This window comes from Heyndrickxia camelliae (assembly GCF_002844575.1).
Taxonomy (GTDB): Bacteria; Bacillota; Bacilli; order Bacillales; family Bacillaceae_C; genus Margalitia; species Margalitia camelliae.
In genome coordinates this window covers 55,554-113,224 of record NZ_PIQO01000007.1, presented here as the reverse complement: position 1 = coordinate 113,224, position 57,671 = coordinate 55,554, and the positions used below count along the sequence as shown (strand labels likewise).

The window sequence follows — 57,671 nt, the reverse complement described above, 5'->3', positions numbered from 1 at the left end:
TACCTTACTTATTTTTAATGAATCGGAACCCATTTCCTATCGAAAAACGTTAAACCATTCAAAAGGGCAATTTCTTGAGTTATTTATAACCGGTAACAGATCCATCCACGGCTATATAACCAGTGTTTTAAATGACTATATCGTGTTTTATTCCCCTGTCTATAAAACAGTATTTATATCCATGCAGCATGTAAAGTGGTTTACACCTTATTCCCATCAATTAACTCCTTATACTTTAGAAAATAAAGATCTTCCTGTAGTTCCAACCAATTTTCCATTAGCACGTTCATTTGAAGAACAATTAAAAAAATATGAGGGAAAATTACTCGTATTTGATTTAGGAGATAATCCAGATAAGGTTGGTTTAGTAAAGCAGGTTTCTAATAATATTATTGAATTAATAACTGCAAATGGACAAAAAGTATTCTGGAAGTTTATTCATATGAAAACGGTTCATATTCCATAGATAATTAGAAAAGACACATAAAAGAGACCTTAGTTTTTAGCAAACTAAGGTTATTTATATTCGAAAACTTGATATTATGAAAGATTATAGTACTCTTTAAACCACTTTACGAAATTTCTTAAGCCATCCTCAATATTCGTTTTGGGTCGATAGTCAATGAACTTAACAATATCCTCTATATCTGCAAATGTTTCTTGAACATCTCCAGGTTGGATAGGTAGGAAGTTTTTAATCGCTTTCATACCGATTTGATCCTCAAGTACTTGGATAAAATAATGAAGCTGTACAGGTTGATGGTTCCCTATATTAAAAATTTTATAGGGAGGGGAAATGTCAATTGGAGGGCTTTTCTTTATTAAGCGGTATATCGATTCTATTACGTCATCTATATAGGTGAAATCCCTTCTCATATTTCCATAGTTAAATAAGTTTAATGGCTCTTGTTTAATAATAGCATTGGAAAATGTAAAATAAGCCATGTCTGGTCTTCCCCACGGACCATAAACGGTGAAAAATCGTAAACCGGTTGTCGGAAGGCTATACAAGTGACTATACGTATGTGCCATTAGTTCATTTGCTTTTTTTGTTGCTGCATACAAGCTAATAGGCTGATCTACACGATCGCTTACAGAAAATGGGACTTGTTTGTTGCTTCCATAAACGGAACTGGAAGATGCATAAATCAAATGCTTGATTTGATGCTGTTTACAGCAATCTAATATATTGGCAAAACCAACAAGATTGGATTGAATATACGCGTGAGGGTTTTCTAAACTGTACCTAACACCTGCTTGAGCAGCTAGATGTATAACCTCTTCTATTTCATATTGATTAAAAAGACTATCCAATAATTCAAGATTTTCGACAGATCCTTTAATAAAGGTAAAATGCTTATCTTTTTTTAGTATTTCAAGTCGGTTATATTTTAAGGTTTGATCATAGTAATCATTTAGGTTATCAATACCTAGAACTTTATATCCCTCATATAATAAACGCAAAGATAAATGAAAACCGATAAAACCTGCGCATCCAGTAACGAATATATATTTTTCATTCTGCTGCTGTATCATAGAGAACTCCTTTATTAATGTATTAAGTAAACTTAATCAGAGGCCCCCCTCCCTGAATGAATATAGAACAAAGGCTTAGAACAAATTTACTGTTTTAAGCCTTTGTGCATTACAGATGGTTTGCCCAAAAACCAATTAATATCTAATTCTTCAAGGCTTTACTGCAAATCAAATGAGAAAGAATGTACATGGATAGCTTAAAAATTTGTATTGCCGACCCCAAAATAACGGTATCCCAATTTCATCATATTAGAAGGACTAAGAGCATTTCTTCCATCAAATAAGAGTGGATTAGATATTATTGATTTCGCACATTCCCAATCGATATCCAAAATCTCTTGCCATTCGGTTAAAAGAAGAACTGCATCAGCATCTTCAAGTGCTTGAAGAGGGGTTGGTGTATAAGTAACAGTAGGATAAATTTTCTTAACATGTTCGGATCCTTGGGGATCATAAGCAGTAACAGAAGCTTTGTTTTTTAGGAGATAATCTATTACTTTAAGAGCGGGTGCTTCTCGAATATCATCGGTTTTAGGTTTAAAGGTGAGGCCAAGAATGGCAATACGTTTTTCCTCGAGATTCCCAAGTTCCTGCTTTACTTTTTTCATAAACCATTGTGATTGTGTTTCATTGATATCCTTAACAGCTTGAAGAATCGGCATTGGGGTATCCATATCAAAGGCTAATGCTAATAAAGCTTTAATATCTTTTGGAAAACAAGAACCTCCGTAGCCAATACCGGCTTGAAGAAAGTCTGGCCCTATTCGTTTATCCATTCCCATTCCTAGGGCAACTTGATTTATATTTACTCCTTTTCCATCGCAAAGTCGTGCCAACTCATTTATAAAGGATATTTTAGTAGCTAGGAATGCATTGGAGGCGTATTTAATCATTTCTGCTTCTTTTATCGTGGTAAAAAGAATCGATGTATCTACATCTTTATATAACTCCTTCATGATTTCACGTGCTTTCGTGGATTCACAGCCTACGATAACTCTATCGGGGTACAAAGCATCAAATAATGCCTTCCCCTCTCTCAAGAATTCAGGATTAGACACGAGATCGAAAGTTGGTGCCTTGTTTCTTATTTTTAGCTCATTTTTTAGAATGTCATTCAATTTGTCACCCGTGCCAACAGGAACAGTGCTTTTGATGACAATAACCTTGTAATCATCCATGTATTTTGCCATTTGGGTAACTACCTCTTCTACAAATGACAAATCAGCTTTTCCATTTTCCAGCGAAGGAGTCCCAACTGTGATAAAGAGAATATTACATTCTTTCATAATCTCTTCCATACTATTGGTAAATGAAAGTCGTTGCTCCACTATATAATCATGGAGAAGTTCTTTTAATCCTTCCTCATAAAAGGGAAGTTTCGATTGGTAAAGGGTTTTGATTTTTTCTAGGTTCGTATCCATAAGGGTAACTTGGTAGCCATATTTTGCAAAAACTATACTCGTGGTGGTTCCAACGTACCCTGCTCCGATAACTCCTATCTTCATATAAAATTCACCTCGATTCTTTTTTATAGGCTGACAACTTAAGGTGTTACTACTATTCTCTTTCCCGATTAATAACCTCGTATAAATACTGCAAAACATCTTCTTTTAAATCTTTTCTCTGTAGAGCAAAATCGATTGTTGCTCGAATAAAGCCTGTTTTGTCCCCGATATCGTAGCGCTTTCCTTGAAAATGATAGGCTAAAACTGCTTGGGTCTGATTTAGTAAATTGATAGCATCTGTCAATTGAATTTCTCCGCCAGAACTCGGTGGTAAATCTTTTAATATATCAAAAATCTCTGGCCTTAAGATATATCTTCCGAGAATGGCTAAACACGAAGGGGCATCTTCTTGCTTTGGTTTTTCCACTAATTCTTCAATATTGATAACCCACTCATTCATAACGCAGCCATTTGGTTTCACAATGCCATACTTTGAAACCTCATCAATTGGCACCTCTTGCACACCAACAATGGAAGAGTGATATCGATTAAAGACCTCCATCATTTGTTTTAAGCAAGGCTTCGTTGATTGGACGATATCATCGCCTAGGAGAACTGCAAATGGCTCATTCCCAATAAAACTTCTGGCACAGTAAATAGCATTTCCAAGCCCCTGTGGCTCTTTTTGCCGAATATAATGGATATTTGCTAATTGTGATATAGATTGAACATTTTGAAGAAGTTCATATTTATGTTTTTTTAATAGGGTTTCTTCTAGCTCATACGATTTATCAAAGTGATCTTCTATGGAGCGTTTACTTCGGCCGCTGATAATGATAATATCTTCAATTCCTGATGCAACCGCTTCTTCAATAATGTATTGAATAGTAGGTTTATCAACAATCGGAAGCATTTCCTTTGGCAATGCCTTTGTTGCAGGGAGGAATCTCGTACCAAGCCCAGCAGCAGGGATTATTGCTTTACGAATCAACTTCTCTCCCTCCTTAAAAAAACTAAGTATTTTTAGTTGTTACTACTTACTATGATGAAAAGGCACATAGAGTATGTGGGAATACCTAGAAAGGAGTAATTTATTTTTGGTTTCGGGGCATCTGTAACTTAAAAACATTTGCCATGATGGGATAAAAGGGAAGGGAATACATTTGCACATTTTATTAAGCTATAAATGAGTGAACTACCTATACATATATTTTTTTTAGACATACATTAATATAAAAATGTACTAACACCCCTAATTCAAAACAACTAGGAGGGGAAAAATGAGTAATATTATGATGATTAAACCTTGGGAAGAGGAAGTTGGTACAAATGAATTTTTTGTACCTGAATATATTGAAGAGTTAGCTAGTCAGGTGCTTAAAAACTACTATTTTTCCGTACAAAGTATGAAAATAATTACGACCAAGCCAGATAAAGGGGGGGCTATTTGGAAGCTTGAAACAAGTGAAGGACCGTTGAGTTTAAAATTACTACATCGGCGGCCGACTCGAAGTTTGTTTAGCTTAGGGGCACAGGAATATTTAGTAGAAACGAAAAAAGCAAGAGTACCAAGTATTATTAAAACGAAGAATCAAAAAAATTATGTAGAGGCAGGCGGAAAGCTATGGTTTGTTGCAGAATGGATAGAGCCATTAGAGCCTGTTACAAAGGACTTGGAAGGGGCAAAGCTGCTTTGCGGGGCTCTTGGTGAATTTCACCGCTTAAGCAAAGGATATGTACCTCCTCAAGGGGCAGAAGTTGCTTCAAGATTATATAAGTGGCCAGATAATTATAAAAAAGTTGCTATGAAAATGGGGTGGTTCCGAAATATTGCAAGGGTTTATGATGAAATGCCTGCAAGTTCTTATTTATTATCTGTAGTAGATGAGTTTGAACAACAAGCGTTTGATGGATTGAGCAAACTTAACAATTCAAGCTATTCGGAACTCGTGAAGCTCGGCAATCAACAGTGGGGATTGGTACATCAGGATTATGGGTGGTCTAATGGTCAAAAGGGACCAAATGGAATGTGGATTATTGATCTTGATGGTGTGGCATATGATTTGCCAATTCGCGACTTGAGAAAACTAATTAGCGGGACAATGGCAGATTTGAAAAAATGGGATGCTACTTGGATAAGAGAAATGATTCAAGCATATCATCATGAAAATCCAATATCCCCTGAACTCTATGAGATATTAATGATTGATTTAGCACTTCCGAATGAATTTTACAAAAATGTTAAAGAAGTAGTATATGAGCCGGAAAAATTTTTAAATAAGGAAACAGAACAAATGATAAAAGGAATTGTCAATTTGGAAAAGACAAAATGGACTGTATGGAAAGAATTACAAGATGACTGGAAAGGGGGAAAACGATGAGAATTTTAATGATTTGTACAGAAAAACTCCCTGTTCCACCGGTATTAGGAGGTGCAATTCAAACCTATATATCCGGAATCCTGCCATATTTAAGCGAGTCCCATGAAATAACCGTTTTGGGCGTTAATGCAGATTCCCTACCTGATGAAGAAATGATAGATGGAGTGCATTATGTAAGAATTCCAGGTAAGGTATTTGAAATATACCGAGAGGGTGTTATTTCCTATCTTGAGTCTAATCATTTTGACCTTATTCATATTTTTAATCGCCCTCGCCTTGTCCTTCCAGTTAGAAAAGTAGCACCAGAATCAAAAATTACATTGAGCATGCATAATGATATGTTTAAACCCGATAAGATTGACCTGAATGAAGCTTCTGCTGTTATTGAGGAAGTTACTAATATTGTAACAATTAGTAATTATATCGGTGAGGAAATTAAGCGCTACTTCCCTCAAGCCGCAGACAAGGTTCATACCATTTATTCAGGTGTAGATGTGGAACGATTTTTACCTGGAGATCATAAAGATATGCAGAATATTCGCAATGAGCTTCGGAAAAAACATGGATTAGAAGGGAAAACAGTTATACTATTCACTGGCCGACTTTCGAATAATAAAGGGGTGGATCGGTTAGTTAGAGCATTACCGGAACTTGCGAAAAGATTCAATAATCTCGCACTCGTCATAGTCGGAAGTAAATGGTTCAGCCAAAATGATGTTTCAGATTATGTTGCATACATTAGAGCATTAGCAAATAGATCACCTGTACCAGTTATCACTACTGGCTTTGTTTCGCCAAGCGAAATTCAAAATTGGTATGCTGCTAGTGATATATTTGTTTGTACATCACAATGGCAGGAGCCACTTGCTAGGGTACATTATGAAGCAATGGCCGCTGGACTACCAATAGTTACAACTGCAAGAGGAGGAAATCCGGAAGTAATTGAATTAAACGAAAACGGCCTTGTTATAGAAAATCCGGACGATCCGAATGAGTTTGCAGATAAAATTACACAGATCTTATCCAATAAATCGCAAATGAAGAAAATGGGCGAGACTGGAAGGCAATTTGCACTATCAAAGTATACTTGGGACAGAGTTGCAAATCAAGTGTTGGAGGTTTGGGAACAATCCCTTCAATCATCTGATGTTATCGAAGTAGAATACCATCCAGAAACAAGTAAAATTATTGATATTGAGAAAGCCCGTGATCGAAAACAAAGATATGAAAATGAATCTAGTCGTTCTACACATGACAAAAGTAGAAGGTCTTCCAGAAAGACTAGACGGTCTACACATTATAAAAGTAGAAGATCTTCCAGAAAGACCAGGCGTACTACACATTATAAAAGTAGAAGATCTTCCAGAAAGACCAGGCGTACTACACATTACAAAAGTAGAAGGTCCTCAAGAAAGACCAGGCGTATTACACATTACAAAAATAGAAGGTCTATAAGAAGGACTAGGCGTACTACACATTATAAAAGTAGAGGGTCTATAAGAAGGACTAGGCGTGAAAAATACTCCAAACGGTATCGGGAATCCAGATACAACCGTTCAAACAGAAAATATAGAACAGGTGATAGAATGACTGCTGTAGCAGCAAGAAATCCAGAAACAGTGATAAAAGCAATAAATTATAGATGGAGACCTTATTAGAAATGAAAAAACCAATGATTCGTAATCATTGGTTTTTTATATAAATATAAGTCTTATCCATACATAGAGGCAAATTAATGTAAAGATGATAGTAGGAGGAATCACAACCACAGAAACTCGGATATAATCGAGCCATTTTATTTTAAATTTTTGTTGCCTTAAGGAGTTTAACCATAAAAGCGTTGCTAATGTTCCAACAGGTAATAGTAAAGAACCGATATCACTTCCTATAATAGTGGATAAATAAATTGCTTTCATGGTGATAGGGTCGAGCTGCATTTCAGATAATGATATGGTCCCAATCATTAAAGCAGGATGATTATTGAAAATATTAGATAGTATGGTAAGAAGAATGCCCATTGTAAGATTTGCGGATAAGAGGCTGCTGGATAATATGGGTTCTATGCCTTTCACGAGGATTTTGGTTAATCCGATGTTATGCAGACCATAGACAATGACATACATCGAATAGGCAAATACGAAAATATGCCAAGGGGCTTTTTTTATAATATCAACGGCACTTAATTTAAGGTAAAAATACCTCCACGCAAGGATTCCAATAGAACCTGTGATAGCGACGTACGCAATTGGGATTCCAATAAAGGATGCTAAGAATAATAGAATTCTCATACAAAGAATAAAGAGGATGACATATACCATAATTCTTGTTTGTTTTTTTATAAGATCCTGGTTTGGTTTTGGCTTAAGGGGATGGTATCTTCCAATCCCTAAAATATGCTCTGTTACGGGTGGCAATCTATCAGGAATTTCCTTTGAGAAAACTAGATACAAAAGTCCAGCTAGGAAGATTAACCCCAGTACGCTTGGAACGAACATCATAGCTGTTTGTTGGTAAAGGCTCATGCCGATAATTTTTAACGATATTAAATTGACAATATTGCTTACCCCAATGGGTGCACTTGATGCCGTTGCAATAATAGCTCCACTGATTAAATACGGAAGCATCTGATGTTTCTTTAAACTTAGTTGCCTTAGCAGTAATAACAAGATTGGGGTGGTAATCAGAATGCTTCCGTCATTATTAAAAACAATTGTCATAAAGAAACATAATAAATTGGTTAGCCAATATAATTTTTTTCCCGACCCCTTTGCAATGTAAAGTAGCCTGGTAGCAGCCCAATGGAAGAATCCAAAGCTCTCAAGTGCAATGGCCATAACCATTGTAGCAATGATTGTAATCGCAGCCTCAGTAACCTTGGAACTTATTTCTATTAAATCATGGAAGGATACACTGCCTATTAAAATGAGGGTTACTGCCCCTATTGCTGCTGGAACAGCTTCATTTAATCCTCTTGGCCTCCAGATGATTAATCCTATAGTAAATAAGAAAATGAGTATGGTGAAGAATCCAGTTGTTAAGGTCATTCATTCACCTCTTTTCAAATTGAGACTAAGTGGTTTTTTCCCGGTAAAAGGTAAGAGTCTCTCACACTCATTTGTACTACATGTATACGTATCATGAAGCATCTTGGACTAAACCATTCCCCTAACCCTATAAAAATCCGCAAATAGACATTAGAGATGTTTGTCGTAAGGGGATTGTAAACTATGCCATTTTTTTGTCCGATAGTCTTAACATCAAGACTGATGGAATACTAGATTCATATCATGTATTGGTTAGAGACCCATAGTTTATTCATTGGGTAGATATTTTTAAAAGGATTTTTCATCCCCGACCCAGAATATTAATAAGAACAAAACCAAAAGGGGAAAAGAATAATGGAAAATCCAAAATTAGAAAGATTACAGCAGGAATGGCTTGTAGAAGCAACGATTTCCGATATGCAGAATAAAATGGAGAGTGGAGAATTAACCTCTCAAGAACTTGTATTAATGTATTTACAGCGAATCGCACAACTGGACAAGTTGGGACCGCGCATTAATTCGATTCTGGAAGTGAATCCTGATGCGGTGCAGATTGCGGCAGGTTTGGATGCTGAAAGAAAGCAGAAGGGTTCAAGGGGACCACTTCATGGTATTCCTGTTCTCATTAAGGATAATATTGACACACATGATAAAATGCATACGAGTGCGGGCTCACTGGCATTAGCAGACTCTGTAGCATCGATGGATTCCTTTGTGGCAAAGCAGCTCAGAGAAGCAGGTGCCGTTATTCTTGGCAAAACGAATATGACAGAGTGGGCAAATTTTATGGCAGATAATATGCCGAGCGGATACAGCTCCAGAGGCGGACAAGTGTTAAATCCATATGGTCCTGGAGTGTTTGATGTTGGAGGCTCCAGTTCAGGATCGGGGGCGGCGATTGCCTCAAACTTTGCAGCGGCTGCTATCGGTACGGAAACATCCGGATCAATTTTAAATCCCGCGACTCAAAATTCACTAGTTGGGATAAAACCTACTGTGGGGCTAATAAGCAGAAGTGGCATTATTCCAATCTCGTATAGCCAAGATACAGCTGGTCCAATGACAAGAACAGTACAGGATGCTGCCATATTGCTGTCAGCTTTAACAAGGCAAGATGCAGATGATCCGGCTACCTCTACCAATATGGAATTAAATGATGTTGATTTTAAGAAATTCCTGAAAAAGGATGGCTTACAAGGTGTTCGACTTGGAGTTGCCAGAGACGTTTATTTTGACCATTTAAATGAGGAAAAGTTAGCAGTCGTCGAGAATGCTTTGAAACATGTGGAAGAATGTGGAGCAATTCTTTCTGATGTTTCTATCCCATCTGCTAAGACAAAATGGAGTTATGACGTACTAACCTATGAATTCAAGACAGATTTAAACGCTTATTTACGCAAAGTGGATACTAGTCTACCTGTTCATTCTTTAAAAGAGTTAATAGAGTTTAATAAGAAAGACCCTGAAAAAATGTTAAAGCATGGACAAACCGTTTTGGAAGAGGCAGAGGCAACCAGCGGAACATTGACAGAATTGAAGTATATTCAAGCTTTGGAACAGGACATTTATTTATCGCGAGAACAAGGCATTGATTACGCATTAAAAGAGAATAAGGTGGAAGCTATTATTTTTCCGCAGTTTTTCGGTGCAAGTATCGGTGCAAAAGCAGGCTATCCATCTATAACAGTGCCTGCAGGCTATACAAAAGATGGGGAACCAGTGAGTATAACCTTTACGGGGACCGCATACAGTGAACCTACTCTGATAAAATTAGCTTATGCATTTGAACAAGCAACAAGAGTTAGAAAAGCTCCAGTATTTAAAACGGTTGTAGAAACTAAATAAATATTTTTTAAACCCCTGATCATCTTCAGCACGCATTTCATTTGGTCAGGGGTTTGTATTGCCTTGGAACATTAGTGTATGATTAAGCATATTAAGTTTTTAAACAAAAGGAGTCAGCGTGTTGAACGGAATATCTATATTAGAGTCATATCAATCTTTTATACAAGAAAATTGGGAAAAGGCAGGATTTGATAACCCGACAGCAGTTCAATCAGAAGCGATGCCACTTATTTTAGAAGGAAGGGATATTATTGCTAGTTCCCCAACCGGGACTGGAAAAACCCTTGCTTATTTACTGCCTTTGCTGCAACGAATTAATGCAGATAACCAAGGAGTTCAAGCGGTTATATTAGCTCCTTCCCGTGAATTAGTCATGCAAATCCTGCAAGAAATTCAAAAGTGGTCGGAGGGAACTCAAATATTAGCGGCATCCTTCATAGGTGGCGCCAACTTAAAACGCCAGCTTGAAAAATTAAAAAAACGTCCGCAAGTTGTCGTAGGCACCCCAGGACGGATATACGAACTAATGATGCAAAAAAAGTTGAAAATGCATGAGGTAAAGATGATTGTCTTGGATGAGGGCGATCAATTATTGCTTCCGGAATACAAACAGGCTATTTCTGGAATCGTCAAAGCTACATTAAGTGACCGACAGCTCATCTTATTTTCGGCTACCATTTCTCCGGAAGCTGTTCAAAGAGCAACAGAGTTGATGAAAAATCCGCAACTTATTAACATTACGAAAAAAGAATCACCAAGTGTAGATTATCAATATTTTTTATGTGATGCACGTGAAAAAATGGATGTACTTAGGAAGATTAGTGTGGCAGGTACATTTCAAGCGCTAGTTTTCGTACGAGATATTGGGAATCTTTCGGTGTTAGTGGAAAAGCTTCAGTATAAGGATGTATCAGTGGGGCAATTACATAGTGATTTAAAAAAAGAGGAACGTGCCAAAGCGATAAGATTATTTCAGCAAGGAGAAATCCAATTTCTGCTTGTGACGGAGGTTGCGGCAAGGGGATTAGACTTACCTGGGTTGACGCATGTTATTCATTATGATTTTCCGGAAACCATCTCGCAATTTGTTCATCGCTCAGGACGGACAGGAAGACTAGGTTCTTCATCTGGAACGGTAATATCGATTGTAACCGAACGGGAAGAAAGAAAACTTAAACAAATTTGTCGAGAATTAAATGTGAAACCTCACCAAAAAGTACTAGTTGGTGGCAAAATAGAAGATGCCAAAATTGGAGTGGACAGAGGCGATTTTCGTAAGAGTGATAAGAAGTTCCATGGTTACAAGCAAAGAAATAAGAATAAACGTAGTTAGTAATTATCGTGGAATCAGAAGCTTTCATGGAGCGATTATTCGTTTTTAAGAAAAAACAGCAATCTTTAAGAATTGCTGTTTTTTAGTGTTTTTATGAATTCACATTATTATTTATACTAGCTTTTGTCAGACCGACACTTTGTAATAGTGTACCTAAAGCATCGTCTGCAGAAGTCAGCTTTACTGCAGCTGCATCTAATGTTGGTTGGTCTTTTTTTAAATCGTCTGTTTTTAATTGATAAGAATCTTCTAAATCCTTTAATACCGCTTTAGGATCAGAGTTCTTATCTTTTCATCCAGATGGAATCGTTACTTATTTAATATTAGCTATAACATTTGGTGCTGAAAAGGCAGCTATTTGTTTTAAATTTGCCAATTCATCTGCTGGTGGTTTAGGATCTGCTGCTAATACCGATTCATATGCATTGATGTCTTTGTCAGCAGAGTTAATATTATCTATAGCTTCATATAAAATTGCATAAAATCTGCATTTTCATTTGTTGCTGTATCCGTTTTATTGTCGCTATTTTTACACCTGAATTAGTAGAATCACTATTAGAACATGCTGAAGTAAGCACACCACAAGAGCAATCACGAAAGCCATAAACCATTGCTTATTCATTGTTAAACCTTCTGGTGTCATGTAAGTTAAATGATATTCGCTTATAATAGTAGAATGCAAAAAAAATGTCAGGAAAAGGAAAATTAAATGAATACAAAAATGTTAAAAAATTTGATCAAGGGTAGAAAGAAGGGTTTATTTAGAAAATAAAAAAAAGCGGGTACTTATACCCGCAAGGCAATTACGCATTTATTTTTAGAATACCTTCGTCGTCCATGATTCACAATTCCATACATCAGTGACAACATCTTGATAAAATTCAGGTTCATGGCAGATGAGCAGAATACTTCCCTTGTATTCTTTTAGTGCTCGTTTTAACTCATCCTTCGCATCGACATCGAGATGATTGGTTGGCTCATCTAGGACTAGAATATTGGTTTCTTTGTTTATAAGCTTACAAAGTCTTACCTTCGCTTTCTCGCCACCGCTTAATACTTCGACCTTACTCTCAATATGCTTGGTAGTCAAACCGCATTTAGCCAGTGCTGCACGAACTTCATACTGTGTAAAGGAAGGGAAGTCATTCCAAACATCTTCGATACAAGTGTTATAGTTTGCCTGTTTTATTTCTTGTTCAAAATAGCCGGTATATAAATAGTCCCCGAGTTGTACAGATCCGGAAATCGGTTTAATTTCACCTAAAATACTTTTTAGTAAGGTAGTTTTTCCTATCCCATTTGCACCGACTAACGCTATTTTTTGTCCGCGTTCCATTCTTAAGTTAAGTGGCTTTGAAAGAGCCTCTTCGTAGCCAATTACCAAGTCTGTTGTTTCAAAAATAAGCTTCCCGGATGTTCTGGCTTCTTTAAAATGAAATTCGGGTTTTGGCTTTTCGGCTGCCAGTTCAATCATTTCCATTTTATCGAGTTTCTTCTGACGAGACATTGCCATATTACGGGTTGATACCCTTGCCTTGTTCCTAGCAACAAAGTCCTTAAGCTCAGAAATTTCTTGCTGCTGCTTCTTATAAGCCGCTTCAAGCTGTTGTTTCTTCATTTCGTGAACCTTAAGAAAATCATTATAATCTCCAACATATCGGTTTAGCTCTTGATTTTCCATATGGTAAATAATATTGATCACACTATTTAAAAACGGTATATCGTGGGAAATAAGGATAAAGGCATTCTCGTATTCCAATAGATATCGTTTTAACCATTCAATATGTTTTTCATCTAGATAGTTTGTCGGTTCGTCCAATAGTAGAATGTCGGGTTTTTCCAAAAGCAGTTTAGCCAACAGAATTTTCGTTCTTTGTCCGCCACTTAAATCCTGAACGTCACGTTCTAGACCGATATCATCTAACCCGAGGCCGCGGGCAACCTCTTCTACCTTAGCATCAATGATATAGAAATCATTATTCGTTAAGGTTTCTTGAATATTTCCAACATCCTCAAGCAATAATTCAAGCTCTTCCGGAGTCACATCTGCCATTTTTGCATACAAATTATTCATTTCCGTCTCAAGGTCAAATAGGTATTGAAAAGCACCTTTTAAAGCGTCACGAATCGTCATTCCTTTTTGCAGGACGGCATGCTGGTCGAGATAACCAACACGTACTTTTTTCGCCCATTCCACCTTGCCTTCATCAGGCTGAAGTTTCCCGGTCACAATATTCATAAAGGTTGATTTTCCTTCTCCATTTGCACCAACTAGACCGATATGCTCACCTTTCAGAAGGCGAAAGGAAACATCATTAAATATTGCACGGTCCCCAAAGCCATGGCTCAAATTTTTTACAGATAAAATACTCATATAGTAATTACACCTTTTTTCGTTAATTTTTGCCGCATAAAAAAATTATATCTGAGAGATACATAGTATTGAAGTAATTTTTTTTTGAAATAGAAGTAAATATTGGGGACAAATAATGAATCCATTAGCAGCTACGACTTAAGTCTTATGTAAAACTCCACCTGTCACCTCATGATAAAAAAATTTGTGGATGGTAATGTAAAATTCATAAATAGTCTGTAGGGTTTCATATTTGTAATACGTTTATTATTTGAAAAGGAATTTTGTAAAAAAAGTCACTTAAATATTTTCTAAGCAAAACTTAAAGAAAACTTAAGAATCTTTTTTTTCTATTTTAAGCTTCCATCCATATAATGAAAATTATTAGCAGTAGTGCCTTCGCCCATACATTTAGTTCGATAGGCGCTTGAACGGATAGAGATTAACGTAAAATAACTTATATTACATCTAAATATCCTTAAAAATATAAATAAATTAGGAGAGAACGAAACATGATGGCTGTTAATTATAAACAAAATAATGAAATAGATTTAGAGGAATTTATTGAATTACACGGTAAAGCGCTTCTTCATTATATATATTCTATTATGAAGCATTGGGAGTTGTCGGAAGATATCTACCAAGAAACGTTATTATCCGCTTTTATACATTATAAATCTTTTGAAAAAAGAGCGTCTTTGAAAAACTGGATTTATAAAATTGCACAGAATAAATGCAAGGATGAGTGGAAAAAAGAGAATGTAAGGAAACGGTATTTAACACAGGCATCCATGCAAATGAATGAGGTTACCCTGCACGATGAAACAGAAGATACAGTAATGGAAAATTGTCTTCATGAAGAATTAATGAAAAAGATAAATGAGCTGCCAAATCGTTATAAAAATCCGATTTTACTCTATTATTTTCATGATTTTACAATCATGGATATTTCACAGAATAGTGAGTTGCCCATGTCCACCGTAAAAACGCATTTAAGACGTGGAAAGGAAAAACTGAAAGGAAAGGTTGCCAGTATTCACTAAAGAAATTGACCTTTTTAAAAAGTCAGATAATAATAGAAGCAGGAGGTGCAATAATGGGAAAAACTGATTCATTAGTGAACGTTGGAATTGTTGGTCTGGGAGCTGTAGGTGAGAGGCTCTTATGGCAATTTGTTAAGCATCCGCAAACAGTTGTAGCGGCAATTTGCGATACTAATACAAAACGAATAAAAGAATTACAAGAAAAGCTAGACAGTGTAAAGATATATACAAATTACCAGAAATTAATCTCAGATGCTTCTATTGATCTTGTATATATCGCAGTACCACCTAAATTTCATCATCCAATCGTAGTGGAAGCTGCAAAGGCTGGAAAACATATTTTATGTGAAAAACCATTAGCTAATTCCTTAATAGAAGCGGAAGCAATGACAGAGGCAGTAGAAAGGGCAAATGTAATAAACGCAATGAACTTTCCATTGCCATATAGCAATGCTGTTCATACATTTAAAGAAAAGTGGAAATCAGGCAATATTGGAAGCTTAAAACGTGTAGAATTAACAATGCATTTCCCACAGTGGCCGCGGGCATGGCAGCAAAATCCTTGGATTGCAGGAAGAGAACAAGGCGGCTTTATTCGTGAAATTACCCCTCACTATATTCAAGTAATGCAAGATTTGTTTGGAGAGATTACATACGAACAATCTTTTATCGAATACCCAGACAATCCTGAGCAATGTGAGACAGGTGTCATTGCCAAATTACGCCTCGAGGACGGTACTCCAGTAGTGATTGATGGTATAAGCGGTATTGGCAGAAAAGAAGAAATATCCTTTAAATTATATGGAGAAAAAGGAACTTTGGCATTAAAAAATTGGGGACAGCTTGAAGGTGAAACAAACGAACAATCTGTCTTTCCAATCGAAGTAGCGGAAAATAATGAACATCAGGATCTGATTTCGGAGATTATAAAGTCAATGGAAGGGAAGGATGCAAAACTAGTTTCATTAAAAGATGGATACAAAGTGCAAAAAGTATTAGAGCAACTGTTACAACATGTTTAGTAACGGAAGCCCTTGCAAAAAATGTTCAAAAAAATTAAAATAGTATTTATCATAAATGAAAGGTGGTGTATAGAGATGAATCAAGCTGTTTTTGTTCGCGGGCAATGGATGGAACATCTATATATTTGCCGTGCGATTTTTCATGCTGTAGCTATTAACGGGATAAGTATGCCCATTTTTAGCAATTGCATATGGAAACAAAAACGGTAAGAAAATCTCTATAACCACTTTGGAATAGCTTGGTAACTGGGGAGGGCTTCTTGCTCTCCCTTTTTTGTTTTATTCATATGTTCATGACCAAAAGCAAAGCCATGGGATTTTACTTTCCTATGGCTTTTTTGCGTTCAAAAAATTGAAAAGGAGAGCGTGTAAATGATTATTTGCAGTATAAAGGAAATTGGTAAATCCTACGGAGGAAATATAATATTCGATAATTTGTCTCTGGAAATAAATGAAAAAGAATGTATTGGTCTGGTTGGAAGAAACGGAAGTGGAAAAACCACCTTGTTAAAAATTATAGCTGGAATCGAGACGCAAGATACAGGGCAAGTTCATTGGAAAAAAGGCTTGAAGACTGGCTACTTAGCCCAGGTTCCAGACTATCCTAGGGATATGACGGTTGAAGATGTATTAAAGACGGCTTTTCAATCCCTACTGGATACTCAATTGAAAATGACACAACTCGAAACCGAAATGGGAAAAGAAAAAGAGCAAGTGAAACTAGAAAAGTTAATAAATCTTTATGGAGAATTGCAAGATTATTTCATTCAGCATGGCGGTTATGAAATCGATTCGAGCATCGATCGCGTAGTTAATGGATTAAATATTGCCAGCCTGCTTCCTCAATTATTTAATCAATTGAGTGGTGGGGAAAGGACAAAAGTTGGTTTAGCACTTATCTTATTGAAAAATCCTGATTTGTTATTATTGGATGAGCCAACTAATCATTTGGACCTGCAAGCTGTGGAGTGGTTGGGGAGTTTTATACGTGAATACAGTGGCACGGTCATTCTTATATCACATGATCGCTATTTCTTAGATGAAGTGGTGAACAAAATAGTGGACTTAGAAGATGGAGAATTGCAAGTATATCACGCTGATTTTACAGGGTATGCAAAGGAGAAAGAGGAAAGATTGCTTATCGAATTCCAGGCCTATCAAGAGCAACAAAAAAAGATCCGGAAAATGAAAGAGGCAATCAAACGGTTAAAAGAATGGGCGAATCGTGCGAATCCTCCCAATGAGGGACTTCACAAACGAGCCCGAAATATGGAGCGCGCACTGGAAAGAATGGTGAAACTTGATAAGCCATTATTAAATCGTAAAAAAATAGAGGTTGATTTCGATGGCTTAGAAAGAAGTGGTAAAGATGTCGTTACCTTTAAGGAGGTAGCAAAATCCTATGATAGCAGGGTGTTATTTGAACAAGTGAATATGCATGTGCAATACGGTGAGAAAGTGGCAATCATAGGGGAAAATGGTACTGGGAAATCCACGTTAATAAAAATGATGCTTGAATATGTGTTTCCAGATAAGGGAGAAATAAAACTGGGGAGTAATCTCAACATTGGGTATCTATCACAGCATGTTTACAGTAACAGTTTAAAGCATACAGTGATAGAAGAATTTCGAAATGAAGTACATGTTTCAGAAGGGGAGGCGCGCCATATACTAGCGAGATTTCTCTTCTATGGACATTCCGTCTTTCGGAAAGTAAACCAGCTTAGTGGGGGAGAGCGCATGAGACTTCGCCTAGCACAATTAATGTGTAAGGATATAAATCTTCTTATTCTAGATGAACCGACCAATCACTTGGATATTGATTCGGTTGAGGTAATAGAAGAAGCTTTGGAAGGATTTCATGGAACAATTATTGCTGTCTCTCATGATCGGTATTTTTTAAATCGTTTGTTTAATAGAATATATTGGCTGGAAGATCAAACTGTCCATTGTTTCGAAGGGAATTATGAATGGGCAAAGCAGAAAATGGTAGAGCTTCGGCAACTAAAAGAATCACCATCCAAAACCACTTCGCACAAAGACGTCAACACGTTAGAAATAAAAGCAGAAAAGGATAAACTGCTTATTCTTGAACAGGAAATCGAACAAATAGAGTATTCTATCAGTGAAATTCATAAAAAAATGAGAAAAGAAACAGAATTACAATCATTGCAGGCATTGCAGTATGAAGTAAATAGGTTGGAATTAAGAAGAAATGTGATATACGAGGAGTTAGAAAAAGCAGAGGGAGAATAATTAAGAGCTGACAGGGATACCTGTCAGCTCTTGCAGATAATTAGGTAACAAAAAAAAGCAGCCAGAAAGCTGCTTTCAACTAGTCTATTAAACTCTTTTTGCTCCAATGTATCTTGTCTTCCAATAAGGATTGCTCAAACAATCAATTTTTACTCCTTTTGATACCGAATGAATAACTTTATTGTTACCTATGTATATTGCAACGTGAGAGACTTTTTTTGAGCCAGTATTAAAAAACACAAGGTCACCAGGTTTTAACTTAGATTTTTTAACAGACTTTCCTTTCTTAAACATAGCTGCTGCCGAATGTGGTAAAGCGACTCCGGCTTTTTTATAAGAATAAGAGACAAAGCCCGAACAATCAAAGCCCTTAGGCGTAATCCCACCATATCTGTAAGGAGTTCCTATGTATTTTTTTGCTACAGTAATGACTTTAGGAGAAGAAGCTGCAGCAGCTTCTTTAGCTGGTAGTAAAAAAACGATTCCTAGTAACAGTGTTAGCAGAAATGGTGCGATACGCTTCATTTAGTAGGGTCACCTCGTGTGTTTGTTGTATAATAATTAGAGAATTAATCGATTCTAGCAAATTTGTCCTATTTGATAGTTTTAATATATCAGAAAATTGTCGAAACTTAGGTTACAGTTACTTTAAATAATGTTACAAAAGTATTACATTCTGTTACGAAAGATGGATAAGGGATTTTGGAAAGAGAAACTTTTTTCCTATATAATAAATTAGAATAAGTTTTTTATGTATGAAATCATGACAAATTGCTACAATATTTTCACGGATTGAAATAGGAGGATCGACAAATGATCATAAAAAATGACCAAGATATAGAAGGTTTAAAGAAAATAGGTAAACTGGTCGCAACCATACGTGACGAGTTGAAAAGACAGGCAAAGCCGGGTGTTACTACTAAGGAACTGGATGAGGTAGCTGGCAAGCTTTTTGAAGAAAATGGAGCGATATCCGGTCCAAAAGGAGAATATGACTTTCCAGGGTATACTTGTATTAGTGTAAATGATGAGGTTGCTCATGGGATTCCAAGTGAACGTATTTTGCAAGAGGGTGACCTAATAAATATTGATGTATCAGGCTCATTGAATGGCTATTATGCTGATACAGGCATATCCTTTGTGATAGGAAATGGTGATCCTAAATTACAGGAACTTTGTGACTGTGCGGAAAGAGCCTTTCAAAAGGGATTGGCAAAAATTAAAGCGGGAACAAAGCAAAACCAAATTGGTAAGGCTGTTATGAATGAAGCAAAGAGAAGTGGTTTTACAGTTATTATGAATCTAACTGGGCATGGGGTTGGAAGGGCTTTGCATGAAAAGCCGGATTACATTATGAACTACTTTGAACCGTGGGATAATGATTTACTAAGAGATGGTATGGTTATCGCATTTGAACCGTTTATCTCTACCGGTGCAGAAGAGGTTGAGGAAATGGATGACGGTTGGACCTTTAAAACGCCTGATGGAAGCTTTGTTGCACAAGTTGAGCATACGGTTATCGTTACGAAGGACAAACCAATTATTTTAACCCTATAAAAAAGGGTGGGATAAAACGCAGTGAAAATCAAAAAAACGCATGAAATCAAATTTAAAAACCTTGATTTCATGCGTTTTTGTTTTCGTGTTTTTTACTTATATCCCAGCCTCTTTTATTTATGCACTTTTTTGCTGGTTAGCGGTATGCACTCTTTTGAGTCTTACCGTTTTATGGAGTCGATACGCCATCACCCCTGCGAATATAGAGAGAATGGTGTCCTTTGGCAGTGGTGCCAGCATCCATACCCATGCAATTTTATAAGTAAAGCCTTCCGGAGCTTCTGCCCAAATTTTATAAGCAAAATACATCCAGTTTGTCCCGAAAATATAGTTAATAATCATACCAATAAGTGCAGCAATAATATAAGAGTATAATTTTTTATTAGATTTTTCCACTATCTTTCCTGCAATATAAGATAGGAGTATAAACGAAAGGATAAAGCCAAAAGTTGGAGATAAAATAGTTCTCGGTCCCCCGCTAAATCCTGCAAAAACAGGAGCACCCACCAATCCCACAAAGGTATATACAGTCATGGAAATAGCGCCAAGACGACTTCCTAAGACCACACCTGATAATATGGCAAAGAAAGTTTGCAATGTAATTGGGACGCCCCCAACTACTAAAAATGGTACAAGAGAAGTCAGATTTGCACCAATCATTGTTAAAGCCACAAACATAGCGGCATAACAAAGATCAATTGCACGTAATTTTTGCTGTCCCATTAATCATTCCCCTTTTTCATATGTAGTAATAAAGGCATTTTTCTTTTGAATGATAAAACTTTAGATAACTACATTAATTGGGGGATAATGTGTAAATTTGATAAGTGTAAGTTCCCCGCAGCCTCGTCTGTTTTGGATCTGTAACTATGACGAAAACCAACAATCAATGCGAAAACATCCATAATAAAAGAATAATAGATTACATCCGAATTTGTCAACCTAAAAAAAATACGGTTAACAATAATAGGTGGCACCATTTTTTTACGGAAGAATACACTAAAGGGTAAATGCCTATCCACGAGGTGATGTCTTATGTATCGAATGTATCCAGTGTATCCCACATATCCGTATTATAATCCCGTGAGAGTAAAGCCTCCCAAAAAGCCAAATAGATTTCCTCCCCAGCATCAAGATAAGCAGCCTGGAATTGAAAGGTTAATGAAACCTAGGCCAATCATTGAAAATGATCAGTATAAACCGGGCGGAAAATTAAAAGGAAAAGTGGCCATTATTACAGGGGGAGATAGCGGTATAGGGGCAGCAACAGCTATTGCCTTTGCAAAAGAAGGAGCTAACATTGTTATTCCTTACTATTATTCCTATGAAGACGAAGATGCGCTTCGAACCAAAAGAAGAATTGAGGAATTAGGGCAGAAGTGTTTGCTGATAGTTGGCGATTTAACAGATGAAAACCACTGCAGAACTGTAGTGGAAAGAACGATTAAACGATTTAAGCGGCTTGATATTCTTGTAAATAATCATGGTGTTCAATATCCGCAAAAAAGTCTATTAGATATTACTAGTGAACAATGGGATCATACTTTTAAAACAAATATTTATAGTTTTTTCTATATGACTCGGGAAGCCCTCCCTTATATGGGGAAGGGAAGTGCCATTATTAATACAGCATCTGTTGTTGCCTACGAAGGAGAAAAAACTTTAATTGATTACTCCGCTACAAAGGGAGCGATAGTTGCTTTTACCCGATCCCTTTCTCAAAATCTAGTGAAAAAAGGAATAAGAGTGAATGCAGTTGCACCTGGTCCGATTTGGACACCGCTTATTCCGTCTAGTTTTTCAGCAGAAAAAGTAGCAAAATTCGGTTCGGATACTCCAATGAAACGTGCCGGTCAACCGTATGAACTTGCTCCAGCCTACGTCTATCTGGCATCGGACGATTCTAGTTATGTGACCGGACAGGTCATCCATGTAAACGGAGGCACCATGGTTAATTCCTAAATGCTAGGCACAAAGGGAATCCTTTGTGCCTTTTCATACTCGTGGTATCGGGAGGCATGCCCTGTTGGACGCGAAATTTTTTATCTAATCGCGAATCTTACACGTGTTATCCATTTACTAGGGAAACTAAATTCTAGCTTTCCTTAATAATGCAAATTGCTTAGTGTAAACTTTTTTAATCGAATAAGGATAAAATTGCTATCACATTGGTTGTTATGCCTCCATTATTACTAAAAGCCGAATGAATAGTTTCAAAAAAAAATAAATCTTTACATATATTCCGAGGACTTGTCTCATATCCTTTAATATGGCTTTTCCGACATACTGTGTTTTTTTATATGGATATCACGAAAAAAACAGTATGTTGTAAGGCATCTTTTCTTTTATTAAAAGAAGAGCCTTCATGATAAAGGTAATAAGTAAAGGGAGACACACTATGAGATCTTTTTTTAAAGGAATATTTGTATTAGCAGTCGTAGCCTTTTTAGGAGAGTGCATTGAGTTTTTAGTCAATATGGTATTAGCAAAAGAGCTTGGCGGTGTTGGAATGGGTTTATATATGTCGATATTGCCATTAGTCTTTTTTGTGGTTGTTCTAGCTAGTATGGAGCTTACGGTCTCTATATCAAAGTATATCGCAGAAAAAGAGGAAAAATACCATGCCAGTATGCTTCGGCATGGAATCCGTTTTGCAGCGTTTTTTACGATTGTTTTAACAATCGTGACAATTTGTGTTCTGCCAATCATTCCCGCTTTCAATCAATATCATCCGTACATACGACTGCTTGTTGTTATTTTGATTCCCATCACATCTTTTTCTTCCATTGCTAGAGGCTATTTTATGGGTGTTCAGCATATGGGGAAAATTGCGACTGCAAATTTCACACGAAAATTTGCACAGCTACTGTTACTCGTTTTTATCTTTCATTTATTCCAATTTGAACTAGAGACTTCCATATTAATTGCTTTAAGTACATTGGTTGGAAGTGAACTAGTTGTCCTCCTATATTTGTTACAACAATTTTATGTACAAATGAAGAAGATGAAGAATAGAGGAAGTATTCGTTTAAGCGGAAAGAATGTGCGAAAAAGCTTGTTGGCCGTATCCTTGCCGACAACTGGTATGCGGATTTCACATTCTATTGCCCACGCAATCCAGCCATTTTTAATTAAGGCGGCTCTAATGAAGGCAGGGTTAACAGGAACAGTAGCACTGGAGCATTTCGGGATTGTATCCGGCGTCGCTTTTAGTATCGGTTTTTTTCCAGCCTTTATTGCTCATTCCTTTTCTACCGTGCTCATACCAACTGTATCCGAGGCGTATGCTCAAAAGGATTTTGTTAAGCTGCAGAAGCTTCTGCAACAGGTAATGGTTATGACTTTTCTCTACGGCGTGCCTGCAATACTTGTTTTTCACTATTTTGCAGAGCCATTAACCCATTTATTTTTTAAATCAGCATTAGCGCCTTTTTATTTGCAATTATTATGGCCCTATTTTCTCTTTCATTATTTTGTCATCCCATTACAGGCCTTTTTAATAGGAATAGGGTTAATTACAGATTCTTTAATTCACTATATATGGGCGACGATTGTAATGTTTATCATGATGTATATTTTAGGCTCTAATCCACATTACCAAATGATCGGTATTATACTTGCTATGAATACTAGCTCATTGTTGTTAATGCTCCTGCATTATGTCACGATATGCAAAAAAATCGGTGTGAGCTTAATTCTACGAAAGCCTTACAAACAATCCTACTAAACTGGAGGTATTTCAGTAGTTCCTCCAGTAAGAATGAAGAAAATCTAAATTGTACAGGTGATGAATATGTCCATTGATAAAGATGAATTACTATTATCTTCCCAGCAGGCACTAATTGGAGCAATACCTAAAAAATTGAGGGGACTAACCGTAAGAAATGATTATAATTCTCTGCTTTGGATTGCTTATTTTGATGATCAACCAACCGAAAGAGAAAAGGATATCCTAAGCAGAGCATATCGTGAAGTGGCAGCCAAATATCCTAATATTCAAAGTATCAGGGAGGAATTTGTCTTCATCCCAACATCTTTTCGTATTGATATGTTAGATTTTTGGGTTTTTCTTAGATGGGAGGAGTAAGTAACATGGGGACGGTTCGCTTGTTTTTTGGAAACAAGCGAACCGTCCCCATGTTTTTCTCCACAAAAGTCATATTTGAAACATAGTTTCATATAATGAAATGTCAGTAAAAGGATAGTGAGGGGGAATGGGTGTGCCTTTTGTTTCGAAGCGTGTTCAAGGAATACCGCCGTATTTATTTTCGGTTATTGATGAAAAAAAGAAGAGATTACAGGCTAAGGGAATGGACATTATTGATTTGGGAATAGGGGCGCCAGACTTGCCGACGCCAGATTTTATTGTAAAAAGACTTACAAAGGAACTGGCCGACCCGCTTAATTTTAAGTATTCTGGCTATGCTGGCTGCCAAGAGTTTCGGGAAGCAGTCGCAGCTTTCTATAAAAATTATTATGAAGTCGATTTAGACCCGAATACGGAAGTGCTAACCCTTATTGGATCAAAGGAAGGGATCGCCCATATTATTCCGGCAATGATAGATCCAGGTGATGTTGTGCTAATTCCTGATCCAGGATACCCAGTATATCGTACCGCAGCCTATCTCTCTGGTGGAGAGTGTATTGATCTACCACTAATTCCTGACCAAAACTATCGCCCTGATTATAAGCAGGTATCCGATCAACATAAGGAACAAGCGAAACTTATGTTCTTAAATTATCCCGGTAATCCAACAGCAGCAACAGTGGGAATCGATGTGCTGGAAGAAGCAGTTCGATTTGCAAAGGATCATGAAATTGGTATCGTTCACGATGCTGCGTACAACTTAGTAACCTTTGATGGATATAAGGCTCCGAGCATTCTTCAAGTCCCTGGAGCAAAAGATGTTGCAGTAGAATTCGGTTCTCTTTCCAAAAGCTTTAACATGACCGGCTGGAGGATAGGATATGTTGTGGGGAATAAAGAGATTATTCGTGCACTTTCCATCGTTAAAAGTAATACGGACACGAGTCAGTTCCTCCCTATTCAGAAGGCTGCTGCAGAAGCATTGACCAGTGATTACTCTACCGTTGACCAAAACAACCGCATCTATCAGGAACGACGTGAAAAAATGGTAGAGGCACTGCAAAAAATCGGAATAGCTGTGGAAAAACCAAGGGGATCCTTTTTCATTTGGGCACCCGTTCCAAAGGGATACTCTTCACAAGGGTTTGCTGAAAAACTCTTGGAGGAAGCGGGTGTGGTCATTACACCTGGGAATGCCTTCGGACCATCAGGGGAGGGGTATTTTCGCATTTCTTTAACAGTTCCTTCAGAGCGTCTAACAGAAGCAGTAGAGCGAATTAAAGCTCTGCAATTGGAGGTGAATGCCCATGTCCCTGATAGCTGAAAAGCGTGAAATGAATGGTGCTCAGGCGATAGTTGAATGTTTAAAGATTGAAGATGTTGTAAAAGTATTTTGTGTTCCTGGTGAAAGTTATCTGCCATTGCTGGATGCTATTTACGATGAACCGTCGATTGAATTAATTACAGCAAGGCATGAAGGCGGCGCCTCATTCATGGCAGAAGGGTATGCAAAAGCATCCAAAAAGCCTGGGGTTGTCATGGCTACACGCGGAGTTGGTGGAGCAAATTTAGCAATTGGAGTACATACAGCATACCAGGACTCCACTCCAATGGTTGTGTTTCTTGGCCAGGTCCATAGTAAATTTCGTGGGAGAGAGGGATTTCAGGAGGTAGATTTAGACCAATTCTTCGGGCATATCGCGAAATGGACAGTTGAAATTAAAGATGCAGATAGGGTCCCGGAGCTTGTTCAAAGAGCATTTCGAATTGCGCAAACCGGAAGACCTGGCCCTGTGGTTATTTCTTTGCCGGAAGATTTGCTTAAGGAAAAAAGCAAAATGACCTTTTATCCAAAAGGGAAGAAACCAAGACCGTTGCCTAATCGAAATGAATTGGAAGAACTGCAAACGATTTTGCAAAAAGCAAAACAGCCATTAATTATAGCTGGTGGAGGGGTCATCTTGGCGGAAGGAGAACAAGAACTTCTTCATTTTGCCGAAAAAAATAATATTCCAGTAATGGCAGCTTTTCGGCGTCATGATGTCTTTCCGAATCACCATTCATTATATGCAGGACATTTGGGGTTAGGTACCCCTAAAGAAGTCTTGGCGACGACCAAAGAAGCAGATGTGATCTTAGCAATCGGTACTAGGCTTTCAGAGGTCACTACCCAAGATTATTCTCTAATCACCCTAGAGCAAACCCTTATTCACATTGATATTAATGAACAAACATTGGGAAGAGTCTACAACCCTAAACTTGGTATTGTTGCCGATGCGAAGGAAGCCTTAGCAGCTATGTTATCTTTAAGTCTTCAAGCTAAGTGGGAAGATTGGGCAGCAAAATGCAACCAAAGGTATCTGGATACGTCAAAAATTAAGAAACCATTAAATAATGAAAAGCTAACGAATGAGAGTGTGATCCTGCTTCTGCAAGAGCTCTTGCCCAAGGACGCAATCATTACAAACGATGCAGGCAATTTTGCGGGATGGCTCCACCTGTACTATTCATTTAAACAAAAGAAAACATATATTGGCCCAACTTCAGGTGCAATGGGATACGGCTTGCCCGCTGCCATTGGTGCAGCGATTGCACTGCCAAATCGGGTGGTGGTGAGCTTATCTGGTGATGGCGGAATGATGATGACGGTTCAGGAACTGGAAACTGCTGTGAGGTATAACATACCTGTGATTAGCCTTGTATTTAATAATCGTATGTATGGAACGATACGAATGCATCAAGAAATGCACTATCCGGAAAAAGTGATAGGAACCGAACTCGGTAATATTGATTTTGCTGCATTGGCAAGGTCGCTAAATGCAAATGGGGTAAAAGCTACTACTAATACGGAATTTAAAGAGGCAATTTTCTGTGCCTTGAAATCGAATTTGCCAACCTTGATAGAAATAGAGATGGATCCGGAACAAATATCAGTTTCCAAAACCATTCAGCAAATTCGATCCAAAAAGTAAAAGCGGTACTGCTTTATAAAAGTCATATTTTTTAAGAGGATTCAATAGAAAGGGGTCATTAAATATGTCTAAAAAATTAGCAAATGGTATCACAGTGGATAATTTTATAGATGGAGAATGGGTAGTATCGGAAAAGGAACAGTATGCTCCAATAAAAAATCCTGCAAACGGGGAGACGCTTGGAGAGGTAGCCTTATCCACTGCGGAGGATGTGGAAAGGGCAGTTGCAGCAGCCAAAAAAGCGCAAAAACAGTGGGCACTTGTTCCGGCACCGCAAAGGGCAGAAGTACTATATCGTGTTGGCTTGCTATTAAAGGAACGAAAGGAAAGGTTAGCTAGGATTTTAACGATGGAAATGGGCAAGGTGATTGAAGAAGCCCGCGGAGAGGTGCAGGAAGGAATTGATATGGCGTTCTATATGGCTGGAGAAGGAAGGAGATTGTTTGGTAATACCACTCCTTCTGAATTAAAGGATAAATTTGCAATGAGTATCCGTGTCCCGGTTGGAATTGTAGGTATTATTACTCCTTGGAACTTCCCAATTGCAATTGCAACGTGGAAGTCGTTTCCTGCCATTGTTGCTGGGAATGCTGTCATTTGGAAGCCAGCTACAGAAACCCCATTGATGGCAAGAGAGTTAATCAATATTTTTGCAGAAGCAGGTTTGCCAAACGGGGTAATTAATCTAGTATGCGGCTCTGGCTCCAAAGTAGGTACAGCGATGGTTGAGCATCCAGATATTGATGTAATATCCTTTACCGGATCGAATGAGGTGGGAAGAACAATCGCGGAGAAATGTGGAAAACTGCTTAAAAGAGTTTCCCTTGAAATGGGTGGAAAAAACGCGATTATTGTGATGGATGATGCCGATTTAGATTTGGCGGTAGAAGGAATATTGTGGAGTGCATTTGGCACAAGCGGTCAGCGTTGTACAGCATGCAGCAGGGTTATCGTTCATGAGAAAGTGAAAGAGGATCTCGAAGAAAAACTCTTAGAGAGAATGCGTTATTTAAAAATTGGAGATGGCCTGGACGAAGAAGTAAAAGTTGGCCCTGTTATTAATGGAAATGCTCTGCAAAAAATCCATGAATATGTTCAGATCGGCAGAGGAGAAGGGGCAGTTCTATTAGCTGGAGGATATATTTTAAATGATGGAGAGCTTGCAGATGGTTATTATTATGCACCGAGCGTCTTTACCGATGTGGAGCCAAGCATGAGAATCGCTCAGGAAGAAATTTTCGGTCCGGTAGTATCGATTATTCCTGTTAAAAGCTTTGAAGAGGCAATTGAAGTGAATAATAGTGTTACATTCGGTCTGTCCAGTTCGATATTTACAAGAGATATTAATAAGGTCTTTACTGCTCAACGCGATCTTGATACTGGGATAGTCTATGTGAATGCCGGTACAACTGGTGCTGAAATTCATCTGCCATTCGGAGGAACAAAAGGAACCGGAAATGGTCATAGAGATTCAGGTGTAGCTGCACTAGATGTATTTACAGAATGGAAGAGTGTCTATATTGATTTCAGCGGAAAGCTGCAAAGAGCGCAGATTGATAACAATTAAGTATGATAAATTCTTTGTGGCGAACCTACACTAATTAGATCGTATTTAAGAAAGGGGAATAATGGATGAAAATTGCTGTTTTAGGTGCTGGTTTAATGGGGAAAGAAGCGGCACGTGATTTAGTGAATAGTCAAGGCGTAGAAAAAGTTACATTAGCAGATGTAGATATTAAAAGAGCAGAAGCGGTTGCTCACTCACTACATTCACCTAAACTTTCCGCTGCCTATTTAGATGCCACTGATTATGTACAATTAAAAAGTTTTATAAGCAAATATGATGTGATTATAAATGCATTATTTTATTCATTCAATGTAAGCGTAGCAAAAGCTGCTATTGAAGTGGGAGTCCATTCAGTGGATTTGGGTGGACATATAGGGCATGCAACAGACCGTGTACTGGAAATGAATGATCAAGCCAAAGCAGCTGAAGTAACACTTATCCCTGATTTAGGGGTTGCACCTGGTATGATAAATATTCTTTCTGGTTATGGTGCAAGCAAACTGGATGTTATTAAGTCTATTAAACTATATGTTGGTGGAATCCCAGTTCGTCCTGAGCCGCCGCTTGAGTATAATCACGTATTCTCTATGGAGGGAGTTTGCGATCATTATACGGATCCTTCCTTAATCATTCGAAATGGCATTGTACAAGAAATTCCTTCTTTATCGGAAATTGAAACGGTGTATTTTGAAAAATTCGGACCTCTGGAAGCATTTCATACAGCAGGCGGGACATCAACGTTATCCCTTTCCTATCCTGATTTAGAAACACTTGAATATAAAACAATTCGTTATCCAGGGCATGCTGAAAAATTTAAGTTGTTAGTAGATTTAAATTTAACTAGAAATGATTATACGGTACAGGTGAAAGGGCAAGATATTAAGCCGCGCGATGTACTGTTAAAAGTTTTGGAGCCAATAGTAGAACTAGGAGAAAAAGACGATGCCGTCCTTTTAAGAGTCATTACGGAAGGAACGAAAAATGGCAAAAAAGCTAAATATGAATATGAACTAGTAACATATAAAGATCGCGACCATCAAGTGACTGCAATGGCACGGGCCACGGCAAATACAATATCGGTAGTTGCACAAATGATTGGAAGCGGCCTTATAACTAAAAAGGGTGTCTATGCACCTGAAAAAATCGTTCCCGGTAAGGAATATATTCAAGAAATGGCGAAAAGAGGTGTGCATATCAAAGAAATAGAAACTATCGAAAACTAGTTTGTTCCTGGTATTTTACTTATCCTTTTAATAAAGGTTTGTCTACTTCCAGCTTAAGCACCTATCGGCAAGCGGATTTTTACGTCTCCTACCTGCAGATAAAATATCTGCTCGTGAAAGATCGAATACGTTTTTCCTTTTCTCACCTATGATTCCGAAATCCGTACGCTAGAGCTGTGGCGCTTACGCATTTGATTGAGGAGACGGTATTATGAATCAGAGTATTATCAAAGCATTAAGTTTGCTTGATTTATTTACGGATGGCAGGCAGGAGCTAAGTCTTAAAGAAATAACAGAGGTATCGAAGCTGCCGAAACCGACCGTATATCGCCTGTTAGCATCATTGGAATACAGCGGTTTTATTGTTAAAACAAAAGAATCTGAGAATGATAGCCGTTATAAATTAGGAATAAAACTAATGGAGCTGGGTTATTTAGTATCAGAACAGCTAGAGCTTCGAAAAATAGCTTTGCCACATATGAAAAAACTTGCCGGACAACTTAATGAGGTCGTCCATCTTGTTATCTCTGATAAAAATGAGGCAGTTTATATTGAGAAGGTAGAGAGTACAAGGGCATTAAGACTGCACACCCGGATTGGAAAAAGATCTCCTCTCTATCTTGGGTCAGGACCAAAATTATTATTGGCATTTATGGGAGAGAATAAAAGGAAGCTTGTGATGGAGGAAATGTGCCAGTTTCGCAAGCTTGAAAAGCATTTGCTCTTAGAAGATTTACAGCAGATAAAACAAAGAGGATATGCGATAAGTTACGGAGAACAGGATGTAGGAACAGTTGGAATTTCGTTTCCTATTTATGATTATCAAGGAAATGTAGTAGCTGCATTAGCGGTAAGTGGACCAACTAGCCGATTTGAAGGGCAAAATCTGGATTATATTAAGGAAAAGACTGAAATCAGTGCAAATCATATATCTCAGGAGCTCGGATATAAAAATGAAAAAAACAGGAACCTACCTTTTTAATGGGAGGGTTCCTGTTTTTTTATATAAATTCTTTTTGCGTTGCCAATAAAGGTTTGCGTACCAATGATTAATAAGATATCAAATATTTCCTTATTCACAAGCTTTACCGCATCTGCTAACCACTCTGTTTCTTCTGCATGGTGGTGCAACGTTTTTGCATATGATAGAGCATCCATTGGAAATGTGAGGTGACTGATATCGGGCTTTGAAAGGAAAATTTTTTCCGAAAAGGACGCTACAATGTCAATTACACCTTTATAATCTTTATCATGTGGCACCCCAACGATAGAAATTACCTTGTTTTTTCCAAAGGATTGGATAACTTCCTTTACATATTGAGCTGATTCCCTGTTAATAGCCCCGTCCACTATAACGGTCGGATTTTGTGCAACAATCTCACATCGTCCTGGCCATTCCAACTGTCTGAAACAGCTCATGATGGACTCTTCCTTTAATGGCTGATGGAGAATTGCCTCGCATGCACTTATAGCTGTAGCTGCATTATAGGCTTGGAAAGAGCCAAGTAACGGAAAGGTCATTTTGGAATAGCTGGTATATGCGGTTCGAACGTTAAAGGTAGTTCCATTTTTATTGACAATGATTTGCTCAGCGGAAAAATCCTTATCGTAAATACGTATATCCCCGGCAAAAAAATGTAACTGTTGAGATATATGTTCTTTTAAAAAAGGTTCTAGTTTCCCTAAGATGACGGATTTCGTTGTATCCTTCACAATTCCTAGCTTATGGTTCGCAATGTCATATACGGTTGGCCCTAATTGACGGGTATGTTCTTCCATAATCGATGTTAGGATAGCCCATTCATTCGCTAAGACATTAGTATCATCATATTTTCCGCCGCGTCCGCATTCAATTATATTAATATCTGTTTCTTGTTCATTAAAATACATAACAGCTATTGCTAGGGCAAGACCAACTGGTCCTTGGTATTCAGTAGAAGACAGGCTATTTTCTATATTAATAAAAGCAGGTAGCATTTTATGGCATAATCTAATAAAATCCTCATCTGCAATTGGTTTTCCATTTATTCGAATCCGTTCATTAAAGCGGATTAAATGAGGGGAAGTAAATAACCCGACTTTTAACCCATGAAATTGTAGCAAAGAGGCAAGGATCATAGAAGTGGAACCTTTGCCCTTGCTGCCGGTAACAAGCACAAATTTTTTATTACGATCCGGAGAACCAAGCAAATTTAGTAGGTTTCTTGTCAGCCACGGCTTTCGAACGTCTTCATCCTTTATCTTGTGAATATGAGGATGTGCTCGTAAATATGATTGATAAATTAAGTTTTCCGCATCCTGCATAGTTTGAATGGTAGTCATTCTGTTCCCTCGTTAAGCACAATTTTCTTTACATAGCCTACTAAATATAAGGAGCCTGTAACTAATACGACTTGGTTTTTTTGATACAGCTGCACTGCGTGTTGTAAAGCATTTTTAATCTCATGAAAATAAAAACACGGTATATCCTGCATGGAACTTAAAGATTTTTCAATCTGTTCTGCACGTATATTTCTTTCGGTAAAAGGATGTGGCGTGATAATGTAGGGAGCATCTTCAAAATAGATAGATCTCATCATTGTTTCCATATCTTTATTAGATGAAATGGATAACATAACACTGGAAACCTGCAACCCAAACGTTTCGATACTTTCCTTTAATGTTTTTAATTCTAAAGTATTATGGGCACCGTCGAATAAAAAAGTAACACCGTTTTTTTCAATCATCTCCATACGGCATGGCATTGCTGCGTCATACAACGCTTGAGTAATGATGTCTTTTTGGAATGAATATCCACATTCAACCAACGCTTCTATCACGGCAATAGCATTGCTTGCATTTTGAACTTGATGGGTTCCAAGCAATTTAGTCTGGATATTTTTAAGAGCATAGTGAGTACCCTTAAAATAAAAAGTATTGCCATTTGTATCACTTGATTTAGTTATAAAATTATAATCGCGATGAAGAAATCGAAAGATGGTGTCACAATGATGCTCAATTTTCAAAAGAAAGTTGCGTGCCTGAACATTATTCATTCCACAAATCGCATATTTAGTGGTGGGCTTAATAATGCAGGATTTATCAAGGATAATATCCTCAATCGTTGATCCCAGCAAATGCGAATGATCCATCGTGATTTCCGTAAACACAGCAATGGTCGGATCAAAAATATTGGAAGGGTCTGTTTTTCCACCAACCCCATTTTCAAATACTACGAGTTTTATCCCATGTCTTTGAAAAAAAGTAAGGGCAATCATAATCATCACATGCATATGACCAACATCCTCTTTAAGCGGATAATCCTTTAGCTTTTTTTCAATATCAAGGACAATAGAAGAAAACTCTTCTCGATCAATGAGAGAACCGTTAATGGCAAACCTTTCTTCATAAGCAGATAGATGAGGGCCGGTAAACAGTCCATGATCTATAGCATGATGCGTTAAAATAGAAGAAATAAATTGGGCTGTGCTGCCTTTCCCACAAGATCCTGTTATTTGAATAAAAGTAAATTTCTCAGGGTTAATATGTATTAATTGTAGTAATTCTGTCATTATTTTATGATGATACCCATTATCTCTCCGTGTCGTCCGTCCGTTGTATGAGGAGAGAAAGGAGAGTACCTGATCATATTCTGTATATTTCATCCTTGTTTGCTCCTATAAAAATTAAAATAGGCAATTTTGCATAATAAGATATTACCACATATGAAAGAAATGTTAGAAATAAAGGAACCTATCCATTACAAAATCCTATCCCGATATGCATAACATACAAAAACACCCAGATTGGGTGTTATGTCAAAAAGGAGTCTGTATCAGGTGGAATAGGGTCAATGGTTTTAGCATCCTCAGAATGCAGTACTAATTTTAAAGCAAAGACAAAAATCCATCCTGAGAAACCCATAAGAAAAACAAGAGTACCAATGGTAACAATCCATTCCTCAGCCATTTTTATCATCCCCTTTACGAGATATTCAAAATGTGAACATTCTTTGAACACTCCTGATAATAAAAAATATGCGGAAAGGACGAAAAGCTTTCCAAAAAGTTTACTTGGAGTTGGACCGATTTTGTTCCCACTCTTTCTTTAACAATCCAAATAAAAGCATATCGTATGTTTTTCCATCTCGTTCCAAAAATTCTCGATATGTTCCCTCATAGGTAAACCCCGATTTTTTATAAAGCTGGATTGCTGAGAGATTATAGCTAAACACTGTAAGTTGAACACGTCTGAGATTTAATTCATGGAAAGCGTATTGCAGGATGAGTTCTAAAGCCTCTTTTCCATAACCTTTTCCACGATTCATTTCTTCCCCAATTGCAATGGACACCCACGTAGTTCTTTGATTCCATAGAATTCCGTCTAATTCAATATATCCAATTAATTGGTTGTCATCTATTGTTCTAATAGCTAATACGTATTGGTTGTTGGAATTAGCGTGTTCTTCAAACCAGGAACGAAGGGAAGCCGTGCTCCGTGGTTGAGCAGGAATTGCATCAAATAATCGTAAAAGGCTTGTATTCTGAAACCATTCCATTATGGTTGTGAGGTCTTCCTCAATTAGAGCGTTTAACTTAACCTTTTCACCAAGTAAAATAGAAGAAATCATACGTTCCACCACCTTAAAAATACTTCGAGATTTGGCCATCTAACTGCTTTTTTTGTTAAAAAATATAAAGACCTTTGCTAAAATTTCTAAAACCTATCCAAAAGCTATAGATAGTCTTTTACGAATTTGATAATATTTGATTATTGATATGAGGAGGATTATTCAACAATGAAAAAATTCTTACTAGGTGCCTTAATTACAATAATTGTATTAATGCTTATCTTCATTATCGTGATGGAAGTATATCCTTTTTCGTAAAAAACTTATTACATATTAGGTCCTGCCTTTTTAAATTCGCTGCCATTGGCAATTTTCCTTTATTTCTTATATGATTTCTCCACGTTGTGTAACATAGACCTTTTCAAAAGAGGCAGGATGCTATATAATATTTAATGCGCATTTAATTTGGCTCCGTAGCTCAGTGGATAGAGCGTCGGTTTCCTAAACCGTGCGTCGGAGGTTCGAGTCCTCTCGGGGCCGTCACGATGAATACAGAAAAGACAAGGATTTCTGCCCATTTGAAATCCTTGTCTTTTTATTTTTTTATGCTATTGTCATGAATATGGCATGAACGATTTTAAACGGAATATTTGCTCTTACCTTGGTTCCCAACATTTGAATGCCGACTGATCTGCAGCAACTTTTTGTATATTTGGCAGTAGATGAGAATATGAATCCATGGAAGTATGTCCTAGTCTTTTTTGTACTACTTTTGGATGGACATCTTGTTTAATCAATAAGGTTACGTGCATGCCTTAAAACGTATTTTTTTACCATAGTATGTTCCAATAGTTCAATTCAATTTATCAAAATTACGTCATAAATAAAGGATTCTGTTGATTATTACTAACGGAATGACAGCATATTGACTTAAATACAACCAAGCCCCTCATTTTAGAGGGGCTTATTTAGTTTTCTAAGAAGTATTTTACAAAAAATGTATAATATAGGGAGGATTGTGATTTTGTGTAGAAGTTGTTCAGAAATTGTCGAGATTGATTTTATATTATGAATGGAAGTTTTAACGATAGAAAAGGTAATAGTATTTGCTTGGTAATATGGTGGGAGTTCTTGGAAATTAGATATTTTGTTTATATCATTAAAGAATATGACAGCGGATTAATCCAGTTTCCATCTTCATTTAGTGTAATGTCGATAGTGTGGTTTTCTTGCAAGACTAAATAATAAGTACTGTCATTATTTATGCGGGAAATATGGTGTCCATGGTAAAGAACCCCCTTTGCTTACTCTAGCAACAAAAGCATAGGTACGTAGGGAGGGGGAAATTTATGTTAAATGGTATTTTAAAAGATCCTAGGAAATCCTTAGAGGAAATGGCAATTTCAATTCAAAATGGTGATGAACTTGCACTTAATGAATTGCTTGCAACATATAAACCTTTTATCAAGAAAACAATTTCTACTGTTTGTCAGCATTATATAGAAGAAAGTGATGATGAGTTTAGTATTGGTTTGCTTGCCTTTTATGAGGCTATTAAGAAATATGATTTTAAACGCGGCTCATCCTTACTAGCATTTGCAAAAGTAATTATTCAGAGAAAAATCATTGATTATATTCGCAGTAATTCTAAATATAAAAATTTAAGTACTCCTTTCGACATCAATGATTATGCTCCAAATTCCACAATAGAATTAATGGAGAATAACCTATCTATTAGTGTTTATTATCTAAAACAGGATGAAAAGAATAGGAGAGAAGAAATTACTCGATTTCAAGAACTATTATCATCTTATAAGCTATCTTTTGATGATTTAATCAAACATTCTCCCAAGCATGAGGATGCAAGGAGGAACGCCTTCCAGGTAGCAAATGTAATAGCGAAAGATAAAGATATTCTTGAACAATTAACTGCAAATAAAAAAATACCAATGAAAAAGCTCGAAAAAAAAGTAAATGTTAGTCGAAAAACACTCGAGATTAACCGAAAATATATCATAGCAGTTTCGTTAATTTTAGCTGGTGATTTCCTTTATTTGAAGGAGTACATAAAAGGAAGGATAGAAGAATAGAAATAAATTGCTTCAAGTAATGAAAATATGTAATTTTATCTTCGTACCTGGCGGTCATTTTACTATGGGCAAAAACTAAATAATAAAAACATCGATACCAAAAGCAACCGGGACAGTCACAAAAGCTAGTTGTTCTAGACAAAAAGTAATCGATCGCAATGGGCAGAATCCTCTAATAAGAAGAATATAGATGAAATTTCTTATCCTCTTTCATTTAACCATTATTTGTTTTCCGAATGTAGACCAAAGGTATTTGAAGAGAAGCTCTTATCTTGATGCAAATTGTTGAATCTTGTTGTGTTATCACTACATATGTTGCAATAGGTCGAAAGCCTCTTGTAAAATACTTACCTCCCAAAATAACATTAGAATGTCAATATAAAATTTTTTCCAATTTTATATTAGGTTTCTGAAAATTATGAAATAGGAGGTGGGATTAGTATTAAGAGGATACATCAGGACTCAAGTATGCCGCTGGCAGCTTGAAAGTAGATGGAACGTCTGTGACAGATAAGCAAGATACAGACAAAGGTTATTTTGATAATAACAAAGTGTCTGGTCAATTCGGAGATGTCACGGATACGGCATGGCATACAGTAGAATTTCAAGCGAAAGTGAAGAGTGGGCAAAACGGTAATAAGATCACAAACGTAGCCCAAGTTACAGGTGATAATGTAGAGAAATCAAATAATCCATCGACAGATGTTGGTGTTATCAATCATAAACCAAGTGCTCCAGATGATCACAAAACAACATCCAAAGACACACCGGTGTCTGGGCAAGTAAAAGGCTCTGACCCAGACGGGGATCCATTGACTTATAAAGAAGGCAAGTCCCCAAGTCATGGAACCGTCGAAGTGCATAAAGATGGAACATGGACGTATACACCGAATAAAGGTTATACAGGAAAAGATTCGTTTACCGTTATCGTAGATGATGGAAAAGGTGGAAAGATAGAGGTTCCAGTAACCGTTGATATTACAGAACCAGAAAATCCACCGACCAAACCGAATACTCCACCGATTATCAGTGGACCAAAGGATACGACCATTCATACTGGAGATCATTTTGACCCATATGAAGGAATAACTGCAACGGATAAAGAAGACGGTAACCTTACAGATAAAATTAAGATTGTAAAAAATACCGTAAATGTAAAACAACCAGGAACCTATGAAGTGGTATACAAAGTAACGGATAGTGATGGAAATACATCTTATTTACATCGTAAAGTGATGGTAGAAAACTCACTGCCAAAAACGGGAGATACCAATGATTTACCAACCATCCTGGGAGGATTAGTATTGCTTCTAGCAGCCTGCATACTTTCATTCAGGTTGAAAAGGCGTAAGGACGCATAAAAATATAACATGAAAAAAGGTACCCCATGGAATATAACTAATTTCTGGGGTACCTTATCATTTTAATAATTGGTTTAGTTAAAGAATGGGAGTTATATATATGACAAAGCGTCGGAAATTGTTGGTTTACGTACTAATATTAGCTGGGGTATTGATGATTTTATCTCCATTTATAAAGGAAGGCATCATCAATTATATAAGTACACATTTGAATCAAAAGGATATTTCTGCAGCGGAAATAAGCCGAAATAATGAAAGGAAGGCTTCCTTTGATTATAATGCCATCCGTTCTCCATCTTTTATGAATACATTAAAGGATAGTACTCAAATCGATTCAAACGCTATAATTGGCAGGATCAAAATTCAAAGTGTAGGACTCAGTCTTCCTATCATGAAAGGTACAACCAATTCGAATTTGCTTGCTGGTGCTACGACGATGCGTCCAGATCAGAAAATGGGAAATGGCAACTATCCTCTCGCTGGACATCATATGCGAAATTCTAATTTGTTATTTGGACCGCTTATGAAGATTAAAGTAGGGGCGAAGATTGTTATTACAGATTTAAAGAAAGACTACATATATAAAGTTACTTCAAAGGAAATTATAAATGCTAGTCAGTCCCACGTCATTAAGAATACCCATGAAAAACTCATTACTTTGATTACTTGCGATCGAGCAACCAGTACAAATAAAAGACTTTTTGTTCGAGGAAAACTAATAGAAGTAACAAACCACAATGATAACTGATTGTCTTTAAAAGAGATATTAGATCAATAAATAGGTAGAAGCTTGGCACATAAATGGCACAAATGAAACGAAAATGGTTGAAAAAAGATAAATATATGGAAAAAATCAATATAAAATGCTTTAAAATCAACCCATTTGGAGTAGACTGAATTATTACGAACACGTAAAAAGTTTCCAAAACCGTGCATCGAAGGTCGATCCTTTCGGGGCTAAATCTAAAAATAAATAAAGGCATGGGTTTCAGCGATTTTGAAATCCTTGCCTTTATTTATTATCTGTTATGTTGGCATAAATAGAAAAATATGGGTCTTTATACTATTATTCAAGTAATAAGGAATTACTAGTGTGTTTAACCTTTTTATATGAGAATGAACAAGGAATATTAGTACTTTTGATCATCAAACTGCTCCACCCAACGATCAACATATTCAATAATATACCGTAAGCTACCATCATCAAAAGGAGATTGTAAACGTGCCCTATTAATGATTTCCACAAGGGATTCACTGTCACCAACACGACAAATATTTAAAAAATCATTCCAGCCTTCCTCGCGATTTTCATTGTAGCGAATCCAAAGTTGGACCGCACAATTATGTGCTAAGTCATAATCGATAAAATAAAAAGGTGTTTCAAACAGATGGCTAATTTGATAGAAGCTTCCGCCACGCTCTAAAAACTCATTTCCATCATAATCTTTTTCAGGCATATAGATGCGTTCTATTTCTCTCCATTTCGCTTTTCTTTCGTCCATGGTTTGAGAAGGGTGATCGTAAAGATAATGTTGAAATTCATCAATGGCATTCGCCCAAGGCATTAAAATAAATGCCTCTGTTAAGTGGCAGTACTTATATTTATCCGTGTCCTTCTCGAAAAATAATTCCATCCACGGCCATACAAAACGTTCCATTGTAAAGGAATGGATTTCTGTTGCATCAGAGGTTGGGGAAATATATTCGGGAATTTGTGTATTCCGGTTCATGTAAAATTGAAATGCATGGCCAGCTTCGTGTGCGAGAACCCTTATATCATTTGGAATTCCTACTGAGTTTGCGAATATAAATGGCGCTTTTTCCGTCCCTATAAATGTGGCGAAAGCTCCGCCTCTTTTGCCCGTCTTACTTATAAGATCTAGGTTTCCGTTTGAAACCATGTATTCAATGAATTCTTTCGTTTCTGGGGAGAGCTCTGAAAACATTTTAGTGCTTTTTCCATTACAACATCAGCATCCCCCAACAGTTTTGGCGCTCCTGTCTTAAAATGTACTCTTTCATCATAATACTTAAGCTTTTCTACTCCGATTCGTTCCTGTTGTTTTTTGAGAAGCTTTGTTATAAAGGGAACTCCGTATTGCCTTACCTGGTTTCTATAGATATTGACATGTTCAGGAGTATAATTTGACCGCCCTAAACGGTCATATCCGAGTTGTATAAAAGACTCATACCCCAGCTTTCTAGCAATATTAGTTCTTATCTTAATAAGCTAATCAAAGATATCATCCAATTTATCTTCATGATTGGAGTAATAAGAAGAAATTGCTTCGTAGGCTTGTTTCCGTTCACTTCTATCCTTTGAAATGGTATAACGATTTAATTGAAAGAAACTCATTTTCTCACCATTGAATTCTATTACAGCATTACCTAGCAAAGAAAAATATTCACCAATCAGCTTTTTTTCCTGTTGAAGGTCTTCCGCGATAATGTCAGAGTATGTCTTAATCTTCATTTCAGCAAGCTTAAAAATTTGAGTATTCTCTCCTATCTTTTCCTGTGTTTTGGTTAAAAGCCTCAGCTAAATAAAAATATTTTACCTTTTAAAGTAATTTAATTTACCTTGTAAACAAATATTACTTTTAATAGTAAATTAAATTACTCTAAAAAGCAATAATTAATTCGCAGTAGTAAAAATATTATTGACGGATATATGAACATTATAGTTTGGTAGATTTCTTCCGCAATTTAGAAAGAAATGATCATTAAATGGTTATAAATGTTTTGAAAGGATTAAGAATGGAATAAAAAGCAAAAAAAGATCGGTCCATATTGAATGACCGATCAAAAGTAAGGTTCTAGTATTAATATACATATGCAGCTCCGACAATAATTAAAAGAATGAATAGAACTACAATTAAAGCGAAACCTGCTCCATATCCTGTACCTTCACTCATACTTATCACCTCCTTCAATACAGTTTTTGACATTGGGTCATAACTGAAGAAAGTAAGTGAATGAATTTTATCTTGATTAAATGTCAAAAAAGTCGGTAGTTAGATGGATAAAAAATTCGCGAGAACAATTAATAGAAGAAGCGACCTCGACGGAAGCTTGGTCCAAAGCGCGGACCAAAGCGTGGACCGAAACGCGGACCAAAGCCGAAACGAGGGCCAAATCCGTAACCCCTAAATATTGGCATAAAGATTATCCTCCTTTTCCCATGAGAGATATAACAGGTTATGCAAGGATATTGGTTGGTGATAGGGCAAGCATGTAGTTAATCAAAAAACGGGTTGCACATTTTGCTTAAGCACCACTCATAGGCCTGCCCAATGAATAAAGCACTCTTTTCTTTAAATAAGGAATTAGTTTATATGTAAGAGCTCTCATTAGAACATAGAATGTCAATAGTATAAAATAAATGGTAAAAGTATCGAGAAGGGAAGTATTATCATGGAGAATATGTATGTTGCAACGCAGGAAATCCAAATATCCTATGCAGACACAGATATGATGGGAGTTATTTATCATGCGAACTATATTAAATGGTTGGAACTGGGGAGAACACGGCTTATTGAGGATATCGGTTATGATTATATGGAAATGGAGAAAGCAGGTTACTATGCACCAGTCTACAATTTAGAAATTACATATGAAAAGCCAGTAAAACTAGGGGATAGAGTTTTTGTGAAAACATGGGTAGATGTTAACCAGGGACTTCGCACCGTGTATGGATTTCAAATTGTCAATGGTGAAGGGGAAGTGTGTGCAAAAGGGAGTACTACACATATCGTTGTGCGAAAAGAAAATGAGAAGTTCAAGCCTGTCCAATTTAAAAAGGCATTTCCCGAATGGTTTCAGAAGTATGAGGAAATTAAACGTAAATAAATGTAAAAAGGTGACCAAATGGCCACCTTTTTTATTTAAAAATCAAAGTTATCCGGATCAGGACCTACTCGATGATGTTGATCTAACGCATCGATTGCTGCCATATCTACATCTGATAGGGTAAAGTCGAATACATCCGCGTTCTCGATTATTCGATGTTCCTTTGTAGATTTAGGGATAACAACAATGCCGTTTTGTAAGTCCCATCTTAGAATGATTTGAGCAACTGTTTTATTATATTTCTCGGCAATCTTCTTCAATTCTGGTAACTCTAAGATTTGTCCTTGCATTAAAGGAGACCAAGCTTCTAATTGGATGTTATTTTTTAAGCAATAAGACAGAAGCTCTTTTTGCGTTAGTCTAGGATGTAATTCCACTTGGTTTATCATTGGCTTTATTTCCGCAACCTTTAATAAGTCTTCCAGATGGTGAATTTGAAAATTACTAACTCCAATGGCTTTAACCTTGCCAGCTTTATAAAGTGTTTCTAATGCTCGCCAAGCATCTTTATATTTTTCAGCAACTGGCCAGTGAATAAGATATAAATCCAAATAATCTAAACCAAGTTTATTTAAGCTTGTTTCGAATGCTTTTAAAGTCGATTCATATCCTAAATCTGCATTCCACACTTTTGATGTGACAAATAATTCATTGCGGGAAATGCCAGCTGCTTTCATTCCTTCTTTAATACCTTCACCTACGCCAGTTTCATTTTCGTAAATAGCAGCAGTGTCAATGTTGCGGTATCCGTATTTTATAGCTGTTTTAACTGCATTAACTAGCTCAGGACCTTCTTCTACCTTAAATACTCCGAGTCCAAACCATGGCATTTTAACTCCATTTTGCAAAGTAGTTGTATCTTGTAAAGTTTTTATCATTTTGATTACGCCTCCAGTTTTTTTAACTTTTCATTTTTATCATTTTGTTCAAGTAACCGGCTCCAGCCTGTTAAGAAGACTGCTAACAGCACCATAATTGCACCAATCCAAGTTGTGTGAATCAAACCAATTGAATTAGTGATAACACCGCCTAAATAAGAGCCAATCGCAATTCCAGCATTAAAAGCAGCGATATTAATGGCAGACGCTACATCCACCGAAGCAGGATCAAATCGCTCTGCCAGTATCACAACGTATACTTGCAGTCCCGGAACATTCATGAAAGCCATCAGTCCCATAAAGAAAATAGTGATTAAACCAGCTATTTTAAATGGAGCAGTGAACAGTAATATAAATAGAACAATGGCTTGGATTATAAACATATAAAACAATGATGTTAATGGACTTTGATTCGATAATTTTCCGCCAATAATATTACCAATTGCAATAGCCACACCATAAACAAGCAGAATAATAGCAACGGTGCTTACACTAAAACCTGTAATATCATGCAGTAACGGGGATAAATAAGTGAAAACTACGAATGTCCCCCCATAGCCAAGAGCAGTAATGATAAATACTAAGAGTAGCCGGCCGTTTTTCACTAGGTTCAGTTGACTGCGAAACGTGGTACGTACTGCCTTTCTTAAATCAGATGGAACAAGGATACAATTAGAAATAAGTGCGATAATCCCAACCACAACAATTAATAGAAAAGCGAATCTCCATCCCAATTGCTGGCCGATAAAGGTACCTAATGGCACACCTGTTACGGTAGCCACCGTCAGACCTGAAAACATAATTGATATCGCACTAGCTCTGCGATTTTCTGGTACCATATCAGCTGCAATGGTAGAGCCTATCGACATAAAAACTCCATGTGAGAATGCTGAAAGTACACGAGCCGCAAGTAATATCCAAATACTTGTGGCGCTAGCTGCTATGCTATTGCCTATAATAAAAAGAATCATAATCCAAATTAAAAGGGTTTTTCGGGGCATTCTCGATGTTAGTGATGTTAAAATAGGCGCCCCGAATGTTACTCCTAAAGCATATAAAGAGACCGTCAATCCCGCTGTTGTTACGGAGATTTTCAGATCTTGCGCTATTAGTGGCAGTAAGCCGACACTAATGAATTCGGTCGTTCCAATAGCAAAGGCGCTTACTGCTAAAGCCAATAATGCAAAGGTGCTTCGATTATTTTTTTTTGCCATTTGTCTCCTCCTTAAAAAATGTATATATAGAATGGTGAGTTTGAAAAGAATAATTAGTGAACTTTTCAGCCGGCAAATGTTATTATGGGATATATAAAAATAAATGAAAAGTACGTACTTATAAGTGCTATAGATACCTAGAGGTAATATAGGTACTAAAAAGTTCCTATAAAGAGGAGGATATAAAATGGAGAAAAAGAAGTACAACATAGGTGTTGAAGCGACTTTAGAGGTTATCGGGGGCAAATGGAAGTGTGTGATTCTCTGCCACTTAACACATGGAAAAAAACGGACAAGTGAATTAAAACGATTAATGCCGCAAATTACCCAGAAAATGCTTACCCAGCAATTAAGAGAACTGGAAGCAGATGGGGTGATTAAAAGAATTATTTATAATCAAATTCCTCCGAAAGTGGAATATGAACTAAGTGAGTATGGGTGGAGTCTTAAAAGTATTTTGGATTCCTTATGTGCCTGGGGGGAAACTCATATTGAAAAAGTATACGGGGATAAGTCTGAAGTGTTAGAAGAAAGTATATTAAACGAAAAATAAGGGAGATAGCCCCCCCTTATCTTTTAGTATTTTTTGTACATCCCAACGGATCTTGGTTGTGTATAATCAAAGCCGAACTTTTTATATAATTGATCAGCTGGAAGATCTGCAATTAAACTCACATATGAATGTGCAGGTGCATGTTCGTCCAGGTAGTTAATTAGTTCAGACATGATGGTTTTTCCAAGTCCATTTCCCTGATATTCAGGATCAACCGCAATATCTACGATTTGATAAAAGCAACCTCCGTCACCTATAATTCTCCCCATGCCTATTACTGTATCTTCACTTCGAAGAGTGACAGCAAAGATAGAGTTCTGTAAAGCAATTTTGCTTGCTTCTGGGTCTTTCAGGCTTAAACCTGCTTTAATTCGGAGCTTAATATATTCTTCCGGTGTTGGTGCGTTATATAATGTTTGAAAGCTTAGCACGATTCTCATCCTTTTTAAATTTAATTTTAACATAAAAAAGATCCGGCTATGAAAGCCGGATCAAGGATTAGGGTATTTAATAAGGGGGTTACTTGATAATGGAGGGGACCATATCAAGTAGGAAAATTACTAGCTTGTCCTATTAACAATTACATTTTAATCTGTAATCCCTAAAAATTCATGAAAAAAAAATGAGAATTGGATGAGAAACAAAATTGTCACAATTATATTACTTTGGAACTCTCGAATTAAGGTACTAAAAAAAAGCACCTTGAATGGTGCGATAAAAACGAGTATCCAGGGGGTGGAGGGTTATTACGATAGTCATTAGGATTTTTTCTGATTTCTTTATTTCTTTGTTTTGTCGTAATAGAAGAAATGTTGAAGAAAATGATGGGTATGATAATAATGAGTGCCAGGACCATAAATATCCCACCTTAAAAAGATTGTTATTATCATTAGATGCTAACAACCAATAATGATGACCAAATGGATACATGTTTTGTAAAAACGCCAATGAATGCTGTGCAAAAACAAGCTAAAAGTGGAAAAACGGTAACAAGAACGGAAGAATCGTTCTGGAAAAATCAAGTCGATTTAGAAAACCGGAACCGAAACATATAAATCCATACTTGTTACCTTTCTTACCTAGAAGGTAAACTATATTTCACTTTTAGTATAAGAAACCGTTATTTTATCACTAGCACCGTTTTTCTTAAATTGGTCAATATGTGACATCCAGTAAATTCCAGTAAATAAACCGCCTAAAATAAAGATAATGCAAATTAAGAAATATATGATTTGCTTTTTTTTATTTCGCATAGGAATCCCTCCGAACAAATGCAATCTTATAATAATATATGACATAATAGTGAGTAGAAGCAACAACTATTAATTAGGGACAAAAAGGAGATACGAACAATGTATACTATTCAGCAGGAAATGGATGAAGGTTTAAAGATATACGTATTAAGGGATGAGGATTCTTACATAAAAGTAGTTCCTGAACGTGGAGGGATTATTACAGAATTCTGTGTAAATGAAGCGGAGATTTTTTATTTAAATAGAGAAACACTATTAGATAGGGAAGCAAATATTAGAGGTGGCATTCCAATTTTATTTCCAATAAGCGGACAATTGCATAATGGGGAGTACGAGTTAAACGGAAAAACCTATAAAATGAAAAATCATGGATTTGCAAGAAATATGCCGTGGGAAGTGGTGGATATCTCGACTGAAGGTGAATTATCCATTACTTTACGATTAGAAAGCAATGAAGAAACAAGGCAATCGTATCCTTATGATTTTGAGGTACTTTTCAAATATATCCTTAAAAAAGACACCCTTATTATAGAGCAGCAATACAAAAATCTTTCTAATGGAGATATGCCGTTTTATGCTGGCTTCCATCCTTATTTTAAAACGGCAGAAAAGACATTCTCGGTAAATTCTGATGCCAAAACATATTTGGACTATAATGACAACCAAGAAAAGGCATATGCAGGAATTATCGATTTATCGGATAAAAAAGAATCACTGATGTTATTAGATCCTGTTGAACCGAAAGTTCAATTTATGCTTCCGGAAGTAAATAAAAAAATCACATTAGAATATGGAAAAGAATTCAAATATATTGTTTGTTGGACAGAACATGGGAAGGAATTTATTTGTGTAGAACCATGGATGGTAAAAACGTATGAAATGGAGCAAAAAGAAGAATTAGTTTATTTAAAACCGAATGAATTGCTCTCAACTTTTTTTCAAATAAGAGTAGAATAAGAAAAGGTACAATTTCTTTCCGCAATGCGGTCATCTATACCTTATTTATACTAAAAGTTTCTTACTTCATATGTTTTGCGGACTAGGTTCCGTTATATTATTAGAAAGCGGTGAATTACCTGTCTTTTTTCACGATTAACATTCCCGGTGTCCGCAAAGCATCTTTCAGAAAATATATGTGTAAATGTACAATTGTAAAAAAAAACATAAGATAATTTAAAGTTTCGAAAATAGCAAATTTTGTCGAAATGACTCCTTTTTTGTTGAAAAAATATTGATTGGAACAATGAAAAAATGATATGGTTAATTGGAACAAAATTACGATAAGAGCAAACCTTTTTGAAAAATGGGGACGCAAAGCCACGGGTCTAAAATTCACATGAATGATGACAGCCGGGTTGCCGAAAGTTCAAGATGCGATATCATCTCTTTTTTAAGCAATCTTCATGAATTTTGAAAATCTGTCCACAAGTGCTGCAAATTCCCCAATATCTTATCTGTAATATGTCCACTTGTAACAATGTTATAAAAGGCATTTTTCTCATTATCTCTTACTACAGAGATGTTATTAAGAAGGAGTTTATGAAAGATGGAAATAGAAGTAAACCAGAAGTCAGATAGATATAGCTACAATCAAATAAAAAATCGATTACAATCATATATTGTTTCAGCTAATAGTTTGACTTTTTTAGTAGACCAACAAAGACAAGTACAGATGACTGGGGATCAAATTGTGGAATATATTCTTTCCAATTTACCGAGAAGGCAAATCCTTGAATTACTAGAGATGCTTGAAATTATTAAGAGCCGCGATTCAAATACGCTTCATTATCTTCAATATATATTACATGGAATAATTCAGAACAAGGTACGAAAATAATATCGGAGCAAACATATCACTCCTATAAGAGTTCACCACCCTCTTGTTACTTCGAAGATCATTTAAAGGCGATAAACATCTTCGTTCATGAGATCCATATACTTAGTGAGATGTTCATCTGATTATGTAGCCCCCCTAGGATTGAAAAGCACTCCAATTGCTGGAGATAATTAAACCGCTAATTATATTAATTAGATATAATGGAATCCATGTATTAACCTGACCATGATAGAGGGAAGTAGTCATAAGTGATTTTGACAGCTTCCCATCGTTTTTGCGGATGTTTTGCTTTTTAATCTGTTTTATTGAAAATATCCAATTGTTTTTCGTTAAAATCATAATAAATATTCCTTATCTTTTGATAAAATATAAATGCATTACCAAAACAAGAATGGCGTATACGAAATGGTATAAATAGAAGGCTTTTTTTACTACGAGGAGGATACATAATAGATGAAAAAATCGAAAGGCTTTATTGAATCGGAAATAAGTAAGGCGATTACTCAGTGGGAAAAGGACTATCTTGGGAGAGGCTCCTTATCCGTTAAAACAGATATATTAAGGGATATGATCATTGTTATTTTACAAGGGATATTAACACCAGCTGAATATACGGTTTGTGAAACAAAAGATGGGATGTTGACCATAAAGAAAACACGTTCGGAGTTAGTCGAATCAGGTATAGATAATCTTAAAGAAATTATCTTTACAATAACTGGGGAGGAAGTAAAGGGATTCCATACCGATATTAGTTCTCGTACTGGGGAACGACTAATGGTTTTTAAACTATTTAACGATCTTGAGAAAAAGATAAACGGTGCTAAAGGCCAGGATTAAGACTAAAATGTTGACAAAAGTATGCGGTTTGGAATATCCTATTATTAACTAAATACGGCGTTTTTATGCTTATATAATAATGACTTTAGCATTCTTTCAATATTATCATATTGACTGGATGAAAAAGTTTTTATAACGTAAAAATCGGTACGCTTTATAATCTGATGGATGGATTTAGAGAAATACCGTTTTTTCTTTCTAAAGCATACATTCATGTTGATATTAAAATGGTAGCATTTCAAAAAACTTTAAGGTTAGTTGAATTGAAACCGACAATTTTTAAAATACCAATGATATGAATCATCGTTGGTATTTTAAAGTTGTCGGTTTTTTTATTTAATAAGTATTATCTGGAATATATATCAACCAGTTTAAAAGGAATTATATAAGTAAGCGCCATTTAGATGGAGGATCTTTATATGTTATTTTCCCTTAATTTGTCATCATTATTAATAATATTTTTTAGCGTTCTGTCAATATCCGTTCTAAGTGGACTATTGTTTTTACATCGGCGGGTACCATTACGTTATGTTCGCATTCATATTGGAGTCGTTGCATTACCTCCATTGGTTGCTTTGATTGCACTAATAAATACGAATGCAAGAGGGGAAGTTGGTGCTTGGTACTTGGATTCTATATCTTGGCTATTGGCATTCTTTGTTCTTCTCCTTGGTTTAATCATCCAGCGTTTTTCTTTGCGTTATCTAATGGGCGATCTCTCTTATAGAAAATATTTTATCCTTTTTACCTTTACTACCGGAGCTGCTTCTCTTGCATGGTTAAGTGACGATCTACGCTTGATGGCTATATGTTGGGGATTCACACTAGTCGGACTTATCTCGCTGATAAGGTTAAATCGTGGATGGAAAGTAGCACGTGAAGCAGCCACAGTCTCTGGTCGTTTATTTGCATTAAGTTGGATTGCTATTGTATTGGCAATCATTTGGCTTTCACATGACACGGGGCAATGGCAGTTATCGTCTGCTTTAAAGGACGTGAGCTTAGCACACCTTGAAACCTGGGAGAAAACCGGGATTAATCTATTGCTCATATTAGGAGTGATGATTCCAGCGGCTCAATGGCCATTCCAAAGATGGTTATTAGAGTCTGTTGTTGCTCCGACCCCTGTTTCCGCGATTATGCACGCTGGTTTAGTCAATGCAGGTGGTGTTATATTAACTAGATTTTCACCGATTTTTGATGGCAATATAGCACAAATAATTTTGTTAATTCTAGCAAGTATTTCCGTGTTTATCGGAACAGGGATAAGTTTGGTGCAGGTTGACTATAAGCGGCAGTTAGTAGGATCAACAATTGCACAAATGGGATTTATGTTAATCCAATGTGCGTTAGGTGCTTATTCAGCAGCTATTTTCCATCTTGTATTCCATGGTTTATTCAAAGCTACTCTGTTTTTGCAGGCGGGTTCGTTAGCACCGTGTTTGGAAAAATCGACACATGGCCATAAGAACACATCCTATTCATGGCTTGTTGTTGGGAATATTCTAGCCGTCCTTGTAGGTATTGCATTTTGGCTGCAGGACATGGCAAATGGATACCAGTTGATAAGTGCCCTAATTATTGGGTGGTCTTTGTCTTTTTCTTGGAAGCAACTTGTAGCGTTTGGAGAGGGAAGAATCGATCGAATTGCTGGGTTATTGTTTATGGGGTTATTTACTGTTTTATACCTTATCATTCACAATTACCTTTACGGTTGGTTGCCAGTAAATGTTTATCAGAGTAATCAGCTTTCCATGGCAGTTATTATCTTTATCGTCTGTTTACTGCTGCTCAGCAGTATTATTGGCAAGTGGATTGTTCAACGTCGCTCTTCTGTTTTCTTCACAGTAATTTATCTTTGGTTGGTTCGATTAGGGGAAGCACAACCAAAGGCAGTGGAAAGTCATCCAAACTACCTTAAGTTTTTATCTCAGGGAGGCAATAAATGATGAGTGCAACATCTGTTATAAATAAAGAGGATGTAAAACAGAATGACGGCCATATAGATTTTCAAGAAATTCAAGATTTAGTTGAATCAGCTAGCCATGTTATTGCACCTCTTTGGCCCATTTCTACATTTGCAGCACGCAGTCCATGGATGGGACTTGAAAAACTGTCCTTTGACCAGGTAGCAAGATTGTTAAAGAATACAAGGGATGTTGATATATATCCTAGCGCTTCCATGATACAATCTGCTAAAAGGAATGGGGAGATTGATGAAGCTTTTGTGGAAATAGCTATGCAGCGTTGGCTGGATTCTCATTCCTTTCCTATACCACGGAAGGTTGCAGAGCAGTATTGTCGTTCTGCATTAACATTAGATAATGTACCTTCTGAGCTTCTATCATCCCCTGAGTTAGCAAAATTGAGTATGGATATAAAGGAATGGGATACTGAGAGTATCGGCATGTCTTATACACAACCAATAAGTATGAATGTAAAACAACAAAACGGGGAAAAACTCGCTGATATTCTTGATTATTACATGATTAAATGGTGTAAGTTATACTTGGATGAATCGCAGGCAACTTGGACAATGCCAAATCGTGAAGAGGGGTTCTATTCTGCATGGCGACAACTTATTCAATATGACCCTGCCATCAGTAAAAGTCTGCGCAAAAGTCTGAGGGATTGGCCAAAAGATGTAACTACTGCATTAGAAGTAGTGTTATCGGCATTAGAGATTCCAAAGCAAGAGATTCAACATTATCTTGAGGGTCATTTACTCTCCTTGCCAGGGTGGGCTGGAATGCTATTGTGGCGTTCACAGCAATCGAGTTATGAACATGCACTCCTAACAGAATATTTAGCTATTCGAATTTCAATGGAATGGGCCCTTTTAAAACCGTATTTACCTTTATCCAATTTGCAGTCCACACAGAAAGTTTCGGTTGTTCCTCTAATAGCATCGTGGATTCATTGGGGGAAGCTTTCTATAGAAAAATGGGCACATATGTCATCCGTTGAACAGAATGATTATTTAACATTTGCCTATCAATTTGATGAAATGGCTTGCAGGAAAATATGGCTTGAAGCATGGGAGCAAACTTATCGAGATCAATTAAGTGAGAAACTTCTCACCTTCCATACCAATGAAAAAAAGAATGCTTTAGCTCAGCTCGCATTCTGTATAGATGTTCGTTCAGAACGTTTTCGTCGTCATCTTGAAAAGGAAGGTCCGTTTGAAACAATTGGAATTGCTGGTTTCTTTGGATTACCGATTGCAACTAGCGAATTAGGAAGCAAACATAGCCATCCTTCCTTGCCGGTCATATCTAAGCCGGAACATAAAATAAAAGAGCTTCAACATGAAAATGAACTCAAACGATACCAACAACGCAAGAATGCCGTAAATTCATTAAACAATACTTTTAAAACGATGAAGCATAATTTACTGGCAAACTTAATTTTACCTGAGGTAAGCGGACCATTACTTAGTCTGCAAATGGTAACAAGGAGTTTTGTTCCTAAAACAGCGGATCGTATGATACGGAACCTCCGTAAAAATTGGTTACGTAAACCTGAAACAATGCTCTCCCTTAATCATGTTCATGAAAAGGAAGAAGGGTTACCTATCGGATTTACAGAAGCACAGAAGGTAAATTACGCCCGCCAAGCTCTGAAATTGATGGGATTAACCAAAAACCTCTCACCATTAGTCGTTTTTTGTGGGCACGGAAGTCAAAGCATTAATAATCCTTATGCCTCTTCGCTAGACTGTGGGGCTTGTGGTGGTGCATCAAGTGGTTTCAATGCAAGGGTATTAGCGGAGTTATGCAATCTTCCCGAAGTCCGAGAAGCACTTTTAGCCGAAGGAATGGAAATCCCTAAAGATACGGTTTTCGTAGCAGCTGAACATAACACGGCGGTCGAGGAATTACATTGGATTTATGTTCCGAAACTTTCAGCATCTGCACAAGAGGCATTTGATCGATTGGGGGCTATTTTACCCAAAGTAAGAGATAATGCAAATGCAGAACGTTTAACACAATTACCGAATCTCCAATTAAAACATAAAAATCCAACCGATGAGGCAAAACGATTTGCACAGGATTGGAGTGAGGTACGTCCCGAATGGGGATTGGCTCGTAATGCATCCTTTATCATCGGTAAACGTGAACTTACTCAGAATAGTGAATTAGAGGGTAGGGCCTTCCTTCATAATTATGATTGGCAACAAGATGAAAATGGTGATATGTTAGCTGGCATAATAGCGGGCGCCGGTACGGTCGCGCAATGGATTAATCTGCAATATTACGCTTCTACCGTAGCGCCTCACTATTACGGCAGTGGAAATAAAACAACACAGACCATAACGGCTGGTCTCGGCGTCATGCAAGGGAATGCTAGCGATTTATTAACCGGGTTGCCTTGGCAATCGGTTATGAAATCAGATAAGGAGTATTTTCATTCTCCGCTTCGTTTGCTAATCGTCATTCAAGCACCTGCGGAATATATTAAACGGTTATTAAATAATAATCCCGCGTTTCAACAAAAAGTTCAAAATGGATGGGTTCGACTTGCGAGTATTGATCCAAAAGGTATTTGGGAAAACTGGTAACCCATTATATAACGCTAAAAAACACCCTGATTGGGTGTTTTTGTTTTGGCAAATTTTCATCGTTGCACTTTTATGTAATCCATGCTAAAGTTAATTCTGAGTTATTTTATAGGAAATGAGGGAATTGAAATGGGCAGAGAATTTAATGATCTTTTTAATGAATGGTCCCATTCCTATGATCAAACAGTTACAGGACATGACCCAGAATATGAAGAAGTTTTTATAGATTATGAAAAAATACTTACTACAGTAGCTAAAAAATCAAAAGGAACAGTTTTAGAATTTGGCGTTGGTACTGGAAATCTAACAGCGATTCTTAACGAAAAAGGATTAAATGTTTTCGGAATAGAACCGTCAGAAGGGATGCGTTCCATTGCCAAACAAAAGCTAAAAAACATTACCATTTTGGATGGAGACTTTATAGATTTTCCAAAAATAGATGTTCCCATTGATACGATTGTTAGTACCTATGCCTTCCATCATTTAACGGACGAAGAAAAAGAAATAGCCATTAAAAAGTACAGTAATTTATTACATGAAGGTGGCCGCATCATATTTGCGGATACAGTATTCCCAACAGAGGAAGCAAAGCAAGAAAAAATCCAGGAATCTTTAGACAGGAATTTTCATAGACTTGCAGAAGATTTACAGCGGGAGTATTATACTACCATTCCTGTGTTACAACATATTTTTGATCAATATGGATTTACCGTAAACTTTACAAAACTAAATCCATTTGTTTGGTTAATTGAAGCACAAAAAGAGAGGAGATAAAAATCATGACAACACAAAAGAAAATGAATGTAGAAAGCTTTAATTTAGATCATACGAAAGTGAAAGCACCATTTGTGCGTTTAGCAGGTGTAAAAGAAGGGGTCAACGGAGATGTTATTCATAAATATGACATCCGTTTTTGCCAGCCAAATAAAGAGCATATGGAAATGCCTGATTTGCATTCCTTAGAGCACATGATGGCAGAATTTAGCCGCAATCACACTGATAAAATTGTCGATATTAGTCCGATGGGCTGCCAAACCGGTTTTTATTTATCTGTCATCAATCACGATGATTATGAAGCTGTGCTAGACATACTTGAAAAAACATTAAATGATGTTCTTACTGCTACAGAAGTACCTGCTTGTAATGAAGTGCAATGTGGATGGGCTGCCAGCCATAGTCTAGAAGGTGCACAAGAAATTGCAAGAAAAATGCTTGCGAAGAGAAATGAATGGAAAGAGATCTTTGCATAAAAAAGAGGTTTTTAAGATGAAGTACGCTCGAAATGTACATGAATTAATAGGCAATACCCCGTTGGTGGAGATAACAAATTTCACATTGCCAGAAGGTGTACGTTTATTTGCAAAACTCGAATACTTTAATCCTGGCGGAAGTGTGAAGGATCGTTTAGGACAGTATTTGTTGAAAAGAGCTTTTGCGGAAGGCAAGCTGAAAAAAGATGGGACAATCATTGAACCGACAGCTGGAAATACAGGAATAGGGCTTGCGCTTGCGGCTATTCAATTTGGTGTTCAGGCAGTATTTGTTGTTCCGGAAAAATTCAGCTTAGAGAAACAAACTTTAATGAGAGCGCTTGGTGCCAAAGTGGTCAATACCCCGACTGAATTGGGAATGGAAGGTGCCATTGCTAAAGCGAAGGAATTATTAGAAACAATTCCAGGTGCTTTTTATCCAGGTCAATTTCAAAACAGTGCAAATCCTGATACGTATTATGAAAGCCTTGGACCGGAAATATATGAAGCACTAGATGGAAATGTTCATGTTTTTGTAGCGGGAGCAGGCTCTGGAGGAACTTTTATGGGAACATCCCGTTACTTAAAAGAAAAGCTTCCAAATGTGAAGACCGTTATTGTGGAGCCTGAGGGCTCGATTTTGAATGGGGGAAAGGCAGGCTCACATCGAACAGAAGGTATCGGAATGGAATTTTTACCACCGTTTATAGATAAAACATACTTTGATGCGATTCATACCATTCCGGATGAAGCAGCATTTACTCGTCTGGCTGAACTGGCAAAACTGGAAGGTCTGCTTGTAGGCAGTTCTTCGGGCGCCGCAATGGAAGCGGCCTTGCGTGAGGCAGAGAATGCGAAATCAGGAACAAATATAGTAACTATTTTTCCAGATAGCAGTGAGCGTTACATTAGCAGCAAAATTTATGAAGGCTGATTTTGTATAAATGATGTCCTTCTTAGGAAATATCGTTATAACGAGTAACTACAGTGTATAAAAAGAGCCTATATGAAAGTGGGAATGAACATGAGGAAAAAAACGAAATTTATTCATGGTGGAATTAGTCGTGATCCTTATACCGGCGCTGTTTCCACACCTATATATCAAGTAAGTACCTACAAGCAAGATGGAGTAGGTAATTTTAAATACGAATATTCTAGAACAGGAAATCCTACACGTGAAGCATTAGAGAAGCTTATTGCCGACATTGAAGATGGTAAGCGTGGCTTTGCATTTGGTTCAGGGATGGCTGCTATTACTGCGGTTATCCAATTATTTTCTGCTGGCGACCATATCATTGCCACAGATGATGTGTACGGTGGAACATTCCGCGTTATGACAAAGGTTTTAAATCGCTTTAATCTTGAGGTATCTTTTGTAGACACCAGTGATTTAGAAGCGGTGAAAAATGCAATCAAACCAAATACAAAAGCGATCTACGTCGAAACACCAACAAATCCATTATTGAAAATTACCGATATTAGAGCGGTAAGTGAGATTGCTAAAGGACATGATCTTAAGCTTATTGTGGATAATACATTTAGTACTCCATATTGGCAAAATCCGCTTGCACTTGGGGCAGATATAGTGCTTCATAGCGCTACCAAATATTTGGGTGGACACAGTGATGTTGTAGCTGGATTAGTTGTCGTGAATGACGATAAATTAGGCGAAGATGTTCATTTTATTCAAAACTCTACAGGGGGCATCTTAGGACCTCAAGATAGTTGGTTGTTAATCCGTGGAATTAAGACTTTAGGTGTGCGGATGGAAGAAATTGAAGAAAATACAAAGAAGGTTGTCGACTTTTTGTTAGAACATAAAAATGTGCAAAAAGTTTATTACCCTGGTCTTGTAAATCATCCTGGCCATGACATCCACAGCGAACAATCAGAAGGTTTCGGAGGAATGATCTCCTTTACGGTTGAATCAGAAGCGAAAGCTCTTGATGTTCTGAAAAAGGTTAAATACTTTACTCTTGCAGAAAGTTTAGGAGCAGTGGAAAGCTTAATATCTATTCCTGCCTTAATGACACATGCTTCTATTCCGAAAGAACGCCGTCATGAATTAGGAATTGAAGATGGACTTATCCGCATTTCTGTTGGGATAGAGGATATAGAGGATCTTCTTCAGGATTTAGAGAACGCTCTTTCCTAAAAATATCCAGTTGACAGATTTTAAAGAATTTATTAATCTATTAATGTTCAATTAAATACCCGTACATGCGGGAGAGGTTCATAGCACAAAACCCTCTATAAAAAACTATGGATACATGTTGAAATAACAGCCATGTCCATAACGGACGTGGCTTTTTTTATCCAATTGAAATGCTATGAAACTACCCTCTCTTAAATGTCACGGTACATATTAAGGAGGATTTTTTTATGTCAGGAAGAACACAAGAAGAAGGATTAAAGGATTTAACCTTGTTGGGGAATCAAGGAACCAAGTACAAATTTGAGTACGCACCCGAAATTTTAGAATCTGTAGATAATTTACATTCGAATCGGGATTATTTTGTTAAATTCAATTGTCCTGAATTCACATCGTTGTGTCCAATTACTAGCCAGCCAGACTATGCAACTATGTACATCAGCTACATCCCTGATAAAAAGATTGTCGAGAGCAAATCATTAAAGCTGTATTTATTTAGCTTTAGAAACCATGGAGATTTCCATGAGGATTGTGTCAACATAATAATGAATGACTTAATCCAACTTTTAGATCCCCGTTATATTGAAGTATGGGGCAAATTTACGCCTCGTGGCGGTATATCCATTGATCCTTATTGCAATTATGGAAAACCTGGAACGAAGTATGAGGAAATGGCTAATTTCCGTTTAATGAATCATGATTTATACCCTGAGAAAGTGGATAACCGATAATATGTTGTTATATTTAAACGGCTTGTTTGTCGGATTGTTAATTTTAGCGAATATCGTAGCGGTGAAGCTGTTCAGCATTGGTCACTGGGCAGTTCTGCCTGCTGCAGCCATTATTTATATTTTTACGTATCCAATAGTAGATGTCATTGTAGAGGTTTACGGTAAGGAAACAGGTAGAAGGACTGTGCAAGCGGGTCTTATTACACAATTACTTGCTTTAATCTTTATTTTTATTACGATTCAATTGCCGGCTGCACCTGTTTTCGGTCATCAATCAGAATTTAAAACGATTCTAGGTGGAAGCTTCCGAGTGATTATTGCAAGCCTTGTGTCATATGCAGTAAGTCAAAACCTGGATGTCTATGTATTTAACAAATTAAAGAAAAAGCATGGGACGAAAAAATTATGGCTAAGAAACAATGCTTCCACTATGTTAAGTCAGCTTGTGGATACAGCCATTTTTATATCGATTGCGTTTGGAGGAACGATGCCGATAGTTGCACTAATGGTACTCATTCTAACGCAATATGTATGTAAATTTTGCGCTTCCATAGTGGCAACACCAATTGTTTATTTATTGGTTGGATTAGCCCGGAAGACAGAAGCGAAGAATAGTTCATTGTTGTCTTAAGGTAGAGGCACAAGGCGGTCGGTACATCCGTTATTTTCATAGAATGAACTCTATTTATGGGTTTAGAGGGCACAGGGTTCGATATTTATAAAAAAATATAGGAAAATCACTGCTTTTATACAAAATATCGCTATCCTTGTCCTCTAGTTGTTAGAATTAAATTTACCGGACGCGAGTTTCTTTATTCCAGAGAAAAACTTTTATTTTCAAGCTTGAGTACGCATATCCCGCTTTATCTTGATGATTAGCTGGTCCGTAGAA

General features: G+C 36.9%; 53 protein-coding genes, 1 tRNA gene and 2 riboswitches (1 of these 56 only partly in view). Of the genes, 36 read left to right on the top strand and 18 right to left on the bottom strand.

What is annotated here, in order from left to right; translation table 11 throughout:
• A protein-coding gene (locus CWO92_RS11425) for a YwrJ family protein (protein WP_101354332.1) crosses the window boundary here: on the top strand, nucleotides 1–466 show its 3' portion. The gene continues 215 nt to the left of window position 1, outside the view; only the last 466 of its 681 coding nucleotides appear in the window; its start codon lies off the left edge, out of view; it ends in the stop codon at nucleotides 464–466.
• Nucleotides 467–540: 74 nt separating this feature from the next.
• Here the strand turns inward: CWO92_RS11425 and CWO92_RS11420 are convergent, their stop codons facing one another.
• From CWO92_RS11420 to galU, 3 genes are all read right to left on the bottom strand, one after another.
• Nucleotides 541–1,536, bottom strand: a complete 996-nt coding sequence (locus CWO92_RS11420; protein WP_101354331.1) for an NAD-dependent epimerase — start codon at nucleotides 1,534–1,536, stop codon at nucleotides 541–543.
• A gap of 197 nt (nucleotides 1,537–1,733) precedes the next feature.
• A complete protein-coding gene (locus tag CWO92_RS11415) occupies nucleotides 1,734–3,041 on the bottom strand; it encodes a UDP-glucose dehydrogenase family protein (protein ID WP_101354330.1) in 1,308 nt (435 codons plus the stop codon).
• Between the two features lie 52 nt (nucleotides 3,042–3,093).
• Nucleotides 3,094–3,972: a UTP--glucose-1-phosphate uridylyltransferase GalU gene (gene galU, locus CWO92_RS11410; protein WP_101354329.1), complete on the bottom strand. Its 879-nt coding sequence runs from the start codon at nucleotides 3,970–3,972 to the stop codon at nucleotides 3,094–3,096.
• Nucleotides 3,973–4,261: 289 nt separating this feature from the next.
• On the opposite strand from galU, the gene CWO92_RS11405 reads away from it, so the two are divergent.
• The gene (locus tag CWO92_RS11405) at nucleotides 4,262–5,362 is read left to right on the top strand and encodes a CotS family spore coat protein (protein ID WP_101354328.1); all 1,101 of its coding nucleotides are present in this window, start codon (nucleotides 4,262–4,264) and stop codon (nucleotides 5,360–5,362) included.
• Nucleotides 5,359–7,020 (top strand): glycosyltransferase family 4 protein, encoded by a 1,662-nt coding sequence (locus CWO92_RS11400; protein WP_101354327.1) that lies wholly within the window; start codon nucleotides 5,359–5,361, stop codon nucleotides 7,018–7,020. Before CWO92_RS11405 ends, CWO92_RS11400 begins: the two co-directional genes overlap by 4 nt.
• A 36-nt stretch (nucleotides 7,021–7,056) precedes the next feature.
• Here CWO92_RS11400 and CWO92_RS11395 read toward each other — a convergent pair whose 3' ends face one another.
• Nucleotides 7,057–8,406: an arsenic transporter gene (locus CWO92_RS11395; RefSeq protein ID WP_101354326.1), complete on the bottom strand. Its 1,350-nt coding sequence runs from the start codon at nucleotides 8,404–8,406 to the stop codon at nucleotides 7,057–7,059.
• 354 nt (nucleotides 8,407–8,760) lie between these two features.
• Here CWO92_RS11395 and CWO92_RS11390 point away from each other — a divergent pair, with 354 nt between their 5' ends.
• Together CWO92_RS11390 and CWO92_RS11385 are read left to right on the top strand one after the other, a co-directional pair.
• The gene (locus CWO92_RS11390) at nucleotides 8,761–10,251 is read left to right on the top strand and encodes an amidase family protein (RefSeq protein WP_101354325.1); all 1,491 of its coding nucleotides are present in this window, start codon (nucleotides 8,761–8,763) and stop codon (nucleotides 10,249–10,251) included.
• A gap of 118 nt (nucleotides 10,252–10,369) precedes the next feature.
• Entirely contained in the window at nucleotides 10,370–11,584 is a 1,215-nt protein-coding gene (locus CWO92_RS11385) for a DEAD/DEAH box helicase (protein WP_233269777.1), read from the top strand.
• Between the two features lie 817 nt (nucleotides 11,585–12,401).
• Here the strand turns inward: CWO92_RS11385 and CWO92_RS11380 are convergent.
• Complete coding sequence (locus CWO92_RS11380) at nucleotides 12,402–13,958, bottom strand: ABC-F family ATP-binding cassette domain-containing protein (RefSeq protein WP_101354324.1); 1,557 nt, start codon at nucleotides 13,956–13,958, stop codon at nucleotides 12,402–12,404.
• Nucleotides 13,959–14,449: 491 nt separating this feature from the next.
• Between CWO92_RS11380 and CWO92_RS11375 the strand changes: the two genes are divergently transcribed.
• The 4 genes from CWO92_RS11375 (at nucleotide 14,450) to abc-f (ending at nucleotide 18,258) form a co-directional block, all read left to right on the top strand.
• Entirely contained in the window at nucleotides 14,450–14,980 is a 531-nt protein-coding gene (locus CWO92_RS11375) for an RNA polymerase sigma factor (protein WP_101354323.1), read from the top strand.
• Between the two features lie 53 nt (nucleotides 14,981–15,033).
• Nucleotides 15,034–16,002, top strand: coding sequence for a Gfo/Idh/MocA family protein (locus CWO92_RS11370; protein WP_101354322.1), 969 nt, complete (start codon nucleotides 15,034–15,036; stop codon nucleotides 16,000–16,002).
• Between the two features lie 75 nt (nucleotides 16,003–16,077).
• Entirely contained in the window at nucleotides 16,078–16,212 is a 135-nt protein-coding gene (locus tag CWO92_RS26315; protein ID WP_268877592.1) for an RAxF-45 family protein, read from the top strand.
• Nucleotides 16,213–16,374: 162 nt separating this feature from the next.
• Nucleotides 16,375–18,258: a ribosomal protection-like ABC-F family protein gene (abc-f, locus tag CWO92_RS11365; RefSeq protein WP_101354321.1), complete on the top strand. Its 1,884-nt coding sequence runs from the start codon at nucleotides 16,375–16,377 to the stop codon at nucleotides 18,256–18,258.
• 87 nt (nucleotides 18,259–18,345) lie between these two features.
• On the opposite strand, the gene CWO92_RS11360 is transcribed toward abc-f, so the two are convergent.
• Nucleotides 18,346–18,783, bottom strand: coding sequence for a C40 family peptidase (locus CWO92_RS11360; protein ID WP_101354320.1), 438 nt, complete (start codon nucleotides 18,781–18,783; stop codon nucleotides 18,346–18,348).
• A 288-nt stretch (nucleotides 18,784–19,071) separates the two neighbouring features.
• On the opposite strand from CWO92_RS11360, the gene map reads away from it, so the two are divergent.
• On the top strand, nucleotides 19,072–19,815 hold the full coding sequence (map, locus tag CWO92_RS11355) for a type I methionyl aminopeptidase (protein ID WP_101354319.1): 744 nt from the start codon (nucleotides 19,072–19,074) through the stop codon (nucleotides 19,813–19,815).
• Between the two features lie 117 nt (nucleotides 19,816–19,932).
• On the opposite strand, the gene CWO92_RS11350 is transcribed toward map, so the two are convergent.
• Nucleotides 19,933–20,538, bottom strand: coding sequence for a biotin transporter BioY (locus CWO92_RS11350; RefSeq protein WP_101354318.1), 606 nt, complete (start codon nucleotides 20,536–20,538; stop codon nucleotides 19,933–19,935).
• A gap of 312 nt (nucleotides 20,539–20,850) precedes the next feature.
• On the opposite strand from CWO92_RS11350, the gene CWO92_RS11345 reads away from it, so the two are divergent.
• From CWO92_RS11345 to CWO92_RS11310, 8 genes are all read left to right on the top strand, one after another.
• A complete protein-coding gene (locus tag CWO92_RS11345) occupies nucleotides 20,851–21,777 on the top strand; it encodes an SDR family oxidoreductase (protein WP_437177543.1) in 927 nt (308 codons plus the stop codon).
• Nucleotides 21,778–22,213: 436 nt separating this feature from the next.
• Nucleotides 22,214–23,542: a polysaccharide biosynthesis protein gene (locus CWO92_RS11340; protein WP_101354317.1), complete on the top strand. Its 1,329-nt coding sequence runs from the start codon at nucleotides 22,214–22,216 to the stop codon at nucleotides 23,540–23,542.
• Between the two features lie 66 nt (nucleotides 23,543–23,608).
• Nucleotides 23,609–23,902 carry a MafI2 family immunity protein gene (locus tag CWO92_RS11335; RefSeq protein WP_101354316.1) on the top strand — a complete coding sequence of 98 codons (294 nt, stop codon included), beginning with the start codon at nucleotides 23,609–23,611 and terminating at the stop codon, nucleotides 23,900–23,902.
• A gap of 133 nt (nucleotides 23,903–24,035) precedes the next feature.
• Nucleotides 24,036–25,226, top strand: a complete 1,191-nt coding sequence (locus CWO92_RS11330) for an LL-diaminopimelate aminotransferase (protein ID WP_101354315.1) — start codon at nucleotides 24,036–24,038, stop codon at nucleotides 25,224–25,226.
• Nucleotides 25,210–26,874 carry a thiamine pyrophosphate-binding protein gene (locus tag CWO92_RS11325; RefSeq protein ID WP_101354314.1) on the top strand — a complete coding sequence of 555 codons (1,665 nt, stop codon included), beginning with the start codon at nucleotides 25,210–25,212 and terminating at the stop codon, nucleotides 26,872–26,874. The genes CWO92_RS11330 and CWO92_RS11325 overlap by 17 nt, the downstream gene beginning before the upstream one ends.
• A 64-nt stretch (nucleotides 26,875–26,938) precedes the next feature.
• On the top strand, nucleotides 26,939–28,441 hold the full coding sequence (locus CWO92_RS11320; RefSeq protein WP_437177542.1) for an aldehyde dehydrogenase family protein: 1,503 nt from the start codon (nucleotides 26,939–26,941) through the stop codon (nucleotides 28,439–28,441).
• Between the two features lie 65 nt (nucleotides 28,442–28,506).
• Nucleotides 28,507–29,664, top strand: coding sequence for a saccharopine dehydrogenase family protein (locus CWO92_RS11315; protein WP_101354313.1), 1,158 nt, complete (start codon nucleotides 28,507–28,509; stop codon nucleotides 29,662–29,664).
• A gap of 211 nt (nucleotides 29,665–29,875) precedes the next feature.
• A complete protein-coding gene (locus tag CWO92_RS11310) occupies nucleotides 29,876–30,646 on the top strand; it encodes an IclR family transcriptional regulator (protein ID WP_101354312.1) in 771 nt (256 codons plus the stop codon).
• Here CWO92_RS11310 and CWO92_RS11305 read toward each other — a convergent pair.
• From CWO92_RS11305 to CWO92_RS11295, 4 genes are all read right to left on the bottom strand, one after another.
• Nucleotides 30,643–31,986, bottom strand: a complete 1,344-nt coding sequence (locus CWO92_RS11305; RefSeq protein ID WP_101354311.1) for a bifunctional folylpolyglutamate synthase/dihydrofolate synthase — start codon at nucleotides 31,984–31,986, stop codon at nucleotides 30,643–30,645. The genes CWO92_RS11310 and CWO92_RS11305 overlap by 4 nt on opposite strands.
• Nucleotides 31,983–33,308 (bottom strand): bifunctional folylpolyglutamate synthase/dihydrofolate synthase, encoded by a 1,326-nt coding sequence (locus CWO92_RS11300; RefSeq protein ID WP_101354310.1) that lies wholly within the window; start codon nucleotides 33,306–33,308, stop codon nucleotides 31,983–31,985. The genes CWO92_RS11305 and CWO92_RS11300 overlap by 4 nt, the downstream gene beginning before the upstream one ends.
• 148 nt (nucleotides 33,309–33,456) lie before the next feature.
• Nucleotides 33,457–33,612, bottom strand: coding sequence for a hypothetical protein (locus CWO92_RS25415; protein WP_158175747.1), 156 nt, complete (start codon nucleotides 33,610–33,612; stop codon nucleotides 33,457–33,459).
• A 100-nt stretch (nucleotides 33,613–33,712) separates the two neighbouring features.
• Nucleotides 33,713–34,273: a GNAT family N-acetyltransferase gene (locus tag CWO92_RS11295; protein WP_101354309.1), complete on the bottom strand. Its 561-nt coding sequence runs from the start codon at nucleotides 34,271–34,273 to the stop codon at nucleotides 33,713–33,715.
• A gap of 407 nt (nucleotides 34,274–34,680) precedes the next feature.
• Between CWO92_RS11295 and CWO92_RS11290 the strand changes: the two genes are divergently transcribed.
• The 4 genes from CWO92_RS11290 to CWO92_RS11275 all read left to right on the top strand — a co-directional run bounded on the left by CWO92_RS11290 (nucleotide 34,681) and on the right by CWO92_RS11275 (nucleotide 38,412).
• Nucleotides 34,681–34,753 (top strand) — tRNA-Arg (locus CWO92_RS11290).
• An 809-nt stretch (nucleotides 34,754–35,562) separates the two neighbouring features.
• Nucleotides 35,563–36,303: an RNA polymerase sigma-I factor gene (sigI, locus tag CWO92_RS11285; protein ID WP_101354308.1), complete on the top strand. Its 741-nt coding sequence runs from the start codon at nucleotides 35,563–35,565 to the stop codon at nucleotides 36,301–36,303.
• 503 nt (nucleotides 36,304–36,806) lie between these two features.
• Entirely contained in the window at nucleotides 36,807–37,664 is an 858-nt protein-coding gene (locus CWO92_RS11280; protein ID WP_165786674.1) for an Ig-like domain-containing protein, read from the top strand.
• Nucleotides 37,665–37,764: 100 nt separating this feature from the next.
• On the top strand, nucleotides 37,765–38,412 hold the full coding sequence (locus CWO92_RS11275) for a class A sortase (RefSeq protein ID WP_101354307.1): 648 nt from the start codon (nucleotides 37,765–37,767) through the stop codon (nucleotides 38,410–38,412).
• A 382-nt stretch (nucleotides 38,413–38,794) separates the two neighbouring features.
• Here CWO92_RS11275 and CWO92_RS11270 read toward each other — a convergent pair whose 3' ends face one another.
• From CWO92_RS11270 to CWO92_RS11260, 3 genes are all read right to left on the bottom strand, one after another.
• On the bottom strand, nucleotides 38,795–39,610 hold the full coding sequence (locus tag CWO92_RS11270; RefSeq protein WP_101354306.1) for a M3 family metallopeptidase: 816 nt from the start codon (nucleotides 39,608–39,610) through the stop codon (nucleotides 38,795–38,797).
• A 284-nt stretch (nucleotides 39,611–39,894) separates the two neighbouring features.
• Nucleotides 39,895–40,137 carry a hypothetical protein gene (locus CWO92_RS11265; protein ID WP_101354305.1) on the bottom strand — a complete coding sequence of 81 codons (243 nt, stop codon included), beginning with the start codon at nucleotides 40,135–40,137 and terminating at the stop codon, nucleotides 39,895–39,897.
• Nucleotides 40,138–40,486: 349 nt separating this feature from the next.
• Nucleotides 40,487–40,579: a YjcZ family sporulation protein gene (locus CWO92_RS11260; RefSeq protein ID WP_101354304.1), complete on the bottom strand. Its 93-nt coding sequence runs from the start codon at nucleotides 40,577–40,579 to the stop codon at nucleotides 40,487–40,489.
• Between the two features lie 508 nt (nucleotides 40,580–41,087).
• On the opposite strand from CWO92_RS11260, the gene CWO92_RS11250 reads away from it, so the two are divergent.
• Nucleotides 41,088–41,513, top strand: coding sequence for an acyl-CoA thioesterase (locus CWO92_RS11250; RefSeq protein WP_199256875.1), 426 nt, complete (start codon nucleotides 41,088–41,090; stop codon nucleotides 41,511–41,513).
• Nucleotides 41,514–41,548: 35 nt separating this feature from the next.
• On the opposite strand, the gene pgoN is transcribed toward CWO92_RS11250, so the two are convergent.
• Nucleotides 41,549–42,391 carry a glyoxal/methylglyoxal reductase gene (gene pgoN, locus CWO92_RS11245; RefSeq protein ID WP_101354302.1) on the bottom strand — a complete coding sequence of 281 codons (843 nt, stop codon included), beginning with the start codon at nucleotides 42,389–42,391 and terminating at the stop codon, nucleotides 41,549–41,551.
• A gap of 5 nt (nucleotides 42,392–42,396) precedes the next feature.
• On the bottom strand, nucleotides 42,397–43,605 hold the full coding sequence (locus CWO92_RS11240) for an MFS transporter (protein WP_101354301.1): 1,209 nt from the start codon (nucleotides 43,603–43,605) through the stop codon (nucleotides 42,397–42,399).
• A gap of 187 nt (nucleotides 43,606–43,792) precedes the next feature.
• Between CWO92_RS11240 and CWO92_RS11235 the strand changes: the two genes are divergently transcribed.
• Entirely contained in the window at nucleotides 43,793–44,158 is a 366-nt protein-coding gene (locus tag CWO92_RS11235) for a winged helix-turn-helix transcriptional regulator (RefSeq protein WP_101354300.1), read from the top strand.
• Between the two features lie 23 nt (nucleotides 44,159–44,181).
• Here CWO92_RS11235 and CWO92_RS11230 read toward each other — a convergent pair whose 3' ends face one another.
• Nucleotides 44,182–44,589 (bottom strand): GNAT family N-acetyltransferase, encoded by a 408-nt coding sequence (locus tag CWO92_RS11230; RefSeq protein ID WP_235851597.1) that lies wholly within the window; start codon nucleotides 44,587–44,589, stop codon nucleotides 44,182–44,184.
• Between the two features lie 489 nt (nucleotides 44,590–45,078).
• On the opposite strand from CWO92_RS11230, the gene CWO92_RS26310 reads away from it, so the two are divergent.
• Nucleotides 45,079–45,213, top strand: coding sequence for a hypothetical protein (locus CWO92_RS26310; RefSeq protein ID WP_268877591.1), 135 nt, complete (start codon nucleotides 45,079–45,081; stop codon nucleotides 45,211–45,213).
• A 36-nt stretch (nucleotides 45,214–45,249) separates the two neighbouring features.
• Here the strand turns inward: CWO92_RS26310 and CWO92_RS25410 are convergent, their stop codons facing one another.
• Entirely contained in the window at nucleotides 45,250–45,411 is a 162-nt protein-coding gene (locus tag CWO92_RS25410; RefSeq protein WP_165786673.1) for a hypothetical protein, read from the bottom strand.
• A gap of 99 nt (nucleotides 45,412–45,510) precedes the next feature.
• Here CWO92_RS25410 and CWO92_RS11225 point away from each other — a divergent pair, with 99 nt between their 5' ends.
• The 11 genes from CWO92_RS11225 to CWO92_RS11170 all read left to right on the top strand — a co-directional run bounded on the left by CWO92_RS11225 (nucleotide 45,511) and on the right by CWO92_RS11170 (nucleotide 57,410).
• A complete protein-coding gene (locus CWO92_RS11225) occupies nucleotides 45,511–46,368 on the top strand; it encodes an aldose epimerase family protein (protein WP_101354299.1) in 858 nt (285 codons plus the stop codon).
• Between the two features lie 318 nt (nucleotides 46,369–46,686).
• Nucleotides 46,687–46,774, top strand: a riboswitch (cyclic di-GMP riboswitch).
• A gap of 183 nt (nucleotides 46,775–46,957) precedes the next feature.
• A complete protein-coding gene (locus tag CWO92_RS11220) occupies nucleotides 46,958–47,248 on the top strand; it encodes a hypothetical protein (protein WP_101354298.1) in 291 nt (96 codons plus the stop codon).
• Between the two features lie 453 nt (nucleotides 47,249–47,701).
• Complete coding sequence (locus tag CWO92_RS11210; RefSeq protein ID WP_101354296.1) at nucleotides 47,702–48,085, top strand: Na-translocating system protein MpsC family protein; 384 nt, start codon at nucleotides 47,702–47,704, stop codon at nucleotides 48,083–48,085.
• A 419-nt stretch (nucleotides 48,086–48,504) separates the two neighbouring features.
• Nucleotides 48,505–50,034: an NADH dehydrogenase subunit 5 gene (locus CWO92_RS11205; protein WP_101354295.1), complete on the top strand. Its 1,530-nt coding sequence runs from the start codon at nucleotides 48,505–48,507 to the stop codon at nucleotides 50,032–50,034.
• Nucleotides 50,034–52,646: a DUF2309 domain-containing protein gene (locus tag CWO92_RS11200; RefSeq protein WP_101354406.1), complete on the top strand. Its 2,613-nt coding sequence runs from the start codon at nucleotides 50,034–50,036 to the stop codon at nucleotides 52,644–52,646. Before CWO92_RS11205 ends, CWO92_RS11200 begins: the two co-directional genes overlap by 1 nt.
• A gap of 129 nt (nucleotides 52,647–52,775) precedes the next feature.
• Nucleotides 52,776–53,420 (top strand): class I SAM-dependent DNA methyltransferase, encoded by a 645-nt coding sequence (locus tag CWO92_RS11195; protein WP_101354294.1) that lies wholly within the window; start codon nucleotides 52,776–52,778, stop codon nucleotides 53,418–53,420.
• 5 nt (nucleotides 53,421–53,425) lie between these two features.
• Nucleotides 53,426–53,896 (top strand): S-ribosylhomocysteine lyase, encoded by a 471-nt coding sequence (locus CWO92_RS11190; protein ID WP_101354293.1) that lies wholly within the window; start codon nucleotides 53,426–53,428, stop codon nucleotides 53,894–53,896.
• 16 nt (nucleotides 53,897–53,912) lie between these two features.
• A complete protein-coding gene (locus tag CWO92_RS11185) occupies nucleotides 53,913–54,830 on the top strand; it encodes a PLP-dependent cysteine synthase family protein (protein ID WP_101354292.1) in 918 nt (305 codons plus the stop codon).
• Nucleotides 54,831–54,920: 90 nt separating this feature from the next.
• Nucleotides 54,921–56,051 (top strand): bifunctional cystathionine gamma-lyase/homocysteine desulfhydrase, encoded by a 1,131-nt coding sequence (locus CWO92_RS11180; RefSeq protein ID WP_101354291.1) that lies wholly within the window; start codon nucleotides 54,921–54,923, stop codon nucleotides 56,049–56,051.
• Between the two features lie 67 nt (nucleotides 56,052–56,118).
• A riboswitch (PreQ1 riboswitch) is annotated at nucleotides 56,119–56,166 on the top strand.
• A gap of 112 nt (nucleotides 56,167–56,278) precedes the next feature.
• Nucleotides 56,279–56,779, top strand: a complete 501-nt coding sequence (queF, locus tag CWO92_RS11175) for a preQ(1) synthase (RefSeq protein ID WP_101354290.1) — start codon at nucleotides 56,279–56,281, stop codon at nucleotides 56,777–56,779.
• 1 nt (nucleotide 56,780) lies between these two features.
• Nucleotides 56,781–57,410, top strand: coding sequence for a queuosine precursor transporter (locus CWO92_RS11170; RefSeq protein ID WP_101354289.1), 630 nt, complete (start codon nucleotides 56,781–56,783; stop codon nucleotides 57,408–57,410).
• Nucleotides 57,411–57,671: the final 261 nt, after the last annotated feature.

Coding starts and splice junctions, on each gene's coding strand:
- CWO92_RS11420 (WP_101354331.1), bottom strand. CDS start 1,536: ATGATACAGCAGCAGAATGAAAAATATATATTCGTTACTGGATGCGCA.
- CWO92_RS11415 (WP_101354330.1), bottom strand. CDS start 3,041: ATGAAGATAGGAGTTATCGGAGCAGGGTACGTTGGAACCACCACGAGT.
- CWO92_RS11405 (WP_101354328.1), top strand. CDS start 4,262: ATGAGTAATATTATGATGATTAAACCTTGGGAAGAGGAAGTTGGTACA.
- CWO92_RS11400 (WP_101354327.1), top strand. CDS start 5,359: ATGAGAATTTTAATGATTTGTACAGAAAAACTCCCTGTTCCACCGGTA.
- CWO92_RS11395 (WP_101354326.1), bottom strand. CDS start 8,406: ATGACCTTAACAACTGGATTCTTCACCATACTCATTTTCTTATTTACT.
- CWO92_RS11390 (WP_101354325.1), top strand. CDS start 8,761: ATGGAAAATCCAAAATTAGAAAGATTACAGCAGGAATGGCTTGTAGAA.
- CWO92_RS11380 (WP_101354324.1), bottom strand. CDS start 13,958: ATGAGTATTTTATCTGTAAAAAATTTGAGCCATGGCTTTGGGGACCGT.
- CWO92_RS11375 (WP_101354323.1), top strand. CDS start 14,450: ATGATGGCTGTTAATTATAAACAAAATAATGAAATAGATTTAGAGGAA.
- CWO92_RS11370 (WP_101354322.1), top strand. CDS start 15,034: ATGGGAAAAACTGATTCATTAGTGAACGTTGGAATTGTTGGTCTGGGA.
- CWO92_RS26315 (WP_268877592.1), top strand. CDS start 16,078: ATGAATCAAGCTGTTTTTGTTCGCGGGCAATGGATGGAACATCTATAT.
- abc-f (WP_101354321.1), top strand. CDS start 16,375: ATGATTATTTGCAGTATAAAGGAAATTGGTAAATCCTACGGAGGAAAT.
- CWO92_RS11360 (WP_101354320.1), bottom strand. CDS start 18,783: ATGAAGCGTATCGCACCATTTCTGCTAACACTGTTACTAGGAATCGTT.
- map (WP_101354319.1), top strand. CDS start 19,072: ATGATCATAAAAAATGACCAAGATATAGAAGGTTTAAAGAAAATAGGT.
- CWO92_RS11350 (WP_101354318.1), bottom strand. CDS start 20,538: ATGGGACAGCAAAAATTACGTGCAATTGATCTTTGTTATGCCGCTATG.
- CWO92_RS11345 (WP_437177543.1), top strand. CDS start 20,851: ATGTATCGAATGTATCCAGTGTATCCCACATATCCGTATTATAATCCC.
- CWO92_RS11340 (WP_101354317.1), top strand. CDS start 22,214: ATGAGATCTTTTTTTAAAGGAATATTTGTATTAGCAGTCGTAGCCTTT.
- CWO92_RS11335 (WP_101354316.1), top strand. CDS start 23,609: ATGTCCATTGATAAAGATGAATTACTATTATCTTCCCAGCAGGCACTA.
- CWO92_RS11325 (WP_101354314.1), top strand. CDS start 25,210: ATGTCCCTGATAGCTGAAAAGCGTGAAATGAATGGTGCTCAGGCGATA.
- CWO92_RS11320 (WP_437177542.1), top strand. CDS start 26,939: ATGTCTAAAAAATTAGCAAATGGTATCACAGTGGATAATTTTATAGAT.
- CWO92_RS11315 (WP_101354313.1), top strand. CDS start 28,507: ATGAAAATTGCTGTTTTAGGTGCTGGTTTAATGGGGAAAGAAGCGGCA.
- CWO92_RS11310 (WP_101354312.1), top strand. CDS start 29,876: ATGAATCAGAGTATTATCAAAGCATTAAGTTTGCTTGATTTATTTACG.
- CWO92_RS11305 (WP_101354311.1), bottom strand. CDS start 31,986: ATGACTACCATTCAAACTATGCAGGATGCGGAAAACTTAATTTATCAA.
- CWO92_RS11300 (WP_101354310.1), bottom strand. CDS start 33,308: ATGAAATATACAGAATATGATCAGGTACTCTCCTTTCTCTCCTCATAC.
- CWO92_RS25415 (WP_158175747.1), bottom strand. CDS start 33,612: ATGGCTGAGGAATGGATTGTTACCATTGGTACTCTTGTTTTTCTTATG.
- CWO92_RS11295 (WP_101354309.1), bottom strand. CDS start 34,273: ATGATTTCTTCTATTTTACTTGGTGAAAAGGTTAAGTTAAACGCTCTA.
- sigI (WP_101354308.1), top strand. CDS start 35,563: ATGTTAAATGGTATTTTAAAAGATCCTAGGAAATCCTTAGAGGAAATG.
- CWO92_RS11275 (WP_101354307.1), top strand. CDS start 37,765: ATGACAAAGCGTCGGAAATTGTTGGTTTACGTACTAATATTAGCTGGG.
- CWO92_RS11270 (WP_101354306.1), bottom strand. CDS start 39,610: ATGTTTTCAGAGCTCTCCCCAGAAACGAAAGAATTCATTGAATACATG.
- CWO92_RS11265 (WP_101354305.1), bottom strand. CDS start 40,137: ATGAAGATTAAGACATACTCTGACATTATCGCGGAAGACCTTCAACAG.
- CWO92_RS11260 (WP_101354304.1), bottom strand. CDS start 40,579: ATGAGTGAAGGTACAGGATATGGAGCAGGTTTCGCTTTAATTGTAGTT.
- CWO92_RS11250 (WP_199256875.1), top strand. CDS start 41,088: ATGTATGTTGCAACGCAGGAAATCCAAATATCCTATGCAGACACAGAT.
- pgoN (WP_101354302.1), bottom strand. CDS start 42,391: ATGATAAAAACTTTACAAGATACAACTACTTTGCAAAATGGAGTTAAA.
- CWO92_RS11240 (WP_101354301.1), bottom strand. CDS start 43,605: ATGGCAAAAAAAAATAATCGAAGCACCTTTGCATTATTGGCTTTAGCA.
- CWO92_RS11235 (WP_101354300.1), top strand. CDS start 43,793: ATGGAGAAAAAGAAGTACAACATAGGTGTTGAAGCGACTTTAGAGGTT.
- CWO92_RS26310 (WP_268877591.1), top strand. CDS start 45,079: ATGGATACATGTTTTGTAAAAACGCCAATGAATGCTGTGCAAAAACAA.
- CWO92_RS25410 (WP_165786673.1), bottom strand. CDS start 45,411: ATGCGAAATAAAAAAAAGCAAATCATATATTTCTTAATTTGCATTATC.
- CWO92_RS11225 (WP_101354299.1), top strand. CDS start 45,511: ATGTATACTATTCAGCAGGAAATGGATGAAGGTTTAAAGATATACGTA.
- CWO92_RS11220 (WP_101354298.1), top strand. CDS start 46,958: ATGGAAATAGAAGTAAACCAGAAGTCAGATAGATATAGCTACAATCAA.
- CWO92_RS11210 (WP_101354296.1), top strand. CDS start 47,702: ATGAAAAAATCGAAAGGCTTTATTGAATCGGAAATAAGTAAGGCGATT.
- CWO92_RS11205 (WP_101354295.1), top strand. CDS start 48,505: ATGTTATTTTCCCTTAATTTGTCATCATTATTAATAATATTTTTTAGC.
- CWO92_RS11200 (WP_101354406.1), top strand. CDS start 50,034: ATGAGTGCAACATCTGTTATAAATAAAGAGGATGTAAAACAGAATGAC.
- CWO92_RS11195 (WP_101354294.1), top strand. CDS start 52,776: ATGGGCAGAGAATTTAATGATCTTTTTAATGAATGGTCCCATTCCTAT.
- CWO92_RS11190 (WP_101354293.1), top strand. CDS start 53,426: ATGACAACACAAAAGAAAATGAATGTAGAAAGCTTTAATTTAGATCAT.
- CWO92_RS11185 (WP_101354292.1), top strand. CDS start 53,913: ATGAAGTACGCTCGAAATGTACATGAATTAATAGGCAATACCCCGTTG.
- CWO92_RS11180 (WP_101354291.1), top strand. CDS start 54,921: ATGAGGAAAAAAACGAAATTTATTCATGGTGGAATTAGTCGTGATCCT.
- queF (WP_101354290.1), top strand. CDS start 56,279: ATGTCAGGAAGAACACAAGAAGAAGGATTAAAGGATTTAACCTTGTTG.
- CWO92_RS11170 (WP_101354289.1), top strand. CDS start 56,781: ATGTTGTTATATTTAAACGGCTTGTTTGTCGGATTGTTAATTTTAGCG.